This is a genomic window from Lacinutrix cladophorae (genome assembly GCF_053604645.1).
Window position 1 is genome coordinate 115,343 of record NZ_JBSHNR010000087.1, and the last position, 56,504, is coordinate 171,846.

The following is a 56,504-nucleotide window of genomic DNA, read 5'->3' on the forward strand; positions in this document are numbered from 1 at the left end:
TGCACAATAGATGTAAATTAACAGGAAGACCAAAAGGTTACATGCGTACATTTGGTATCTCTCGTGTTACATTTAGAGAAATGGCAAATCAAGGCTTAATCCCAGGTGTTAGAAAAGCAAGTTGGTAAAATTAAATATAATCAGATTTTAGGTTCAACACCAACGTTGAAAACCAAGATCACAAAATCAATTAGTTATGTATACAGATCCAATAGCGGATTATTTAACTAGAGTTCGAAATGCGGTAAGAGCAAACCACAGAGTGGTGGAAATACCTGCTTCTAACTTGAAAAAAGAAATTACTAAAATATTATTCGATCAAGGATATATTTTAAGTTACAAGTTTGATGATTCTTCTGTACAAGGAACAATTAAAATTGCCCTTAAGTACAATAAAGAAACAAAAGAACCAGTAATTAAGAAAATTCAAAGAATCAGTAAACCAGGTTTACGTAAGTATGCAAGTTCAAAAGAATTGCCTAGAATCTTAAACGGTCTTGGTATTGCCATAGTTTCTACTTCTCATGGAGTAATGACAGGTAAGCAAGCACAAAGAGATAATGTAGGTGGTGAAGTACTTTGTTACGTTTACTAATTTAAAGCCCAAAAGAAATGTCAAGAATAGGAAATAATCCAGTAGCCATTCCAGAAGGCGTAACAGTAGACATTAAAGATAATGTTGTTACTGTAAAAGGTAAATTAGGAGAATTAACACAAAACTTTGATACTATAGAAATCAAAGTAGAAGATGGTAACGTGATGGTTACTCGTTCTTCAGACTCTAAAGATCAAAAAGCAAAACATGGTTTATATAGATCATTGATGCATAATATGATTGAAGGTGTATCTAAAGGATGGACTAAACAGTTAGAGTTAGTAGGTGTAGGATATAGAGCATCAAACCAAGGGCAAAAGTTAGATTTAGCTTTAGGTTTTTCGCATAACATAGTATTGGATATAGCTCCTGAAGTTAAAATTGAAACAGTTTCAGATAAAGGAAAAAATCCAATAATAAAATTAACATCTCACGACAAACAACTTGTTGGACAGGTAGCTGCAAAAATACGTGGCTTCCGTAGACCAGAACCTTACAAAGGTAAAGGAGTTAAGTTTGTAGGAGAAGTATTAAGAAGAAAAGCAGGTAAATCAGCTTAATAAATAAGTTATGGCACTATCAAAATTCGAAAGAAGAATAAGAATAAAAAACAGAATTCGTAAGACTGTATCTGGTACAGAAACAAGACCAAGATTATCTGTTTTTAGAAGTAATAAAGAAATTTATGCTCAAATAGTTGATGATGTAACTGGTAAAACTATCAGTGCTGCATCTTCAAGAGATAAAGACATTAGTTCTGCTAAAGGTAATAAAACAGAAGTAGCTACATTAGTAGGTAAATCTGTGGCCGAAAAAGCAATAAAAGCTGGTATTAATACAATCTCTTTTGACAGAGGTGGTTATTTATATCATGGTAGAGTAAAATCATTAGCTGAAGGAGCTAGAGAAGCAGGACTTAAATTCTAAGAAATTATGTATCAAAAATACAAAAGCGCAGAGCTAGTAAAACCAAGTGGATTAGATCTTAAAGATCGTTTAGTTGGAGTACAAAGAGTTACTAAAGTAACTAAAGGTGGTAGAGCATTTGGTTTTTCAGCAATCGTAGTGGTTGGTGATGAAGCGGGTGTAGTAGGACACGGTTTAGGAAAATCTAAAGACGTTGCTAGTGCAATTGCAAAAGCAGTAGAAGACGCAAAGAAAAACCTAGTACGTATTCCTTTAATAAAAAGTACTTTACCACACGGACAAAAAGGAAAATTTGGTGGAGCAAGAGTAAACATCATTCCTGCAGCTCCTGGTACAGGAGTAATTGCTGGAGGAGCTGTAAGAACAGTTCTTGAGGCAGTTGGAGTACATGATGTATTATCAAAATCTCAAGGTTCATCAAACCCTCATAACGTAGTAAAAGCAACATTTGATGCTTTATTACAATTAAGAGATGCAAGAACAATTGCTCGTGATAGAGGAGTTTCTCTTGAAAAAGTTTTTAAAGGATAATAAAGGAAAACGATGGCAAAGATAAAAGTAAAAAAAGTAAAGAGTGCAATCAATCGTACGCAAAGACAAAAGAGAACTTTAGAAGCTCTTGGTCTTAAAAAGATTGGTCAAGTAGTAGAGCACGATGCCACACCAAATATCCTTGGTATGGTTGCTAAAGTTTCACATTTAGTTTCTGTTGAAGAAGCAAAATAATATAACACTTACAAATGGATTTAAGTAATTTAAAACCTGCAGAAGGTTCAGTAAAAAATCAAGGTAAACGAATAGGTCGTGGTCAAGGTACTGGAAAAGGTGGTACTGCAACACGTGGTCACAAAGGTGCTAAATCTCGTTCTGGTTACTCGAAAAAAGTTGGTTTTGAAGGAGGTCAAATGCCTATCCAACGTCGTGTACCTAAATTTGGTTTTACTAATATTAACCGTAAAGAATATCAAGGTATAAACTTAGATAAACTACAACAGTTAATTGACGACAAAGTAATTAAAGATACTCTTGATTTAGATACAATGATAGCATTACGTTTAGCTGGCAAAAATGAGCTAGTAAAAATATTAGGACGTGGTGAATTAAAATCTAAATTAACAGTAACAGCTCATAAATTTACAGCAACTGCAAAAGCAGCTATCGAAGCAGCTGGAGGAGAAGCAGTAACTTTATAATTAATTAAGAAGCATGAAATTTATAGAGACATTAAAGAATGTTTGGAAAATTGAAGAACTAAGAAACCGTATAATCTTAACATTAGGTTTACTCTTGGTATATCGTTTTGGAGCACAGGTAGTACTTCCAGGTATTGATGCTTCACAATTAGAAGGTATACAAGGTAATACTGAAGATGGTTTATTAGGTTTGTTAAATGCATTTACAGGAGGAGCATTTGCTAATGCTTCTGTTTTTGCTCTTGGTATCATGCCTTACATTTCTGCTTCGATTGTAGTACAATTAATGGGAATAGCTATTCCTTATTTACAAAAACTACAAAAAGAAGGAGCAAGTGGACAAAAGAAAATCACGCAAATAACACGTTGGTTAACTATTGCAATATGTTTGGTACAAGCTCCTGGATATCTAGCTAGCTTACCAGCTTTAGGAATTCCTCAATCAGCCTTTTTATTAGGCCAAGGAGGTTTATTTTATTTTTCTTCTGTTATTATTTTAGTAACAGGATGTATTTTTGCAATGTGGTTAGGTGAGAAGATTACAGATAAAGGTATTGGTAATGGTATTTCCTTATTAATTATGGTTGGTATAATAGCAACCTTGCCTAAAAACTTCTTATTAAACGCTTCTTCTAGATTAGAAGGTAATAATGTAATGTTAATTCTTTTTGAACTAGTAATTTGGTTAGCAATTATTGCAGCATGTATCATGTTAGTAATGGCTGTTAGAAAAATAGCAGTACAATATGCAAGAAGAACTGCATCTGGAGGATACGAGAAAAACGTATTTGGTGGTGCAAGACAGTTTATTCCATTAAAGCTTAATGCCTCAGGAGTAATGCCAATTATATTTGCACAAGCAATTATGTTTGTGCCAGGTTTAATAGGTAGTTCTTCGTTCTTAAAAGATACTTCGGCTGGACAATGGATGCAAACTAATTTTTCAGATATGTTTGGCTTTTGGTATAACTTAATATTTGCTTTATTAATTATTATATTTACATATTTTTATACTGCAATTACAGTACCAACAAATAAGATGGCAGATGATCTAAAACGTAGTGGAGGATTTATTCCTGGCATACGCCCTGGATCTGAAACATCAGAATATTTAGATAAAATCATGTCGCAAATCACATTACCTGGTTCTATATTTTTAGCACTTATTGCTGTGTTCCCAGCATTTATAGTTAAGCTAATGAATGTACAATCTGGTTGGGCTTTATTTTTTGGTGGAACATCACTATTAATTATGGTTGGAGTTGCAATTGATACTATGCAACAAGTAAATTCTTACTTGTTAAATAGACACTATGACGGCTTGATGAAAACTGGTAAAAATAGAAAAGCAGTAGCTTAATTTATATACTATGGCAAAACAAGCAGCAATAGAACAAGACGGAACAATTATTGAAGCATTATCAAATGCTATGTTTCGTGTTGAATTAGAAAATGGTCACATTGTGACTGCACACATTTCCGGTAAAATGCGTATGCATTATATTAAATTATTACCAGGAGATAAAGTAAAATTAGAAATGAGTCCTTACGATTTAACGAAGGCTCGTATAACTTATAGATACTAATACCAATACGATGAAAGTAAGAGCATCAGTTAAAAAAAGAAGCGCAGATTGCAAAATAGTGCGTAGAAAAGGTAGACTTTACGTGATTAACAAAAAGAATCCTAGATTCAAACAAAGACAAGGGTAATTATGGCAAGAATTGCAGGTGTAGACATACCAAAACAGAAAAGAGGAGTAATCTCTCTAACTTATATCTACGGAGTAGGTAGAAGCAGATCAAAAGAAATTTTAGCTTCAGCTAAAGTTGATGAAAGTATTAAAGTTCAAGATTGGAACGATGACCAAATAGCAGCCATTCGTGATGCTGTAGGTTCGTATACAATTGAAGGTGAATTACGTTCTGAAACACAATTAAACATTAAGCGATTAATGGATATTGGATGTTACAGAGGTATTCGTCATAGATCTGGTCTTCCATTAAGAGGACAACGTACTAAAAACAACTCTAGAACTAGAAAAGGTAGAAGAAAAACTGTTGCTAACAAGAAAAAAGCAACTAAATAATAACATAGTCTTTAGTCTTTAGACGTTGGAAAGAATCTGTTTGAAATTTAACGGTTTAGGATTCTAGCGACTATTAACTATTACTAAAAGCTAAATATAATATGGCAAAGTCAAGTACTAAAAAACGTAAAGTTATAGTTGATGCAGTTGGAGAAGTACACATTACAGCTTCTTTTAACAACATCATTATTTCACTTACTAACAAAAAAGGAGACGTTATTTCATGGTCTTCTGCTGGTAAAATGGGATTCAGAGGTTCTAAAAAGAACACTCCTTATGCTGCACAATTAGCTGCAGAAGATGCTGCTGCTGTAGCACAAGAAGCTGGGTTAAAGAAAGTGAAAGCTTACGTTAAAGGACCTGGAAATGGTAGAGAATCTGCTATTCGTTCTATTCATAATGCAGGAATTGAAGTAACAGAAATTATTGATGTTACTCCATTACCACATAATGGATGTCGTCCTCCTAAAAGAAGAAGAGTATAATTTATATATTTAATTAATTTAATAGCAACTGTTTTTATAGTTGCTATTAAATTTTTTATATGTAAATTTGCAAACTGAAAAATATAAACAAGTATCAACAAGAGATCAACGTTTGTCGAAGGATAAGATTAAGACCTTAATTCACAAACACTCTTAAAAACAATTTAAAATGGCAAGATATACTGGTCCTAAAACTAAAATAGCTCGTAAATTTGGTGAAGCTATATTTGGAGAAGATAAATCTTTTGAAAAAAGAAATTACCCTCCAGGACAACACGGAAACGCTAGACGTCGTGGAAAAAAATCTGAATACGCAATCCAGTTAATGGAAAAACAAAAAGCTAAATATACTTATGGTATTTTAGAGCGTCAATTTAGAGGTTTATTCAAAAAAGCAACTGCTGCACAAGGTATTACAGGTGAAGTTTTATTACAACTTTGCGAATCTAGATTAGACAATGTAGTATTTAGAATGGGAATTTCTCCTTCTAGAAGTGGCGCTAGACAATTAGTATCTCACAGACACATAACCGTAAATGGTGAGTTAGTAAATATTCCTTCTTATTCTTTAAAAGCAGGAGATGTTGTAGCTGTAAGAGAAAAATCAAAATCACTTGAAACTATTGATAAATCTTTATCAAACTCAAGTAACGTATACGAGTGGATTACTTGGAATAATGATACAAAGCAAGGAACTTATGTTTCTGTTCCTGCTAGAATTCAAATTCCAGAAAACATTAATGAGCAATTCATCGTAGAATTATATTCTAAATAATAAATAACCCACATTGGTATTTAGCCAAAGGATTTATTAGTCTTCTTCATACTTATAAATCGCGCAACTAAATAACAATTAAAACGAAGAAAATATGGCAGTATTTAATTTTCAAAAACCAGATAAAGTAATCATGATCGATTCTACTGACTTCGAAGGTAAATTCGAATTCAGACCATTAGAACCTGGTTATGGATTAACAGTTGGAAACGCTTTAAGAAGAGTTTTACTTTCTTCTTTAGAAGGATTTGCAATTACATCAGTAAGAATGGAAGGAGTAGATCACGAATTTTCTACTATCGCAGGTGTTGTTGAAGATGTTACAGAAATGATATTAAACTTAAAACAAATGCGTTTTAAGCGTCAAATAGAAGATGTAGATAACGAATCTGTTTCTATCTCTATTTCTGGCCAAGAACAAATTACAGCTGGAGATTTTCAAAAGTTTATTTCAGGATTTCAAGTATTAAATTCAGAATTAGTAATCTGTAATTTAGATCCTAAAGTAAACATTAACATGGAAATTACAATTGAAAAAGGAAGAGGTTATGTACCTGCAGAAGAAAACAAAAAATCATCTGCACCAATTGGTACAATCTTTACAGATTCTATTTATACACCTATAAAAAATGTTAAATATAGTATTGAGAATTTTCGTGTAGAACAAAAAACAGATTACGAAAAATTAGTTTTCGAAATTGTAACAGATGGTTCTATCACACCTCAAGATGCTTTAACAGAAGGAGCAAAAACGCTTATTCACCACTTTATGTTATTCTCAGATGAGCGTATCACATTAGAAGCGGATGAAATTGCACAAACTGAAACTTATGATGAAGAATCTCTTCACATGAGACAATTGCTTAAAACAAAATTAGTAGATATGGATTTATCTGTACGTGCACTTAATTGTTTAAAAGCTGCAGAAGTAGATACTTTAGGTGACTTAGTATCTTTCAATAAAAATGACTTAATGAAATTCCGTAACTTCGGTAAAAAGTCATTAACAGAGCTTGAAGAGCTTGTAAATGTTAAAGGTTTGAACTTTGGTATGGACCTTTCAAAATATAAATTAGATAAAGATTAATTACTTCATAGTTTGCTCCTCTAAAGAGAGTAGAGCTAGATGAAGCTAAAACAAAAATGTCATGAGACACGGAAAAAAAGTAAATCACTTAGGTAGACAAACAGCGCACAGAAAAGCAATGTTAGCAAATATGGCTTGTTCTTTAATAGAACACAAACGTATTAATACAACTGTAGCTAAAGCTAAAGCGTTAAAAGGTTTTGTTGAACCAATGATCACAAAGTCTAAAGAAGATACTACACATAACAGACGTATTGTTATGTCTAGATTAAGACAGAAAGATGCAGTAACAGAATTATTTAGAGAAGTTGCTACTAAAGTTGGTGATCGTCCAGGTGGTTATACTCGTATAATTAAGCTAGGAAATCGTTTAGGGGATAATGCAGATATGGCAATGATCGAACTTGTAGATTATAATGAAATCTACAATGCAGACAAAAAACCTAAGAAAACTACTCGTAGAAGTAGAAGAGGTGGAAATAAAGAAGTTGCACCAGTTGCAGAGACTAAAGCTACTAACGAAGAAGAATAAAAAAATAACATTTTTTTAACTTTTAATCAAAAGACAAACTTAATTAAGTTTGTCTTTTTTTTTATATTTACATCTAGAATAAACACTAAAATCTTATTATGAAAAAACTAATTTTTATTGCACTCTTTATGAGTGTCACAATTTCTTTTGCACAAAGTAGTACTACAATTTTACCCGATGGAGGAGGAAATAATGGTAGTGATATACAGAATATTAATGGAAGAAGCGGATTTTGGATAAATTCTACAATATCAAGTGATTTAGAAGGTACTTTTTATTTATATAACAATTGGATAAATAGAGCAGAAGTTCATGATGTAAGTGGTAAAGGATATAATATACCAAATTGTAACTTTAATGTGAAATTTAACCGTATTGAAGCTCTTTTAGATAATGATAAAACCGGTAAGGTTTTTGCTTTTAATAATAGAGATTTAACCAAAGTAAAGATTGGTAGAAAATCTTTTGTTAAAAAAAGTATCGATAAAGGACAAAGTTATTTATTAGAAGTAGTACATGAAGGTAAAGAAATAGCATTATTTAAAGCATATAGCCCAACAATAACAACTACTAGAATTAACCCTATGACTCAACAAAAAATGGGTAAAGATAAAATAGATATTACTTCTAGTTATTATGTAGAGAAAAATGGTGAAATTGAAGCTATTAAAATTAAAAAGTCAAGCGTTTTAAAGTTAATGGCTAATAAAAAAGAAGCGGTTAAAAGCTTTATTAAAGAAAATAAACTTTCTGTCTCAGAAGATGCTGATCTTTTTAAAATATTTCAATATTATGATACATTATAGTAATTGTTAATAAGGATATAAAAATATAAAGGATAAACTATTTTAGTTTATCCTTTTTTTTATGCAATTTTGTAAACCAAACAACACTACAAAACACACACAATGAAATACCAATCTCTTAGAAAAGCAATCATTCTATTAGCAGATGGAACCATTTTTCATGGTAAAGCAGTCGCTAATAAAGAAGGAACTTCTTTTGGAGAAGTTTGTTTTAATACTGGAATGACAGGTTATCAAGAAATTTTCACAGACCCTTCTTACTTTGGCCAACTAATGGTAACAACCAATGCACATATTGGTAATTATGGTACAAATACCGAAGAAATAGAATCGGATGCTATAAAAATTGCAGGATTAATCTGTAAGAATTTTAGTTACGAGTATTCTCGAGATGCAGCAGATGCTTCATTAGAAGAATTTTTAGACAAAAACAACCTTTTAGCTATTTCAGATATAGATACAAGAGCTCTTGTAAGTTATATTAGAGATAATGGGGCTATGAATGCAGTAATTTCTACAGATGTTGAAAATATTGATGGACTAAAAAAAGAACTTGCTCAAATACCAAAAATGCAAGGTTTAGAACTAGCTTCAAAAGTTTCAACTAAAGAAGCCTATTATTTTGGAAATGAAAATGCTTCTTTAAAAATTGCAGCTCTAGATATAGGAATTAAAAAGAACATACTTCGAAACTTAGCAAAAAGAGACGCGTACATTAAAGTGTTTCCATACAACGCTAAATTTGAAGAATTAGAAGCATGGAATCCAGATGGATATTTCTTGTCTAATGGACCAGGAGATCCTGAACCTCTAATAGAAGCTCAACAAGTAGCAAAAGAGATTATTAAAAAAGACTTACCATTGTTTGGTATCTGTTTAGGGCATCAAGTTATTGCTTTAGCCAACGGAATCTCTACTTATAAAATGCATAATGGACATAGAGGTATTAACCATCCAGTAAAGAATTTAATAACAGGTAAAGGAGAAATTACTTCGCAAAATCATGGGTTTGCAATTAATAGAGAAGAAACAGAAGCACATCCAGACCTAGAAATAACACACCTACACCTTAATGATGATACCGTTGCAGGAATTAAAATGAAAAGCAAAAACTGTTTTTCGGTACAATATCATCCAGAAGCTAGTCCTGGACCACATGATTCATCTTATTTATTTGATGAGTTTATTAAAAACATTAGAGCTAATTAATACAAAAAAGACAACAAAAATAGAACTTTGTTGTCTTTTCTGTTTTACTAAAACGTTATCGAAACAATTATAAATAATTCTTTAATTAACTTACTAAATAAAAGATAATTAAAAGTAAATTTGAACAACAAAAACATATTTTATGAGCATTATAATTAATATTCACGCAAGACAAATTTTAGATTCAAGAGGAAATCCAACAGTAGAAGTAGATGTTATTACAGAAAATGGATTTTTAGGAAGAGCAGCTGTACCATCAGGTGCTTCAACAGGAGAACACGAAGCTGTAGAGCTACGTGATGGTGGAAAAGCATTCATGGGAAAAGGTGTAACCAAAGCTGTAACTAATGTGAATACAATTATTGCAGAGGAATTATTAGGTGTTTCTGTTTTTGATCAAAATGATATTGATCAAATCATGATAGATTTAGATGGTACCCCAAACAAATCTAAATTAGGAGCAAATGCAATTTTAGGAGTTTCCTTAGCCGTTGCAAAAGCAGCAGCAAATGAATTAGCTTTACCATTATATCGTTATGTAGGAGGTGTTTCAGCTAACACATTACCAGTTCCAATGATGAATATCATTAATGGAGGCTCACATAGTGATGCACCAATAGCTTTTCAAGAATTTATGGTAATGCCTGTAAAAGCTAAAAACTTTACACATGCAATGCAAATGGGAACGGAAATTTTCCATAACTTAAAAAAAGTATTGCACGATAGAGGATTAAGCACAGCTGTTGGAGATGAAGGTGGTTTTGCACCAAACCTAGAAGGAGGAACAGAAGATGCTTTAGAAACTATTGCAAAAGCAGTAGATAATGCAGGATACAAATTAGGAGACGATGTTATGATTGCTTTAGATTGTGCTTCTGCAGAATTTTATGTAGACGGAAAATACGATTACACTAAATTTGAAGGAGACAAAGGAAAAGTAAGAACAAGTAAAGAACAAGCAGATTACTTAGCCGAATTAGCAGCTAAATACCCAATAATATCTATTGAAGATGGAATGGATGAAAACGATTGGGACGGTTGGAAATATTTAACAGAGAAAATTGGCGATAAAGTGCAATTAGTTGGAGATGATTTATTTGTAACTAACGTAGAACGTTTATTAAGAGGTATAGAAAGTAATACCGCAAATTCTATTTTAATAAAAGTTAATCAAATTGGTACATTAACAGAAACTATTGCAGCTGTAAATATGGCTCACAACGCTGGTTACACTTCTGTAATGTCTCATAGATCTGGTGAAACAGAAGATAATACTATTGCCGATTTAGCAGTTGCTTTAAATTGTGGGCAAATAAAAACAGGTTCTGCATCTCGTAGTGATAGAATGGCAAAATACAACCAATTACTTCGTATAGAAGAAGAATTAGGACAAGTAGCTTACTACCCGAAAGAGAAAGCTTTTAAAATAAAGTAGATTTTTTAGTTTAAAAGAAGAGTTCTATTCTTCAACTTTTAAAGTTCGATTAATCTCTACAATAAATAAATTTGCTAACTTTGCAAAAAAAAACAAATAAATGCATTTTGCATTTATTTGTTTTATTATTAAATGATTATGAAAAAAAATTACCTTTTTACATTACTATTTTCGTTACTATTTAGTCTAACTTTTTCTCAAGTATTACCTGAAGGTTTTGCCTTGGTTGAAGTTACCGACAAAGTTGAAAATGCAAGTTGTTTTGCTTTTATAGATGAAAACAATATCCTAATAGCAAAGCAAAATGGAGAAATATACTTGCATGAAAATGGAGTTACTTCTGCAGAACCAATAGTTTATATACCAACAATAAATTCCACAATAAGTGGAGATAGAGGGTTAGCTTCTATTGCTGTAGATCCAGATTATCCAAGTTCTCCATACGTCTATATTACATATACAGTAGAAGAATCAACAAATAATGTAGTTTCTAGATTTAACTATTCTAATGGTGTTTTCGATTTATCTTCAGAGCTAGTGCTTTTAGAATTAAGTCCCATTTTATATAGATGGCATGTTGGAGGTGCTATCGTTTTTGATGATGCTGGCCATTTATTTACTACAACTGGTGATAATAGTATCCCAAATAATGCACAAGACATCAATACTACCCATGGAAAAGTATTACGTATTAATAAAGATGGTACTATTCCAACAGACAACCCATATTATGGTAGTGGAGGAGTTAGTGATTTGTTTTGGGGAATTGGATTGAGAAACCCATATACAATGGCTATTCATAAAGCAACTAATACAATTTATATAAATGATGTAGGGCAAGTAGCTTGGGAAGAAATTAATAACGCTACTGTAGCAAATAGAAATTTTGGATGGCCAAATGAAGAAGGACCAAATAGTACTGCAACTTCTATTTACGATGAACCTTCTTATGCTTATGCGCATCCAGGTGTTGTAAATGATATAACAGGTTATGCTATTACAGGAGGAGCTTTCTATGATCCATTAGTGCCAAAATATCCTAACGAATATGTAAATAAATATTTCTTTTTAGAATTTTCTAATCAATGGATTAATATAGTAGACCCTTATGATGATCTTACAGATGGTCATACTCATATTCACGATTTAACAAGTACAAGAGAAACTTTTGCTACAGGGATTCCTAGAGGTGGAATTTACCTTACAACAAGTCCAGATGGTTATTTATACTTTTTTAGTAGAATAGATAATATCTTATATAAGATTGAGTATACAGATACAGATATACCTGTTATAATTCAACAAGAAGAAGATACTGTAACTATGGACGGAGAGAGAACTACTTTTAATGTTGTTGCTGCTGGTGCTCCAGATTTAACTTACCAATGGTATAAGAATGGAACTATTATCTCTAATGCACCAAACGCTGCTATTTATAGAATATGGACTACCACAATGGCTAGTGCAGGTACATATCAGGCTAGAGTATTTAATTCTTATGGAGAAGTTTGGAGTGAAACTTTTGAATTAACAGTAATTCCCTTTAATGAATCAGCAACAGTTACTGTAACAGCTACCTCTCCCGTAAATGGAAGTATGTACCAAGCAGGAGAAACTATCAATTTTTCAGCTACTGCTACCGATCCAGAAATGGGCGTAATACCTGCATCAAATTATACTTGGTTTGTTGAGTTTCATCATAACGATCATTTACATGATGGGCCAGCATTTGCAACTGGAGTAGATAGCGGAACTTTTGTTATTCCAGATGTAGGCGAAATAGCTTCTGATGTGTGGTATAAAATTATAGCTAAAGTTACAGATGATATTGATCAAGAATCTGAAGGATTTGCTGAAGTTTTTCCTTTAAAAACCGATATTACTTTTGCAACACAACCTGCAGGACTTGAAGTGAGTATTGATGGCCCTGGAATAGTTACACCATTTACAGAAACATTTGTAGAACACTTAAGGTTGCCTATAGGAGCTCCTTCACAAACAGTTAATGGTACCGATGGTGTATATAGATTAAACTATTGGTCTGAGACAGTTACTAATGATTTATATTTAATTCCAGAAGAAGAAACAACATTAACAGCAGTTTTTGAACTTTGTACAAACCCAGATAATATTCCTACGTTAACCTATACGGAAAGCATTGATGGAATTGAATTTAATTGGAACACAACGAGTACTGCTTGTAATCAAGGGTTTACTTTAGAAAATATGGATTCACTTGAAACCTATACCATTTTTGCTAATAATGTAGATAGTGATTATAGTCAACTAGTTAATAATTTAGTTACAGGTACTCAATATAATTTTAGAGTTCAAGCATATAATGAATATGGAGTTTCCGACTATACTTATATTACTTTTACACTGGGAGTAGACAACTTTAGTGCCTTTAATGGTATTCGTGTATATCCTAATCCTGTAAACAATTATTTCAATATTGAAGGTTTAAATGAAAATGAAGAATACACCTTAAATTTATACTCCCTTTTAGGGCAGTCTGTAGAAAATTTTAAAACCAATAGCATAGAAGGTACACATCTAGAATATGATATGTCTAAGCTAGAAAGTGGTATTTACTTTTTAAAAGTATCTGTTAATGGAAAAAATAAAACGTTTAAAATTATAAAAGAATAAACCAATATTATTTGACTTAAAAAAAAACGCTTATTGACAAAATAAGCGTTTTTTTTGTGACATAAATTTTAATAATAATCCTATTAAAAAAACCTTTGTCACTTCGCTTTAATAATCGTGTGATTTTTCGTAATTTAGCATTCCGCAAAACAAAATAATACTCAAATATAAATATGTCAAAAACAGCTACATTAGAGATTGATGGAAAAAAGTATGAATTTCCTTTAATTGTAGGTACAGAAAACGAAGTTGCTATAGATATTAAAACCTTAAGAGGAGCAACAGGTGGAATAACAACTATAGATCCAGGTTATAAAAATACAGGAGCATGCGAAAGTGCTATCACATTTTTAAATGGAGAAGAAGGTATTTTAAGATATAGAGGTTATTCTATTGAAGAATTAGCAGAAAAAGCAGATTTCCTTGAAGTAGCATTCTTGCTTATTTTTGGTGAATTACCAACTAAAGTAGAATTAGAAAAATTTCATTCAGACATAAAAGCCCAGTCGGTTGTAGATGATGACATAAAAAAAATATTAGATGCATTCCCTAAATCTGCACATCCAATGGGAGTACTATCTTCTTTAACAAGTGCATTAACAGCATTTAATCCTTCTTCTGTAAATGTAGATTCAGAAGAGGATATGTACAAAAGTGTAGTTAGAATTCTAGGTAAATTTCCTGTGTTAGTAGCATGGACAATGCGTAAAAAACAAGGCCTGCCATTAAATTATGGAGACAACTCGTTAGGTTATGTAGAAAACATCTTAAAAATGATGTTTGAAAAACCAAACGAAGAATATAAACAAAGTTCCATTTTAGTTAATGCCTTAGATAAGCTATTAATTTTACATGCAGATCACGAGCAAAACTGTTCTACTTCTACAGTACGTATAGTAGGTTCTGCACACACTGGTTTATTTGCTTCTATTTCTTCGGGTATTTCTGCACTTTGGGGACCATTACACGGTGGCGCAAACCAAGCAGTTTTAGAAATGTTAAGTGGTATTGAAGAGGATGATGGAGATACAAAAAAATATATGGCTAAAGCTAAGGACAAGAGTGATCCTTTCCGTTTAATGGGCTTTGGACATAGAGTATATAAAAATTTCGACCCAAGAGCAAAAATTATAAAAGTAGCTGCAGACGAGGTTCTAGGAGATCTTGGTGTAGAAGATCCAATTTTAGATATAGCAAAAGGACTAGAAAAAGAAGCACTAGAAGATAAATATTTTGTGGATAGAAAATTATATCCAAATGTAGATTTCTATTCTGGTATTATTTATAGAGCTATGGGGATTCCTACAGATATGTTTACTGTAATGTTTGCATTAGGTAGATTGCCAGGTTGGATTGCGCAATGGCGTGAAATGCGTTTACGTAAAGAACCAATTGGTAGACCAAGACAAATATATATTGGAGAAAATAGTAGAGCTTTTAAAGACATTAAAAACAGATAAGATTAATAACTTAATCTGTAAAAAAGCTTCATAAGAAATTATGGAGCTTTTTTATATATTTACATCATGTTAAAACTAAACGTAAAAAACGAAACATCAAGATTAAGAGCAGTTGTTTTAGGTATTGCAAAAAGTAATGGGCCAACACCAAGTTTGGAAGAAGCTTACGATCCTAAATCAGCCTATCATATTAAACAAGGAACTTACCCAATAGAAGAAGATATGGTAAAAGAAATGGAAGCTGTTGCATCCGTTTTTAAAAAATATGATGTTACTATATATAGACCAGAATTAATAAAAGATTGTAATCAAATATTCGCAAGAGATATAGCTTTTGTAATTGATGATGTTTTTGTAAAAGCCAATATTTTACCAGATAGAGAAAACGAATTAGACGCTATAAAATACGTGGTAGATCAAATTGATCCAGATAAAGTAATTCGACCACCAGAAGAAGTTCATATTGAAGGAGGAGATGTAATGCCTTGGAATGATTATATTTTTGTTGGTACCTATAGAGAAGCGGATTATGCAGATTATATTGTTGCTAGAACCAACATAGAAGGTGTGGCATTCATAGAAAACACATTTCCTAATAAAATAGTAAAGTCTTTTAATTTAAGAAAATCGCAAACAAACCCAAGGGATAATGCCTTACATTTAGATTGCTGTTTTCAGCCATTAGGAACCAATAAAGCAATCCTACATAAGGAAGGGTTTCTTGAAGAAGAAGAATATGAATGGTTGTTAAATTTCTTCGGTAAAGAAAATTGTTTCCTAATAACAAAAGAAGAAATGTATAACATGAATAGTAATGTGTTTTCCATTTCTGAAGATGTAGTGATTTCAGAAAAAAACTTCACACGTTTAAACACTTGGCTTCGAGAAAACGGATTTACTGTTGAAGAAGTTCCCTACGCCGAAATATCCAAACAAGAAGGATTACTTCGCTGTAGCACCATGCCATTAATTAGAGACTAAATTCTTTATAGACCCAAAAAAAACATGCAACAAACCACAAATACAATATTAATGATTCGTCCTATTAATTTTAGGAGGAATGAGCAAACTGCAGTAAATAATTATTATCAAAAAGAAGCAGATGGTATATTGCCAGAAACAGAAAATGTAAAAGCCCAGAAAGAGTTTGATACTTTTGTAGAAAAACTACGAGATAAAGGGGTTCATGTTGTTGTTATAAGTGATACGGAAGAATTTGATACTCCAGACTCTATTTTTCCTAATAATTGGATTTCTTTTCATGAAAACGGAACCGTTGGTATTTATCCAATGTTTGCAGAAAATAGAAGAAATGAAAGAAGAGAAGATGTTTTGTTAGCATTAGAAAAAGAAGGCTTTGTTATTGAAAATATTGTAGACTATACAAGCGCAGAGGAAGAAGGCGTTTTTTTAGAAGCAACAGGAAGTATTCTTTTAGATCGGAAAAATAGTATTGCTTATTGTGCATTATCTGCACGTGCAGATGAAGAATTATTTATAGAATTTTGTGAAGATTTTGAATATAATCCAATAATATTTACAGCTAATCAAACTGTAAATGGCAAACGAGAAGCTATATACCATACTAATGTAATGATGTGTCTTGCAGAAACTTTTGCTGTAATTTGTTTAGATGCTATAGACGATAAAAAAGAACGTAAAAACGTAGTTAAACATTTACAAGAAAGCGGTAAAGAAGTTATACGTATAACCGAAGAACAAGTAAGTAGTTTTGCTGGTAATATGCTACAAGTAAGAGGGAAAGAGGATAAGCGTTTTTTAGTTATGAGTCAAGCAGCTCATGATAGTTTAACTCCTGCTCAAATTAAAATGATTACTAAACATAGCGAAATTGTTAGTAGTAGTTTAGATACAATTGAATCTTGTGGTGGTGGTAGTGCACGTTGTATGATGGCAGAAGTGTTTTTGCCTAAAAATTAAACACCTCCTGAAGGATTTGTTTTTGGTAATTCTACATAAAAAGTACTACCAATATCTTCGGTGCTTTCTACCCAAATTTTACCATGATTGAGTTCTACTAGTTCTTTACAAATAGTTAAACCTAATCCCGTACCTTTTTCGTTTTTAGTACCAATAGTTGTAAAAGAATTATTTTTAAATAATTGGTCTTGGTTTTCTTTAGAAATACCAACTCCTGTATCTCCTATACTAATTAAAGTGTTTCCGTTGCTGATGTTGTTTTTTATTGTTATGGTATCTCCAGATTTACAAAACTTAACGGCATTAGTAAGTAGATTTTGAATAATAATTTCTACCATACTTTTGTCTGCATAAACAAAATCGCGTAAAGAGTTATCTTCTATCTTAATGTTTTTCTTTTCTGTTTTTTGTTCGATAAGTTTTAATTTATCTAAAAACACTTCTTGTACATCAAACAGGCTAGGTTTAGATTCTAAGGACTGCATTTGTGATTTCGACCAATTTAAAAGATTAAATAAAAGTAAAGATGCATTATTTGCGTTTTCGCTTAATTCTGGTAATAAATGGTTGAATTCTGCTTTACTTAGGGATCCATCTTTAAGTAAATCTATAAACCCTTTAATAGAAGTAAGGGAGTCTTTTAAGTCATGAGATACAATTGAAAACAGTTTGTCTTTTACTGTATTAATATCTTCAAGGTTTTTAGTTTGATTTAAAATGGCTTCGTTTTGTATATTAATTTGCTTGTTTTTGTCTTCTAATTCTTTAGTATATTTTATACTGTTGTTCCTTTTTAAGTAGATTAAAATTAAAAAAGTAGACACCACGAGTAAAGCGAGAAGTAAAGAGTAAAAAATAAGTTTTAATCTGCTTATCTCTTCTTGATTAGCTTTCTTTTCTTCTTCGTGTTTACTTATTAATTCTTGATTTACTACATTATTATTAATGTTTAAATCTTGCTTTTCTAAAGGAACTACAATAGGTTCTTTTATTAAGGAAGCATGAGAAGCTTCTTGTTGTTGTTGGTTTTTAACTTTTTCTTTAAGCTCGAAGTACCTTTTTTGCCAAATATAAGCTAGTTTAAAATTACTTTCTACAGAATCTAGTTTTGCTCGTAAACCATAGTTTTTTATTAGCTCATTATCGTCCTTTAACTTTCTTGCTATTGTCGTTGCTTCATAAAGCAAGCGCTCTGCAACTATTGGTTTTTTTTCTCTTAAATATAATTCTCCAGCTGTATTAAGACCTATTAAAACACCTTTGTCATTATTAATTCTTCTGTTTAATCTTAGTCCTTGTGTTACATATTCTTTAGCTTGATCTAGATTGTTAAGGGCAAGATAAGAGCGTCCTATATTAGTTAACACATCCCCTCTTAGCTCAGAGTCATCTTCGTCAATACTAGTAAGTACATTATTATAATGATAAATTGCTTTTTGGTAGTCTTGCTTGTGATAAAATAAATCCCCTAGGTTTTTACTGGTAACTATAATTTCTTCCTGGTAACCAAGGCTTTCTTGTAAATCAAGAGTTTTTTTATAAAATATTATAGCTTGATCATAAACCTTCATTTTGTAGTATGCAGTAGCTAAATTTCTGTAAGCATCACAAAGTTCATTCTTTAAATCACGTTTTTCAAGGATGTCTATAGAAGAAAGCGAAAACTGTAATCCTTTGTCATAGTTTCCTCTTGCAATCTCAATCAAACCAATGCTATTATTAATTTTTGCAATACCTAGTGTGTCAGCTAAAGAAATGTAAAGCTCTTTTGACTTTGTGTAGTTTTCAATTGCATTAATATAATCTTCTTTTTTTGCAAAAATTAAAGCTTTGTAATAGGTGATTTCAGCAATACCTGCCTTGTAATTTAAGTCATTAGATAGTTTTTCACTTTCTCTAATAAATTGTAGCGCTTTACTGTAATCTTTAGTGTGGTATAATAACTTAATTATTTGTAAAGAGGTATTAACCTTTGTAGTGTCAGGTTTCTGAAAAGCTAGTTGAATAGTAAGATTGTCAAGATCCTCGTCTTGCGAGAAGCCTAAAAGCACACTAAAACAAAAAATAAGAGTAATCAGTTTCCTCATTTAATACATTTACAACAGTAAGGTATCAACTAAGAGTCTTTTTTGAGGGAATCAAAAACACTTTGTTAAATTATAATTAGTTAAAAGTTATTAAAGAATTATCCAGTTTTTTAGGGATAGGATTTAATTCTATTAAGGCAAAACTCAATAAAACAGATTTAATAAACTAATTAATGCGATTTAATGCATAAAAATTAGATAAAGTGAGCTTTTATTTTGGCATGCTATATTTTAAAAGGCAAAACACTAATAATAAGGACAAATGGTATTCATTTTCACTCCTTAAAAAAGCCAAAATTTATAGTTATTTGTATTTTAGTTTCTATTTATAAGCAAATTTTTTCGGCAATAATATACTATATTTGCATCCTTAAAATGAAAAGTAAAATGAGCCTTCAAGACACTTTAACAAATCATATAAAACAAGCAATTAATTCTATTTATAAAGTTGCATTAGAAACTGTAGAATTTCAAGCAACTAGAAAAGAGTTTGCTGGAGATATTACTGTTGTAGTTTTTCCTATGTTACGCGTAATAAAAGGAAACCCTATCCAGATTGGTGAAGCTATAGGTAATTATTTGGTTGAAAATGTTGCAAATGTTAAAGCATTTAATGTGGTTAAAGGCTTTTTAAATGTGGAAATTGAAGATGGATATTATAAAGATTTTTTTAATAGCATTAAAACGAATACTACTTTTGGTTTTGTAGCACCTTCTGTAAATGAAAAAGCTGTTATGGTAGAATATTCTTCGCCTAACACAAATAAACCGTTGCATTTAGGTCATGTTCGAAATAACTTATTAGGATATAGTGTTGCCGAAATAATAAAAGCTGCTGGTAAAAAAGTGTACAAAACACAGATTATTAATGACAGAGGTATTCATATTTGTAAAAGTATGTTGGCTTGGCAACGTTTTGGTAATAATGAAACTCCAGAAAGTACTGGCTTAAAAGGGGATAAGTTAGTTGGTAATTATTATGTGAAATTTGATCAAGAATATAAAAAAGAAATTAAAGACTTAATTGCTAAAGGGCAAACCGAAGACGAAGCCAAAAAGAATGCACCAATTTTATTAGAAGCGCAAGAAATGCTCATAAAATGGGAGGCAGGAGATGAAGAAGTGGTTGCGCTTTGGACCAAAATGAATACTTGGGTTTATGACGGTTTTAATATTACTTATAAAAATTTAGGAGTAGATTTTGATACACTTTACTATGAAAGTGAAACCTATTTATTAGGAAAAGAATTTGTTGCCGAAGGTTTGAAAACAGGAGTTTTCTTTAGTAAAGAAGATGGTTCTGTTTGGTGTGACTTAACAGACGATGGTTTAGACGAAAAAATTGTATTGCGTAGTGATGGGACTGCCGTTTATATGACGCAAGATATTGGTACTGCTATACAACGTGTTAAAGACTACCCAGATGTTGGAGGAATGGTGTATACGGTAGGTAACGAGCAAGATTATCACTTTCAAGTGTTGTTTTTAATTCTGAAAAAACTTGGGTTCGATTGGGCTAAAAACCTTTTTCATTTAAGCTATGGAATGGTAGATTTACCTTCTGGAAAAATGAAAAGTAGAGAAGGAACTGTTGTGGATGCCGATGATTTAATCGTAGAAATGGCCACTACTGCAGGAGAAATATCTCAAGAGTTAGGAAAACTGGAAAACTATTCGGAAGCTGAAAAACAAGAGCTTTATAAAACTATCGGTCTTGGTGCATTAAAATATTATATCTTAAAAGTAGATCCTAAAAAACGAATTTTATTCGATCCAAAAAGTTCTATCGATTTTCAAGGTAACACAGGTCCTTTTATTCAATATACATACGCTAGAATACAATCTATTTTGCGTAAGGCAAACTTAGACGATGTTGTTTTATCGAGTACAGTAGAGGTCGCTCTGCACGATAAAGAAAAAGAGCTAGTAAAGCAATTACAATTGTTTCCAGAAGTTATACAAAATGCAGCAGACAATCATAGTCCGGCTTTAATTGCAAATTACACTTATGACTTAGTAAAAGAGTTTAACTCTTTTTACCAAAATGTATCTATTCTAGGAGCTAATACTCAAAATGAAAAAGTGTTTCGAGTACAACTAGCTTACGTAGTAGCAAATACGATTAAGAATGCATTTGGACTATTAGGTGTTCAGGTTCCTGAAAGAATGTAATAAATTGGCGAGAAAGCAAGAACCTAATGTTTTTAGAGTTTTTGTTTTATTGCTGATAAAGGCGTTTTAATATTTTTGTTAGAAAGTTAATATTCCAAATTACTGCAAACCGCGTAAGCCTTCGTAAATAACAATACTTACCGCATTTGCTAAGTTTAAGCTTCTAACATGTTCGCTATATAACGGGATTTTAAAAAGCTTATCTTCATTCTTTTCTGTAAGTGCTTTTGGTAAGCCAGCAGATTCTTTTCCAAAGATCAAAAACATATTGTCTTTAAAGGTAATATCCCAATGCTTCTTTGTACCATGACTAGATAAAAAGACCATATTGGCATCTTTGTTTTTAGAGAGAAAATCGTCAATGTTCTCGTAATAATGAAGATTTAAATGTTGCCAATAATCTAATCCTGCACGTTTTAAACGAGTGTCTGTAATTTCGAAACCAAAAGGTTTTACTAAATGTAAATTAGATCCAGAAGCTAAGGCTAGTCGGCCAATATTTCCGGTATTATTTGGTATTTCGGGTTCTATGAGTACAATGTTAAGTGGCATTTTTTGAAACTAGTTTTAATATAATTAATCGTAAAAGTAATATAAAAGGAAATCCATGTAAAACAAGATCAAACCAGTCCATTGGTTGCATACTACTAGCGCCACCCAATAGCCATTTTATTTTACCAAAAAAATGCGGCTCTGGAAGAAATGGAGCTAAACCTAAAGTAAGGCATAGCATAATAATTATTTTCCAGTCGTTTAGTAGTTTCATGATTTAATTAAGAATATTTTTTACAAAACTGTCTATTTGTGAAACTCCTTTATTGGTTAGATGTTTTATAAATGCGGAACCAATAATTGCTCCTTTTGCATGTGCAGTTGCTTGTATAAATGTTTCATTATTTGAAATACCAAAACCAATAACTTGCGGGTTGTTAAGTTGCATATCTGCAATGCGTTTAAAGTAGTTGGTTTGTTCTTCTCCAAAGCCAGAACTACTACCTGTTACGCTAGCACTACTTACCATATATATAAAACCATTAGATATAGAATCTATAAAATGAATACGTTCCATACTAGTTTGCGGAGTAATTAGAAATACATTGATTATTCCGTATTTTTCAAAAATAGCTTTGTACTGTTCGTGGTATACATCAACCGGTAAATCCGGAATTATTAATCCGTCAATTCCAATCTCTTGGCATTTTTTACAGAAATCTTCTACACCATATTGCAGCATTGGGTTAAAATACCCCATGATTATTAACGGAATTGAAACTGTTTTACGAATATCTTTTAACTGATCGAAAAGCACTTCGGTAGTCATTCCGTTTTTTAGAGCTTGAGTTGAACTTGCTTGAATGGTTGGTCCATCTGCTAATGGATCACTAAAAGGCAAGCCAATTTCTATCATGTCTACACCACTTTTTTCTAGATTTTGAATAATGGTTGTAGTGTCGTCTAGACTTGGGTAACCAGCTGTGAAATATATAGAAAGTAACTTCTTGTCTTCTTTAAGTTTTGTTGGAATGCGATTCATAATATTTTTTTATTTGTCATTTTGTAAAACAAGGTGACTTGGTGTTCTTTTCGTTTGGGTTTTTATAATAAATGAGGTTGTTGCGTTAAGGATGGAAAGGTTTGTTTGAGCTCATCTTTGATAGCGAGCCTAGACAGCCTGACCCTTGTGGTAACGCCATAATTATTATTTTAAAATTTAAAATAGTCTATATAATTCTGTAAATCTTTATCGCCACGACCCGAAAGACTTAGTACTACTACATCTTCTGGTTGAAACTTTTTTTGCTCGAAAACAGCTAAAGCATGTGAACTCTCAATGGCTGGGATAATCCCTTCTAACTTACATAATTCTAATCCTGCGTTCATGGCTTGGTCATCTGTAATGGCAATAAATTCTGCACGGCCTGTTTTGTATAAATGGGCATGCATTGGGCCAACGCCTGGATAATCTAAGCCTGCAGAAATAGAGTAAGGCTCTGTAATTTGTCCGTCATTAGTTTGCATCAATAAGGTTTTACTACCATGAATAATACCTTCTTTTCCTAATACGGAAGTTGCGGCACTTTCGCCAGAATCTACTCCTAAACCAGCAGCTTCAATAGCAATAAGTTTTACATCTGTATTTTCTAAAAAATGATAATATGCTCCAGCAGCATTACTGCCTCCTCCAACACAAGCGACTACATAATCTGGATTGGTTTTACCTTCGTGTTCTTGTAGTTGCCATTGTATTTCTTCGGAAACGACTGCTTGAAAACGGGCAACCATGTCTGGATAGGGGTGTGGTCCTACAACACTTCCAATAATATAATGCGTGTCTACGGGGTTGTTAATCCAATCTCTTATCGCTTCGTTTGTTGCGTCTTTAAGTGTGCGGCTTCCGGATAATGCAGGAACTACAGTTGCGCCCAACATTTTCATTCTTGCAACATTAGGTGCTTGTCTGGCAATATCGATTTCACCCATATAAACAATACACTCTAGACCCATTAAAGCACAAACGGTTGCTGTGGCAACACCATGTTGTCCTGCACCAGTTTCGGCAATAATTCTATGTTTTCCTAAGCGTTTTGCCATTAAAATCTGACCAATAGTATTGTTGATTTTATGCGCTCCTGTATGATTTAAATCTTCACGTTTTAAATATACTTTCGTATTGTATTTTTTAGAAAGACGTTTGGCAAAATAGAGTGGAGAAGGTCTACCAACATAATCTTTTAAAAGTTGATTAAACTCTTTTTGAAATTCTGGTTCTGCCATCACCTTTAAATAGTTTTGACGTAACTCTTCTACATTTGGATACAACATTTCTGGAATGTATGCACCTCCAAATTCGCCGTAGTATCCTTTTTCGTTGATGTTATAATTCATGTTTTAAAATATTGTATCTCTAACGGATATAGTTGTTAATAGCCAATTGGTGTTTGAATTCTTTTAGTTTACGAAGGTCTTTTATTCCCGGTGAATTTTCAAATTTGCTATTTAAATCGAGTGTACAACATAAATCAGATTCTGGACGCTTTAGAAATAGTAGTAATGCATCTATTTCGTCTGGACCAATTCCTCCGCTTAAAAAATATGGTTTTTTGGAAGGGTATTTTTTAAATACATTCCAATTAAAAGGATATCCATTTCCTCCAGGTTCTTTTCCTTTAGTATCAAAAAGAAAATATTTGCAAACATCTTCATAGGCTTCTAAGACACTAAAGTCGAATTGATTTTTTACAGAAAAGACTTTGATAACTATTACGTCATATTCCTTTAACTGTTCGCAAAATTCTGGAGATTCATTTCCGTGTAATTGCACGCCTTGTAAATTATAAGTTTCTATTTTATCTACAATATAATTAAGTGAAGCATTTACAAAAACGCCTATTTTTTCAATGCTTTCCGATATTTCTGGGATTTCTGTATTTAAGAATCTTGGTGATTTTTCATAAAATATAAAACCAAGATAGTCTGGTTGTATTTCTGCAACATCTAAAATGTTGTTTTCGGATTTCATTCCGCATATTTTTAGTTTCATTGAAAATCTTATTTTCATTTCCGTGAAAACGGAAATCTTATTCATACTTAGTTTTATATAGAATGGATTCCGCATCAAGTACGGAATGACAAACTTATTTGTTTAAATTATTTATAAATGTCTTAGCACTTTTACCTGCGTTTTCTGTTTTCATAAAGTTCTCACCTATTAAAAAACCTTTGTAGCCATAAGGTTGTAATTGTTTAATAGCATCTACAGAGCTAATACCACTTTCTGATACTTTTACAAAGTCGTTAGGAATTTGTTCACTTAGCAATTTACTGGTTTCAAGGTTGACTTCAAATGTTTTTAAATTTCTATTATTTACACCTAACATGTCTAAGCTTGGCATGATCGATTTTTGTAATTCTTCTACATTATGTACTTCTAAAAGGACATCTAAAGATAAGCTTTTTGCAAATTCTGAAAATTGCTTAATTTCTTTTTTTGAAAGAATGGCAGCTATTAATAAAATAACATCTGCTCCATAAGCTTTGGCTTCTAAAATTTGATACATATCGATGATAAATTCTTTACGAAGTAACGGTAAATTACAACTTGCTCTTGCTGTAAGTAAATCGTCTAAGCTTCCTCCAAAATATTTGCCATCTGTTAAAACAGACATGCCACAAACTCCTGCGTTTTCATATCCTTTTGCTACATCAAAAACGTTTAAATCATGGTTTATTACTTGTTTGGAGGGCGAACGGCGTTTGTGTTCTGCAATGATTCCTGTGGTACTATTTTTTAATTTGCTTGCTAAGGAAATGGTTTGCCTTTTAAACAAAATAGATTGTTCTAATTGTTTGGTTGGTACGAGTTGCTTTCGAAGGTTTACTTCGATGCGTTTGTCGTTTGTTATTTTTGTTAATATGTCCATTTATTAGTATTCAGTATTTGTTTTTCAGTGTTCCGTATAAGTAGGAATAGGGAACACAGACTGCGAGCAGTGAAAAGTTATTTGCTTAATTCTATTAATGCATCTAAACTCTTTTTTGCTTTTCCGCTTAATAATGATTCTTTAGCTTGTTCAAATCCTGTTTTATGATCTATTTGTTTTGCAGTAGCAATTGCTAAACCTGCATTTGCACAAACCACATTGTTTTGAGCTTCAGTTCCTTTTCCTTTTATAACATTTAAAAATATTTTAGCGGAAGATTTAACTGTTTTTCCTCCAAAAATATCGCTTTGATTTATTTGTTCGACGTTTAAATCTTTTGGTCTTAACATGGTTTCTGAAGCATTTGAAATAATTTTAGTATTTCCCGTTAAAGAAATTTCATCATAACCATCTAAAGCATGTACAATACTATAGTTTTTGTCTGTTTCTTGGTATAAATAGCCATAAAGACGCTGTAATTCTAAATTAAAAACACCTACTAATTGGTTTTTAGGAAACGATGGATTTACCATTGGTCCTAACATGTTAAAGAAGGTTTTAACACCAAGTTCTTTACGAATTGGAGCAACGTTTTTCATTGCAGGATGAAATAAAGGAGCATGTAAAACACAAATTCCTGCTTCTTCAATAGACTGTTTTAAGAAGTTTTCTTTATTTGAAAATCTTATTCCTATAGCTTCCATTACATTAGAAGACCCAGAAGCAGATGACACACCGTAATTACCATGTTTCGCAACGTGAACTCCAGCTCCAGCTGTTACAAAGGATGCTAAGGTTGAAATGTTGAAAGTGTTTTTTCCGTCTCCACCAGTACCACATAAATCGATAGCATTATAGTTTGATAAGTTTATAGGAATACATAACTCTAATAATGCATCTCTAAAACCTTTTAATTCTTCAAGAGTAATGCTTCGCATCATATAAACGGTTAAAAAAGATGCGATTTGACTTTGGTTATAATCGCCTTTAGAGATGTTAACTAAAACCTGTTTTGCCTCTTCTGTAGAGATGTTTTCATGGTTTATTAGTCTGTTTAGTATTTGTTTCATTGATAAATTTTTATTTATCATTTCCGCGAAGGCGGAAATCTTTTAAATTGAATTTGTGTTACTTTATTTTCGTCAGTTCGAGTGAAATTGAATTTGCTGCAATTTTATATCTAGAACTTTGGATTTCTTCTCGATACTATTTTTTATTTCAAAATTCATAGGAGTAAGTACTACTTACTACATCCGAAAATCGCTTACTAATTATTCACCCAATTCTCTAATATTTTTTTTCCGTTTGGTGTTAAAACAGATTCTGGATGGTATTGCACACCACGTACATCATATATTTTGTGACGAAGCGACATGATTTGTCCGTTTTCATCAAAGGAAGTAGCTTCTAATGTTTCAGGTAAATTTGTATCTACAACCCAAGAATGATATCTGCCAACGTGGAATACCTTTTCTAATCCTTTAAATAGGGATTCATCATTTACGGTTATTTTTACTTCCGTAGCAACTCCGTGAAAAACATTATCAAGGTTAATTAAAGAACCTCCAAAGACCTCACCAATGGCTTGTTGGCCTAAGCAGACACCTAGAATGCTTTTTGTTGGCGCATAGGTTTTAATGATGTCTTTTAATAAACCGGCTTCTTCTGGAATTCCAGGCCCAGGAGAAAGTACAATTTTGTTATATGCATCCACTTCTTCTATCGTAAGTTTGTCGTTTCGTTTTACCGTTACTTCACAATTTAAATCTTCTAAATAGTGTACTAAATTGTAGGTAAAGCTATCGTAGTTATCTATTACTAATACTTTTATTTTCATCTGTCAATTCTTTCTGCTAATTCTATAGCTTTAGTTAATGCGCCTAGTTTATTATATACTTCTTGTAATTCGTTTTCTGCACTGGATTTAGAAACTATTCCAGCGCCTGCTTGCCAATGTAATTCGTGGTCTTTACTTAAGAAAGTTCGAATCATAATTGCATGGTTAAAATTACCTTCAAAATCCATAAAGCCTATGGCTCCACCGTAGAAAGCTCGACTAGTTTTTTCATATTTTTCAATAAGTTGCATGGCTTTGTGTTTTGGAGCACCACTTAATGTTCCTGCAGGAAAAGTATCTGCAACCACTTGCATGGTAGAAACATGGTCGTGTTTTTTACCAATTACTTTACTTACTAAATGAATAACGTGAGAAAAAAATTGTACTTCTCTGTAGGTTTCTACTTTTACTTGGCTTCCGTTTCTACTTAAATCATTTCTAGCTAAATCGACTAGCATCACATGTTCTGCGTTTTCTTTATCATCTATAGCTAGTTTTTTTGCTAGTTCTGCATCTTTTTCATCGTTTCCAGTACGTTTAAAAGTTCCAGCAATTGGGTGTATTTCAGCTTTACCATTAGAAACGATTAATTGTGCTTCTGGCGAGCTTCCAAAAATTTTAAAGTCGCCATAATCAAAATAAAACAAGTAAGGGGAAGGGTTAACGTTTCGTAAAGCGCGATATACATTAAATTCATCACCTTTATATTTTTGTGAGAATTTTTTAGATAGTACCAATTGAAAAACATCTCCTCTTGCACAATGCTTTTTAGCTAATTCTACATGCGATTTATATTCTTCGTCGCTAAGGTTTGATGTGATTTCTCCATTTTTTGAAAACTTATAAGAAGCAAAATTCTTTGCCTTTATAAGTTGAAGAATTTCATTTATGTTATTTTGATTGTTATCAAAACAGTGCGCAAAAATATAAGCTTCGTTTTTATGATGATTGATAGCTATTATGTTTTGATAAACGGCATAATAGATCTCTGGAATTTCAATGGAGTTTTCTTTTTTTGAAATCTCTACATCTTCAAAATACTTTACAGCATCATAAGCTGTATAGCCAAAAATACCATTGTTTATAAATTTGAACTTTTCTTCAGAATTTACTTTAAAACGCTGTGTGAATTTGTGTATTTCTTCGGTTAAAGAAATGTTTTTTGTGTAGTTTTTTTTGAAACTTCCGTCTGGGAAATATTGTTCTATTTCGTTATTTTCTACTTTAATAGAAGCAATTGGGTTGAAACATATATAAGAGAAACTATTATCGTTGGCATGATAATCACTACTCTCTAATAAAATACTGTTAGGATATTTATCTCTTATTTTTAAGTAAATGCTAACAGGAGTAATTGTATCTGCTAATATTTTTTTATAATGTGTATAAAGACTGAATGTTTTCATTGCTGTTATAAATTAAAAAAAGGCTTGTCGTGAATGACAAGCCTTTTTTGATATTTTTAATTAAATATACGGAATAGGATTAGTTCACGAATGTTGCGTTTCGAGAATTCCACCACCAAGTATTATTTAAAATTGTGTTCAATTGTTCTTAATTTATTTCAAATATATAAATCTAAATATAAACTGGCAATCTTTTATAAAAAAAACTACCATTTTCATGGTAGTTTGTGTTGTTACTAGTTTGTAAAGAGAAAATTGTTAGCTATTAATCGAATCTTAACTAGTAACATTAGTGTTATGTCTAAGTTAAATAAATTTTTTTGATTATTAGTGGTTTTAAAGAAGTATAAAAATCAAATTAAAGTTTTGTTAAACAAGTCTTACACTTATTATATAATGTATAATTTTATAGTTATGGATTTAAGAATTTTATTTATTGTATTTTTTGTGGTGGTTAGTTGTAAGCAAGAAAGCAAAGTTCAAGAGGTTTCTTCCAATCTAGTGCATGAAAATGCTTTAAAGGAAAAGCCTAATGTGGATGTGTATAATTTTGATGCATTTGAAAAGTTTTTAAATAGTACAGACGATAAAGTTTATGTTATTAATTTCTGGGCAACTTGGTGTGCACCTTGCATTAAAGAATTGCCACATTTTGAAGAAATAAATAAAACCTATAAGAATAAAAATGTAGAGGTACTGTTGGTTAGTTTAGATTTTCCGAAACAGTATGAGAAAAAACTAATACCTTTTATAGAAAAGCATCAATTGCAATCTAAAGTTGTTGCATTAAATGATCCAGATTCTAATACATGGATTCCAAAAGTGAGTGAAGCATGGTCTGGTGCTTTGCCAGCTACTATTATTTACAATAAAGACAAACGTGAATTTTACGAAAAATCTTTCAGTTACGAAGAACTGAAAATGGAAGTTAATAAATTTATTAAATAAAAAAACGATTATGAAAAAGTCAATTAAAATAGTTTCTGCATTAGCAATTGTATTGCTTGTAAGTGCATTTACTCTAAACAAAAAAAATGTAAATTCTGGATATCAAGTTGGAGATATTGCAACAGATTTTTCTTTAAAAAACATAGATGGCAAGATGGTATCTTTAGCAGATTTTAAAGAAGCAAAAGGTTTTATTGTTGTTTTTACTTGTAATACTTGTCCTTATGCTGTTGCATATGAAGATCGCGTAGAAGCATTAAATAAAAAATATGCAGGAAAAGGGTATCCTGTAATAGCAATTATGCCCAATAATACTGATGTGAAGCCAGGAGATAATTTAGAAGCTATGCAAGCTAGAGCAAAAGCAAAAGGATTTACATTTCCTTATTTAAAGGATGAAGGGCAAAAAATATATCCAGAATATGGAGCAACAAAAACACCACATGTTTATCTTTTACAGAAAACCAAAAAAGGAAATCAAGTAAAGTATATTGGAGCAATAGACGATAATTACCAAGACGAAGCTGCAGTAACTAAAAAGTACGTTGAAAATGCAGTAGATGCTTTATTAGCTGGTAAAGAAATTCAAGAGAAAGAAACAAGAGCAATAGGATGTTCTATTAAAGTGTAAATTGCATATAAAGTTTATTAAAAAAAAAACCGAAGTAGTAATACTTCGGTTTTTTTTTCGTCTACTAACTAAAGAAATCCTAATTTTGTAAAAAAAAAATAAGAATGGCAGATTTAACACAACAACAATGGCAAGAAGAATTATTGCAAGATGAAAATGCAGTAATATTAGATGTTAGAACAGAAGATGAAGCAGCAGAAGGTATTATACCTAATGCAACTGTAATAGATATTTATAAGCCGCAAGAATTTATGAGTACCGTAGAAGCGTTAGACAAAACCAAAACCTTTTATGTATATTGTAGATCTGGAGGGCGTAGTGCTCAAGCTTGTGCAATTATGAATCAACTAGGATTTGAAAACACAAAAAATCTATTAGGTGGATTTAGCGAGTGGACTGGAGAAGTAGCGAACTAATTTAAAGAACCATGAAACATTTATCGATAGTATTATTTGCAGTATTAACACTAATTAGTGTTAGCTGTAAGGAAGAAAATTCAGGCGTAATACAAGTAGTTTCTACTCAAGAAATGCAAACGCTTTTAAAAATGGATCAAGTACAATTGGTAGATGTAAGAACACCAAAAGAGTTTAAAACTGGTTATATTGAAACAGCTCAAAATATAGACTTTTACTCGCCAACTTTTGATGCAGATATATTAAAATTAGATAAAAGAAAGCCTGTTTTACTGTATTGTAAATCAGGAGGTAGAAGTGCTAAATGCGCAAAAAAACTTGAAGAAGCTGGTTTTACAAAAATATATGACTTAGAGGGTGGAATTTCTAGATGGAAACATGAAGGGTTAGCTATTCAATAAAAAAAAGCCTCTCCAATTGGAGGGGCTTTTTTTTAAAACTAATATCAATATTTTCTCACGCAGAATTAAATCTACCTTTTCTGTTCAAACGTTCTAAAACAACAAAGCCCAGTCAAGTAAACTTGCTGCGCTTTTTATGTTTCAAATCGTAACAAAGTTACTTTTGTTAGTGGAGTCGGAGAGAATCGAACTCTCGTCCAAACAAGTAATCAAATAGCTTTCTACACGTGTATTCTTTTCTTGGGTTTTCGATTGCAAGCTGGTTAAAGACAACCCACTTACAACTTATCTTTTTTATCTCGAAAGTGCATCAAAGCGCTACACCATCATAGTCAATTTTTACGATGCCTCAAAAAGAACGCCATTAACTAAGGCTTTCAGGAGACATTTAGCTCTCCTACCTAGTAGGACGAGGCTTAATCTTACTATAATTCAGATTATGCAGCTAAAGCGTAGTTATTCTCGCCGTTTAAAAAGTTGAAATAAGGATTTACGAGTATAATCTCATTACTCGACGTGCTTACCATTTCATTAATCTCGCTGTCAAAACCAGTCGACCCCGTTTTAAAATGATAATTTGGGCGTTACCCATTTTTGCTTTTAAGGGCAAAAATGGGTCAGGCTTTCCGTTATATCTTTTGCAAAATAGCAAAAGGATGTCACTATAATCCTTAACGCAAGCAAACCTAAACAAAAGCATTGGTTTACAAATGCAAAGTTATTAAAAAGTTTGTATAACCTCACAAATCCTATTACTTTAGTGCAAATTTTATTCCAATTAGAAGTTTATGAAATTCGCCATCATCAAAGAACGTAAAAACCCACCCGACAGACGCGTGGTATTTTCACCAGAAAAATTAGCCGAAGCTAGGGAGCAATTCCCACAAGCTCAGTTTGTTGTAGAGTCTAGTGCCATTCGCGTATTTCCAGATGCAGCATATAAAGCATTAGGTTTTGAGGTAACAGACGATGTGTCTGATGCAGATGTCATGATTGGCGTAAAAGAAGTGCCTATCGAAAATTTAATTCCAAATAAAAAATATTTCTATTTTTCGCACACCATAAAAAAGCAACCATACAACCGTAAGTTACTTTTAGCAATGCTAGAAAAAAACATTGAAATGTATGATCATGAAACCATTGTAAAACAAAGTGGCGCACGATTAATAGGCTTTGGCCGTTATGCCGGATTGGTAGGAGCATATAACGGGTTTAGAGCATTAGGATTACGAGATGGTTTATTTAACTTACCAAAAGTAGAAACACTAGCCGATTTAGATGCTGTAAAGGCAGAGCTAGATAAAATTACCATACCAAATATTAAAATACTTCTTACAGGAACAGGAAAAGTTGCACTAGGAGCAAAAGAAATTCTAGATTACTTAAAAATTAAAGAAGTAAGCGATGCCTTGTACTTAACTTCCAAATTTTCAGAACCTGTTTATGTAATGGCAGACGTTATGGAATATGCAAAACGCGAAGATGGTAAAGTAGGAGATAGATGGGCTTTTTATAAAGACCCAACAGGTTATATTAGTAATTTTATGCCTTATGCAAAAGAAACCGATTATTTTATAGCAGGACATTTTTATGGCAATAATGCTCCCTATTTATTTACTAGAGAAGATGCAAAATCAGCAGATTTTAAAATTAATCTAGTGGCAGATATTTCTTGTGATGTAGATGGCCCTGTTGCATCTACTTTAAGAGCATCTACTATTGCAGATCCTTTTTATGGCTACGACGCTAAAACGGAAACCGAAGTAGCATTTAATACGCCAAATGCAATAACCGTTATGGCTGTAGATAATTTACCTTGCGAGTTGCCAAAAGATGCAAGCGAAGGTTTTGGCGATATGTTTTTAGAGCATGTTATTCCTTCCTTTTTTAATGAAGACCAAAAAGGTATTTTAAAACGCGCTAAAATAACCGAAAACAAAAAACTTACCGAAAGGTTTTCCTATTTACAGGATTACGTTTTAGGATTAAAATAAATTAATTTCAAACCCCATTTCTATAATAACTAAATAATCCCCATGAGTATATTTAAAAATTATTTTTTATTCGTTCTATGTCTATTTTTATTTTCTTGTAATGATGAACCAGTAGATTTTTCTGCAAGTTCTTTAACTTCAGAGATTACACCTCAAGAGTTTTTAGAAAACTTCGGTAGCACTATGGAAGCCCGATTTATGGGAAAAATATTAGATGAAGCAAAAGAACCTCTTTCTGGAGTGTTAGTGCAAATTGGAAACACTACAGCAATAACAAACGAACAAGGTGTTTTTTCAATAGAAAATGCAACCGTACAAGAAAAGTTTGCTTTTATAAAAGCAAACAAAACAGGTTATATAGAAGGTTCAAGAGCATTAACTCCAAAAACAGGAGTAAATTTAGTAGAAATTGTTCTATTAGAAATGGAACCAGAAGCAGTAATTAATTCTGGAGAAGAAGGCGTGGTAAGTCTTTCTAATGGTACAAAAATTGTATTTAGTGGCGATTTTATTAATCCACAAGGAGCAGCATACTCTGGCCAAGTACGTGTTGTTTTAAAACACCTAAAACCTACAGATGCAGAAATAGTAAATAAAATGCCAGGAATGTTAGTAGGACAAGATGCTGAAGGTTCTTTAAAAGTATTAGAAACCTATGGTATGTTAGCAGTAGCATTAATAGGAACATCGGATGAAGAATTACAACTAGCAAATGGTACTACAGCGCAAATAACGTTGCCAGTTGTAAACAATTTAAGTAATGCACCTCAAGTAATGCCTTTATGGTCTTTTAACGAAGATTACGGGTTTTGGAAACAAGAAGGAGAAGCAACATTACAAGGAGATAAGTATGTTGGCGAAGTGTCTCATTTCTCCTTTTGGAATTGGGATTACCCATATCCATCGGTTTATGTATGTATAGATTTAGTCGATACCAATGGTAATCCGCTATCTTATACACCAATTAACTTATATTCTCCTGCACTAAATTCAATTGGTACTTATGGTTATACCAATGCGTCTGGAACAGAATGTGGTTTAGTGCCTAGAAGTGATCAAATGGTATTAGTCGTGCCAGATTATAATTGCTCTGGAAATAATTTTTCAACATTAATTGGACCTTTTGAGAATGATCAAAATATTACAGTAACTGTCGCAAGTCCGGATATTGTAGACTCTAGTTTTATAGGTGTATTTAATAATTGTGATGGAGAGCCTGTTACAAATGGTTATTTAGAAATAGACTTAGCATTTAATGGGGAAACCTATGTTTTTCCTATTACAGATGGCACCATGTCATTATATGTTAATTATTGTGGTTTAAATACAGCGTATACTCTACAAGCTGTAGATTTAGACGCGAATCAAATCACTCAAGAAATTTCAGGGAATTTCACAAACCCAATTACCGATATAGGAACTTTATTTACTTGCCAAGACACTCCTAATGAAATTATTGCACAGAATGATGGTATGGATGGAATTGAAGTTTCTAACTCTTTAGGAGCAACAGGAGTTGTAAATGTTTTAGATAACGATACTATTGATGGAGTAGCAGTAAATGCAACTGAAGTAACTATAACTTCCTCTACCAATTTTCCAAATAACATTTTTCTAAATGCAGATGGAACTATTGATGTAAATGAAAATACGCCAACAGGAACTTACGATGTATTCTATACTATTTGCGAAAATGTAAACACAAACAATTGCGCTTCTGCAACAGTAACTTTATTTGTTACCAATACAGATGATACTACTGCAACAATAAATGCAGTAGATGATGGTATGGACGGGATTGAAGTTTCTAACTCTTTAGGAGCAACAGGAGTTGTAAATGTTTTAGATAACGATACTATTGATGGGGTTGAAGTAAATGCTAATGAAGTAACCATAACTTCCTCAACCAATTTCCCAAATAACATTTTTCTAAATGCAGATGGAACTATTGATGTAAATGAAAACACACCAACAGGAACTTACGATATATTCTATACTATTTGTCAAATTACAGATCCAAACAACTGCGCTTCTGCAACAGTAACTTTATTTGTTACCAATACAGATGATACTACAGCAATAATTAATGCAGAAGACGATTTCATGGATGGTATTGAAGTTTCTAACTCTCTGGGAGCAACAGCAGTTGTAAACGTTTTAAATAACGATACTATTGATGGAATAGCAGTAAATGCAACTGAAGTAACTATAACTTCCTCTACCAATTTCCCAAATAACATTTTTCTAAATGCAGATGGAACTATTGATGTAAATGAAAACACACCAACAGGAACTTACGATATATTCTATACTATTTGTCAAATTACAGATCCCAACAACTGCGCTTCTGCAACAGTAACTTTATATGTATTCAATACTTCAGGTAGTATTAATGCAGTATATGACTGGATAAATGCTGTTGGTACACCACAAGGACAAACGCTTTTAAATGTATTAAATAATGACACCTTAAATGGTTTAGATGCTACACCAAATAATGTGACTATAACGGTAGGCGATGGTAATCAAGGAGATTATATATCTTTAGATGCCAATGGTGATATTTCTATGCCATTAGAGTTTACACCTTCGGCAGATTATCAATTTCCATATACCATATGTGAAATTGCAAACCCAAATAATTGCAGTACTTCATCGGTTAGTATATATGTAAACAATACAATTACGGCTGTAAATGATGCATTAGATGCAATAGATGGTAGTGCTACAGCAACTTCTATTTTAAATGTATTAGATAATGATACTTTAAATGGAGGAACGATGATAAATTACGCAGTAACTGTAAATACAATATCGAATAGTAGTGGCGATTATTTTGTGTTAAATACCAACGGAACTATTGATATATTAATTGCTAATGTACCTTCAGGAACCTATACTATCGATTATCAAATATGTGAAAATTTCACTAGTAATGATAACTGTTCTACTGCATCTGTAACATTAATTGTAAACTAAAAAAAAATAATTATTTTAAAATCACAACATGACTAAAACAGCATTAATAACAGGAGCAGCATCTGGATTAGGCTATGAGTTAACTCTTTTATTAGCCAAAGACGCTTACAAATTGATATTAGTTGATATTAATGCAGTAAATCTAGCTAAAGTAAAAGATGAATTAGTACGTGATTTTAAAGTAGAAGTAATAACGCTAGCTAAAGATTTAAGCCTTCCAAATATTTCACAAGAAATTATAGACGATATAAATAACGAACCAATTGATGTGTTAATTAATAATGCAGGATTTGGTTTGTTTGGCTCTTTTGCTGAAACCAATTGGGAGCGAGAATCTGCTATGTTACATGTGCATATAATGACCACAACACATTTAACTAAACTAGTTTTAGAGGGTATGGTAAAACGTAAATCGGGTAAAATATTAAACATGTCTTCTCTTGCGGCTTTTCAACCAGGACCTTTAATGTCTATTTATTATGCTTCTAAAGGTTATATGCTTTCTTTTTCTGAAGCTATTGCATGTGAACTAAAGGGAACAGGAGTTTCTGTAACCGCTTTATGTCCTGGGCCAACAAAAACGCATTTTCAAGAAACAGTTTCAGAAGATAGTAAAGAAAATAAAATCACTTTTAATATGGCTTCCGCCAAAGCAGTTGCTGCTTATGGTTATAAAGCCATGTTAAAAGGGAAACCTGTGGCAATACCTGGAGGTTTTAATAAATTTCTTGCTACACTACCAAGGTTAATGCCTAGAAATGTAGCTGCTAATATTGTTAGAAAGATTCAAGAAAAAAACAGAGAAGATTAACTGTTTCCTGTTTTTTTGAAAAACCTGAAACATACGAAAGCTAATGGCTAAAAAACAGCCAAATGTAAACGTAAATAACCAAACTTCTAAGTGTTGATTTGGCTGTATAACCATGTGTAATATATCCTTAAAAAGGATAGAAGGGTGTTGTAAAATATCCCAAGAATTATAGCGTAAAAATCTACCCAAGTAAATACCAAAAGCAGTTAATAAAAGAATTGCATGCATAAGATAACTTACCTTGTTTTTACTAAAATAATTTTGCAATAATTTTTTTATATCTACCATACTTAAAAAGAATAGCATTAACCCATTATAAGCAAAGGAAGTTACTAGTAAAACATCTAACCAAAAAAATGGGTTTTCACTAATTTTTAAATGTATTAGGTCTGTAATAATATAAGGCGCATTAGGTAAAAAGAGCAACCAAATACTAAACGCTATTGCAAGTTGAAATTTGTTTGTTTTTTCTCTGCTTTTTAAGTAGATTGTAATTGCATAAGGTATCACTGCAAGAAACAAGTTCCATACTAAAAATATGAAAAAATAAGTGTGTGTAATTTTTATTCTAACCATTAGTAAAAAGATACTTAAAAGCATAGAAGCACTAAGGAGTGAAATGACTTTGTATTGATTAAAGATATGGGATTTTAAATTATGCATTGTTTTGTGTTTTGTGTTCAAAAATTAGAATGGTAATAATACCTAATGTGTAAGCGATTAGATCTTGAATACTAAAAGTACTTCCTAAAATAATTTTAGCTACTGTGTTGTTTTGAAGCTTTAATACTTCTAAAAAATGGGTAAGTTGTAAAAACTCGATACCATAAGCAATGATAAAAACAGCTATTGCGATATAAAATGGTTTTGTTTTTATAACACTTTTAAACATACAATAGAGTAGTATAACGACAAGGTAATCGCCAAAAGTATGTCGGATAAAACCATCTTTTAAAAAGGTTGCAATAAAAGCTTCTACTATAAATAGTACAATGGCTGCTATGCTGTAGTTTTTGTTACATTGAAATTTCATAATTAAAAATGCTTGCTTAAATCTAAAGACCATAAAACTAAAAAGAAGTAACCTATTGCTATTGGTATGTTTAATAATAAGATAACGCAGGTTTTTAGTATTTCGATTCTAAATTTAGGTTTTACAAAAGCGGAAATAATTAGAATAACTAATAAAATAAGGTTTATCCAAAATGCTATTAGTATAAAACCGAATCCGATTTGTTCTAGGTTTTTTAGATTATCAAAATATAGGTAAACGGCTAATAATACTGTTCCTATAATAAAGCTGGTTGCTGCTGTTATTTTACTGGTTAAAATTATATTTTTCATGATAGTTACTATTTGCGTTAGCGATTGCAGTGGTATCCTTTTTGCGAGATTATAAAGTGAATTAGTTCTATTGGCTTACAAGTTTGTTATTAATAAAATATTGAAACAAGTTTCGCTCTGTTTTGCAAAAAGATTTAACGTAAAGCGCGACCCTTTGAAGCTTTTTTGCGAAACGGGTAACGCCCTACTTATTCATTATCCGTTTGTCCAATCTATTTTTCTAGACACAAACATAACAGTAGCTAGGATGAGGAATAAACCAATGCTACCAACTAATAATGCGTAGTTTTCTAATTGAATGATTACGTAAATAAAGGTGTAAAGTGCTGTGAGTGATACCCCGATAAAAATGGGGAATTTAAAGTTTTTTAGTATGGATTTGGAGTAGAGTGTGATGAGTACAATTACCGAAATACCTGCAATAAGATAGGCTTTTAAAAAGTTACTGTGCTCGGAAATAGAAACGAGTAAGGTATAAAACATGGTGAGTGCAATACCAATCATTAAATATTGAAAAGGGTGAATGTTTATTTTGCTTAAGCTTTGTATAAGGAAGAAAATGAGGAAGGTTAAACCAATAACTAGAAAACCGTATTTTGCAGAGCGTTCGGATTTTTGATACTCGTCTACCATGACCATAAATTTGGTACCAAAAGCAAAGCTGTTGAGGTTTGGTATTTTGTTAAGGTGTTGTTGCGAGAAAGCTCTATTAATGTGAAGTATTTTCCAGTCTGCTATAAATCCGTTTTTGGTAATTTCTTTGGTTTCGTCGTCTGGTAAATAGTTACCAATAAAGCTTGGATCTGCCCAATTAGAAGTCATGCTCATGGTTGTGGTTTTACCAATAGGGATTAATTCTATTTGCTTGCTACCATTAAAAGCCATTGTAATATTAAAATTAGAATTCCTTGTTTCGGTAATATCTTCGGTTTTTATAAATCCAGATTCTAATACGTCTAGACGATTGTGGTTATTATTGTTGGTGTCATTAAAATTGGTTTGAAAAGAATAGGTATTGTTGTTTAGTTTTAAAAGCATTTCACTTTTAATACCTTTTAGGTTAGATGTTTTTATGATTATGCTTGCTTTGTCCCAAATAATATCTTCTTTTTTTATTCCTTTTGAAGAAAGGTCTGTAGGGATAAAATACCCTGAAAAATCCATGTTGGTTGTAAAAACAGCAGATTCGAAGTTACCTCTGTTTAAGGTTTTAGAATTTACTGAAGCTTTAGTATCTAGATTTTCGGGAAAGATATATGCATAATTAATATGTGTTTGGGTTTCTTTAAAGTAGGTTTTTGTCTTTTCGTTATAGGTTTTTGTTTCGCTATAAGTTTTATAAGGGATCTTTAAAATGGGACCATAGACTAAAACATGATTCCCCCATTTTTGGTTGATTTCGTTTACTACATCCTGTTGCCTAAATGCACGTTCTTTTATTAAGCTTTCTATAAACGATAATGGAACAAGTAATATTAAGGTTAAAAAACCTATCATAAGCATTCTTGCAGTTATAGATGTTTTTAGCCAATTGGTGAATCTGTTTGTATTTTGTTTTTGTATTTCTTCCATAGTAAAAGTGTTTTAGATTTTTGTTGTTAATAGAATGTCTAATTGTTGTTTCGAAAAAATGCTCATTCTAAATGAATGTATGTTTACTTGTAATAGTTTTTTATAATCATATTGATGAAAAGAATTTGCGTTTTTACCTATTAAGTAAGACTTGTAATAGTACTTGTAATACTCTGGGAGAATAATTACGCCTAATACAATTGCTCCATATAAATAAGGACTTCTTTTTCCGTTTCCAAAGCATAAACATTGTAATGCAATCTCGTCTTCTACTTTGGTGCCAAACCCAGTTAAAGTATGGTAGGCATCATGTCTTTCTACTTTAGAAATTAATTCGAAGTTGTTTTTATCTAAAAATTCGCCAAGATGTTTACCTAGAGAAGCCTCTGGATAGGTTAAAAGCTCTGCTTTGTAAATTCCCCATGGTTGATGCTTTTTGAATATGTTGGTATATATTTTTTGAGATTTTTCAAAAAGCCATTCGATAAGTTGTTTTCTTTTTTTCATAAATATAAAGTACTTTGAATTTCAAAGTAAAAGATTAAAAAAATATTTCTATCCCTTGCAAGGAAGGAGTTTATTGTTTGTTAATTAATTTTTCAAGCGCTTCAATATGTTTTTTAAATGCAGCTCTACCAAGATTTGTTGTTGCATATCGTGTGTTTGGTTTTCGGCCAATAAATTGTTTTTCTACTGTAATATATGCTACTTTTTCAAGTGCTTTGGTGTGACTTGCTAAATTACCATCGGTAACTTCTAGTAGCTCTTTAAGCATTTTAAAATCGGCATATTCGTTAACCATTAAAATAGACATGATGCCTAATCTAATGCGATGATCGAAAGCTTTATTTATGTTGGTTATTATACTCATATATTTCCTGAACAAGCAGGAATTTTTTATTTAAGTTTGGTGTTGCTCTACTTTAGTAACCTTTCCATTTTCAAAATAGATATCTAATACATCTGGATCCATACTAAAAAGTCCGGGAACAAATCCAATGCCATAGGCAATGTGATTTTGGTTGTATGTGTAAAAATCTTTTCCTAATAATTCGATTATTTCTTCTTTTGTTTTTCCGATTAATATTTTACTTTCTATGATATCTTCAGACATTTTATACCTCTCCTCAATATTAGTTTCCCATTCTTGTTTATCGAAATCATTGGTAGGATAATACGAAATCGATAATATCCATAAATACATTAGTCCGATATAAATTATAGGACTTAATAATATAGCTGGTATTAGGGCTATTAATTTTCTGTTCTCGTCGTTTCCTAGATTAAATTTTTTTAAGCCCCACTTTGATAAAAAGTAGGAAGGAATAGCAAGAATTAGAATTATTAGAAAGCTCATCTATTGGTAATTAATTTCATTCGTGTCTATTGTTTTCATTTTCTTAAAAAGCACTGCAATAGCAAAGCAAATAAAACCAATAATTATCGCAACAGGAATTAATATTATAATTGCTTGCTTTGTTGTTTTTCGTTTTTCTTTTTGGATTAAATAGAATTCTGCTTGTTCAGACATTTCGTTGGCATCTATAGAGCCATTCTTGTCTATATCAAATTTTTCAAATTGCAGATGAAACTTTTGGTTGGAATAATACGTAAAGGTTACTCCAAGTACATATATCATTAAGGTAGCAATTAACCCTGTCTTTATTGTATTACTCATTTCTTATCGTATTTAATATACATTATAGTTCCGTAAACAATATGTAAAAACCCGAAGCCTATAACCCAAAGTATAAAGCCATAACCAGGAAACAGCGCGCAAATTAAACCTAAAATAATTTCTATGAAACCTAAATACCTAATATCTCCAATACTATATTTGGATGCATTAACAAGTGCAAGACCATAAAAAATGAGCATTAAAGCCCCAGCTTGTCCATATTTTTGTTGTGCTAAAATGATTAAAATATAAATACCTCCAGTAATTAGCGGAATTAAAAAGTTAAAGATTAAACGTTTTGAAGAGGTGTCCCAAATTTTTTCATTATTCTTTTTTGCTTTTCTAGTGGTTAAAAATATTGCAGTTGCAATACTAAAAAAAGCTATTAAGGCTAAAATAAGTAAGCAAGTTTTAAAGACCCAACCATCTAAAAGTAATGTGCCATAGCTATGATTTATTACCAACCAATATGCAATAGTTGCACCAATTAGTGCATATACCCCAGCTAATATTCCTGATAAACCACTTAAAGAAATAAATCGCGAAGATTTATTCATTAAATTTTTAATCTCACTAATGTCTTTTAAATAATCTTTAGCTTCCATATAAAAGTACTTTGAAATACAAAGTAAATAAAAATAAAGCAATGTTACAAGTTAAAAGTTTCCTAAATAAATTTTATTATTTTTAAGCATGAATCCAGCTGAAGATTATATAGTTAACCAACCAGAGCCATATCGTGCTATATTAATGCATTTACAGGCAGTAATTGAACATACTTTACCTGAAGCAGAATTGAAGTATAAGTGGCGAATACCTTGTTATTATATTAATAAGAAGCCTATTTGCTACTTAAATGCTAGTCATAAAAAAGCATTTGTAGATGTTGGCTTTTGGCATTCGGCACATATCTCTAAAAAGTATGTAGATTATTTAGTTAGTGAAAACAGGAAATTAGTAAAATCATTACGTTATACAGCTTTAGAAGAAGTAGATGATGCTATTTTTGTTGCAATTCTTGAAGAAGTATATAAACACAAAGACAAAAGTTTTTATAAGTAAAGATAAATACTAGATAAAAGTAGATTAAATTCTAAATCTTCCTCCAACAGAAATGACACGTTGTAAGTACCAGAAATGTTGCGAAGCACTCTCGTTGCTATTACTTGTTGTTCTAATGTCTGGCATATTAATAAAACCACCTCTTAAATCGGTTTCTATAAAAAAGTATTTAAAGAAAGTAAGGTTTAGTCCAACATTTAAAGAAATACCATAGCCAGCTACATGAAACTCATCATACCTTTCTTTTTGTAAAAGTGTCGTGTTTGTTTTTGGATATAGAGCTCCAGCACCAAAACCTTCGGTTAAATTTATTTGAAAGATATCGGTATTATTAATTTTTAAAAGGGAAGAAATATCATCAAACCTATTAAACTCTAAATACACATAATTTAAGCCATTGGTGTGTTCGAATTTTAAGAAGTCTTCGGAAACAAAATAGGAGTCTCCACTAAATTCTTGGTTGTAAATGCTGCCTTCTTCGTCTTCCGGAAGGTCTATATAGCCACTAACATTTTTATATTTATTTCTTTTCATTACATATTTCATATGGTCTACACCAAAAGCGATATTGTATTTGTTAGAAATAAAATAACCAACCTTCACATTGGTTTGCGGTATGGTCATTCGTGTAGGGTTAATATAATCGATATGCCAACCTTTTGGTTTGTCTTTAGCAGAAGCATCGTGAATGGTAAAGTCGTAACCTTCCCCTTGAAATCTAATATCCGATTTAGAAAAGGTTTCTCTGTTTCCTCCCCAGCTTATAAAAAACTTTCCTTTGTTATTCGCTGTGTATTTTTCGGTATTAATTTCTACTTGCGTTTCTTGAGCAGTTGTAAATACAGAAAATAATATTAAGCTAAATAGTGCTAGTTTTGTTTGCGTAGCATTTTTCATTACAAATAAGATTTGGGATAATTATAATGCGTTTATAGTTTTTCTAATAGCTACCAAATTGGTGAGCAATTTTTCTAAATTATCTAAATGCAACATATTAGCGCCATCACTTTTAGCATTTGCAGGATCAAAATGTGTTTCAATAAATAAACCATCCACATTATTTACAATTCCAGCTCTAGCTATAGTTTCTATCATATCTGGTCTTCCTCCAGTTACACCAACACTTTGATTTGGCTGTTGTAAAGAATGTGTTACGTCTAAAACCGTAGGTGCGTATTTGCGCATGGTTGGTATGCCACGAAAATCTACAATCATGTCTTGGTAGCCAAACATGGTACCTCTATCTGTAATCCATGCTTTATCGCTTCCTGAATCCTTTACTTTCTGTACTGCGTGTTTCATGGCTTCGGGACTCATAAATTGCCCTTTTTTTAAGTTTACCACTTTGCCCGTTTTTGCGGCAGCAACGACCAAGTCGGTTTGACGCACTAAAAATGCTGGGATTTGTAAAACATCTACATATTTTGCAGCAAACGCAGCATCGCTAGCTTCATGAATATCAGTAACCGTTGGTACATCAAATTTTTCGGAAACTTTCTTTAAAATCTCTAGAGCTTTTTCATCTCCAATTCCTGTAAAACTGTCAATTCTACTTCGGTTTGCTTTTTTAAAACTCCCTTTAAAGATATAAGGAATCTCTAATTTGTTAGTAATTTCTACTACTTTTTCGGCTATCCGAAATGCCATTTCTTCACTCTCAATAGCACAAGGTCCTGCTAAAAGGAAAAAATTATTAGAATTGGTATGTTTTATTTTTGGAATATCTTGAAGATTCATCAACTTAAAATTTAAGCGACAAAGGTAATCAATTTAAAAAGTTTTTTTCATACTATTTCTCATAATCCATAATGCCATGAAAAAGTTAGCGGCAACTGTTAATCCACCATAAAGAGCAAACTGTTTTGAAGCATTAGATATGGTAACAATATGAAATAAATCAGACAAGTATGCTAATATCATATACGAAGATAAACACACAAATGTAATACCTAATCCAAAGTTTAATTTCTTATTAGGTTTTATTAGTTGCCATAAAAACGGGATACCAAATAATAAAATAGGATAGGCAGAAACACCTTCACTTTTATTTATATCTGTAAACCAATAAGCAATTATTGTTAAGTAATATAGATATGGGATGAATTTGGAGTACTTACTAATTTGGTTCATAATGCTGTTAATTTTTAATTAGGGATAATTTGTAATTCTGTTTAGTTGTTTTAGGGAACAATTAAATACTAGAACGAAAAGTAGTAAGAAAAATTACAGTATTTTTCAATTATAACAAATTATTAACTAAAAAAGAATTGATATGTTAAAATGTAATATCAATAATCGGTAATGTAATAAAGCAGTAGCGATTTTGAGCTGTTTTTATAATGTGTTGAAATCCAGTATATTTTAAGGAAATTAGAAATACTTTATAAGATGCATATATTCACAAGAATTTAATGTACCTTTGCACGCTTAAAATAAGGCACTATTATGGCTAATATTAAAAACATTGCAATTATTGCACACGTAGATCATGGTAAAACTACATTAGTAGATAAAATCATGTACCATTGTCAACTCTTTAGAGAAAACCAGAATACTGGTGATTTAATTCTAGATAACAACGATTTAGAAAGAGAAAGAGGAATTACAATTACTTCTAAAAACGTATCGGTAGTATACAAAGACACAAAAATTAATATCATTGATACTCCTGGTCACGCCGATTTTGGTGGAGAAGTAGAGCGTGTATTAAATATGGCTGATGGTGTTGTACTATTGGTAGATGCTTTTGAAGGGCCAATGCCTCAAACACGTTTCGTATTACAAAAAGCAATTGATTTAGGCTTAAAACCTTGTGTTGTTGTAAATAAAGTAGATAAAGAAAACTGTACTCCAGATGAGGTACATGAAAAAGTTTTCGATCTTATGTTCGAATTAGGAGCAGAAGAGTGGCAACTAGATTTCCCTACGGTATACGGTTCTGCAAAGAACAACTGGATGAGTGACGATTGGAAAGTAGAAACGGAAAATGTAGAACCATTATTAGATATGGTTATAGAGCATGTTCCTACACCAAAATTTGAAGAAGGAACAACACAAATGTTAATTACATCTTTAGATTTCTCTTCCTTTACTGGTCGTATTGCAATTGGTAGATTACAAAGAGGAAGTCTTGTAGAAGGACAACAGGTTTCTTTAGTAAAAGCAGACGGAACAACTACAAAAACAAGAATTAAAGAATTATTTATTTTTGAAGGTCTAGGACGTAAAAAAGTACAAAGCGTTCAAACTGGAGATATTTGTGCACTTGTTGGTGTTGAAGGATTTGAAATTGGAGACACTGTTGCCGATATAGAAAATCCAGAAGGTTTAAAATCTATTGCGATAGATGAACCAACAATGAGTATGTTATTTACAATTAACGATTCGCCTTTCTTTGGTAAAGATGGTAAATATGTAACATCTCGTCATATAAAAGATCGTTTAGCAAAAGAATTAGAAAAAAACTTAGCACTTCGTTTAGGCGAAACTGATACTGCAGATAAGTTTATGGTTTTTGGTCGTGGTGTATTACACTTATCGGTTTTAATCGAAACAATGCGTCGTGAAGGTTATGAACTTCAAATTGGACAACCACAAGTAATCATTAAAGAAATTGATGGTGTTAAATGTGAACCAATAGAAGAGTTAACTATTGATCTTCCAGAAACAGTCTCTGGAAAAGCGGTAGAGTTTGTAACCAAACGTAAAGGGGAGTTATTAAGCATGGTTGCTAAAGGAGAACGTATGATTTGTGAGTTTATAATCCCTTCTCGTGGTATTATTGGTTTACGTAACCAATTACTAACAGCTACTGCTGGAGAGGCTATTATGGCACACCGTTTTAAAGAATACCAGCCTTTAAAAGGAGAGATTCCTGGACGTATTTCAGGTTCTTTAATATCTATGGAAAATGGTACTGCTATTCCTTATTCTATTGATAAATTACAAGATAGAGGGAAATTCTTTATTGAACCAGGAGAGAGTGTTTACGAAGGACAAGTAATTGGTGAGAATTCTCGTCAAGATGATATGGCTGTAAATATTACAAAAGCTAAAAAGCAAAGTAATGTACGTAGTTCTGGAGCAGATGATAAAGCTAAAATTGTACCAGCAATTAAATTTAGCTTAGAAGAGGCTTTAGAATATATTCAAAAAGACGAATATGTAGAAGTTACTCCAAATCACTTACGTTTACGTAAAATTTGGTTATCGGAAACAGATCGTAAAAGAAACAAGATCGCTTAAGTAAAACTTAAGTGCTCAACAAAAAAACATTACGTCAAATAGTCCACTCTAATTATGTGGATTTATTTGGCGTAATTTTGGTTTTGGCCATTTGTATTTATAGAGATTTTCATGAAACCATTTATTTTAATGGAAAGATCGTATTTGGGATTCCTTTTGTAGAGCTGTATGCACATATTGTAAAAGGAGCTTTCCCAATTGGGCTTTTGTCTACTTTGGGAGCTGTTGTGTCTTTGTTAGCAGCAAGAATGATAGTTAAACAGCAAAACTTAGGAAATCTTATTGGTATTTTTACAACCGTTAATTCTGGTGTTATCGATTACCTTTTTGGTAACCGCTCTGCAATTATTACCTATCCTTTAACTTTTGTAATCGCTATAATAGCAACAAAAAAATGGCATGATGGGGAACGCGTAAAAAAAGCAGATGCAAAGTATTATTTGTTAATTTTTAGTGCTTTTTTGGTTTCCTATACATTAGTTTTTTTAGGGTTTTATTGGTTTGGTACAAATATTACTAATCCGTTTTTTAAGCACACTGTGGCTATTATTTTTGGTATTTCTTTGGTAGGAAACATAAGTACAGCTTTTAAATACGAACAGACATTTTTAACTTGGTCTTTTTATAACTTAGTGCAAATTATAAAAAATGTAATTCAAGGAAATATTGCTAATGTTGTAAAGTATGTTTTTTATATTATTAATGCTATACTTACTTTTTTTGACTGGAAAATAAATGGAGATATTAAATCTAAAGATATAAGTGAGTAGTAAAGTTTAAGTTTACTATATTTACAAAAAATTTTAATATGCATTTTTTATATTTCGATCCAGGTTTAGGAGCAATGATTGTTCAAGCAGTTGTAGCAGCAGTTGCAGGAGTTGTTTTGTTTTCAAAAGGGTTAATGTATAAAATAAAAACACTTTTAGGGTTTTCTAAAAACCAAGAAGAAGAAATGTTTGATGATATTGAAATTAAAGATCAAGATACAGAAAATAAACAATAGTTCGTGGTAGATAATAGCAAGCATGCTTCTTCATTTAGAGATCCTTCTGGTTATATTTTTACGGAAGAAGGCGTTATTAAAAGAGCTATTTTTCCTATATATTTTAAGCAATACGAAGCGCTAACTACTTCTGGATTTTTTGATAGTTTATTTAAAAACAAACTATTAATTCCGCATAGCGAAAAATCTAAAACCGGAGATAAAATTGTTATTCAGCCAGATCATATACCGTTTATAAGCTACCCTTACGAATGGAGTTTTAATATGTATAAAGAAGCTGCTTTATTAACACTTAAGCTTCAGAAGTACAGTTTAGAAAAAGGTTTTTCACTTAAAGATGCAACGGCTTTTAACATTGCTTTTCATGAAGGCAAAGCTATTTTTATAGATACACTTTCTTTCGATTTCTATCAAGAAAACTCACCTTGGCGCGCATACAAACAATTTATTACTCATTTTTTAGGTCCTTTAGTTTTAGCACATTATCATGGTGCACAATCTTTAAAGTTGATGAGCAATTTTATAGATGGAATTCCTATTAAAATGCTAGCTTCTATGCTTCCGTTTAAAACCAAAATGAATCCTTTTTTGTATTCTAATATTCATTTGTTAGCCAAATTTGAAGATAAGCATAACGAAGACTATAAAGGGGAATCTAAAGCTTCCGCTTTGTCTAAAAAAGGACAATTAAATATCATACAAAGTTTGTATGATTATATCAAAAAACTGTCTTTAAAAGAGCATAGCGAATGGGGGAATTATTATGATAAAACCAATTATAGTACAGATGCTTTTGTGGAAAAATCTGCAATAATTAATTCGTGGATTACCAATTTAAACACGAAAACGCTAATTGATGTTGGTGGAAATGATGGTACTTTTGTTAGAAAAATAACTACAGACTTACAGCAAGCTCTGGTTTGTGATATCGATAATAACGCAGTAGATTTTAATTATAAAGCCATTAGAGAAAATAAAGAATCCTTTATTACTCCTTTTGTTTTAGATGTTTTAAATCCGTCTGCAGCCATAGGTTTTCAAAATAAAGAACGGGATTCTTTTATAAATAGAATGAAAGATTTTACGCCAGATGTTACATTAGCATTGGCGGTTATTCACCACATGTCTTTATCTGGTAACGTAACTTTTGAAATGTCTGCGCAGTTTTTCGCATCGTTTTCTAAGCACTTGGTTATCGAATTCCCAAAACGAAACGATTCTTGGGTACAACGCTTGTTAAGTAGTAAGGTAGATTTTAAAGATTATTTTGATTGGTATTCTTTAGAGAATTTTGAAACCGCTTATGCTATATATTTTGAGGTAATAGAAAAAAAATCTATAGCAAATAGCGAACGCGTGATGTATTTGCTAAAGCCGAAAGATGTTAAATAATTTAAGAAATAAGGTTGTTGATTTTATTGATAGTAAAAAAGAAACTCCAATTATTGCTGCTCTTGCAGCAGGACTTTATCCTTTGTTATATTATTATGATAAGAATTTTACTTTAGTAAATTCTTGGAGTCAGTTTTTTTTCTTTGCATTTATATATATACTTATTCCTGCAGTTAGTTTTTATCTGCTTTATAAGTTTTTTTTTAAAACTAGCTTTTTAAAAAAGTATAGCGGCTATATATTACCAGTTTTAAACCTATCTATATTTACTTTTCTAATAATTTTAAGCACATTTGGATTTGATAATAAGGAAAATTTTTTATTATTATTAATACCAATTGCTCTAGGTGTTTTATTAAAAAAGCATTTTAAAAAAGTAATTGTATTTCAGCTCCTACTTTCCTGTTTTGTTTTTTCAAAATTACTACCAAATTTTCACAGACACTTAACATACTCTAGCGCTTGGATGCAACAACCAGATACTATTGAAGAAGTGCTATTTAAAAAAAGACCTAATGTTTATATTATTCAACCAGATGGTTATGCAAATTTTGCTGAATTAAATAAGAGTAATTATAATTATGATAATAGTAAATTTGAATCTTTTTTAGTAGAAAATAATTTTAAACTGTATCCTAATTATAGAAGTAATTACAGTTCAACTTTAAGTTCAAACAGTTCTATGTTTTCTATGAAACACCATTATTTCCATGAGCCAAAGCCAGGAATGAATGAGCTTTATAATGCAAGAGATATTATTGTTGGAAAAAACCCTGTAATTTCTATTTTTAAAAAGAATAATTATAAGACCCTTTTATTACTTGAAAAGCCTTATTTATTATTAAATAGACCCGAAATAGAATATGATTATTCCAATCTAATAAATAAAGAGGTCTCTTATTTATCCAAAGGAAATGTTATTGTAAGAGATCTAGTAAAAGATTTGGAAACTTCTATAATAAGTAATGCTAAAACTAATAATTTCTATTTTATTGAAAAAATAAAACCTGGGCATATAGCTAATTATAAAAGCGGTTCAAAAGGTGCTGATATTGGAAGATTAAATTATTTAAAGGAGCTAGAAGAATCAAATGTCTGGTTAAAACAAACTATTGATATTATAACTAAAAATGATTCTAATAGTTTGATAGTAGTGGTAGCAGATCATGGCGGCTTTGTTGGTATGGATTATACTTCACAGTCTAAAGTAAAACAAACAGAAAGAGATTTGGTATACACTATTTTTACTTCTGCTTTAGCTATTAAATGGCCAAATCAAGCTCCGAATTTTGATGATAAACTAAAAACGAATGTAAATTTGTTTCGAATTTTATTTGCTTACTTAAGTGAAAATGAACAGTATTTAGAACACCTTCAAGAAGATAAAAGTTATACTATTATAGAAAAAAAGGCTCCTTTTGGAGTTTATGAACTAATTAATGAAGAAGGGGAAGTTGTTTTTAATAAAATTCAATTTTGATTCTTTAATCCTAGAATACTAAAAAAGAAACTGAAAATAATTATTTGAATCCCTAATTGTAATGCTATAACTGCAGGTATAATACTTCGAATGGTAGTTTTTATATTTAGGTTTCCAAAGTTTAAAGCCTTCCAGTTCGAAAAGCCATTATAACTTAGACCTAATCCTATTAATAGTATAACGAAACCAAGAATAAGCCCTTTTTCTAAGTTTAAGAAGTGGAATAACTTATTGTATCTATTACTTTTGGGGAGTAAGCCATTTTCTACAGCATAAATTTTTGTTAATGCATAAAATACTATAAACTGAAAACCTATAAGTAAAAAGGTTGAAGTGTAAAGTAAGGTGTGCACATCTAATGTAAATGTTTCAAAAACTAACGGGCTTTTAATTAATAAAGTAGAAAAAATAAAACCAACTAAAAATAGAAGAATACCAGGATATAAAAACAACCAGTTAGGAGCATATAGCATTAAAAAACGTAAATGTCTCCAACCATCTCGCCACGTGTTTAAATGCGGAGGTCTTGATCTTCCATCTTCATGTAAAATGGTTGATACTTCTGCTATAGTTAGGTTGTTAAGTTTAGATTTCACGATCATTTCTGATGCAAACTCCATTCCTGTAGTTTGTAAATTCATTTTGTAATACGCTTCTTTAGAAAATCCTCTTAAACCACAGTGAAAGTCACCAATATGGATTTTAAAAAACAATCTCCCAATAAACGATAGTACAGGGTTTCCTAAATATTTATGAAGCAAAGGCATTGCGCCTTTTTTTATTCCACCTTTAAACCTGTTTCCCATAACAAGATCATTACCATTTCTTAGCTCTTTTAAGTAAGGTAAAAGTGCTTCAAAATCATAACTATCGTCAGCATCCCCCATAATTATATACTTGCCATTTGCAGCTTCAATACCACCTCTAAGGGCAGAGCCATAGCCTTTATTTTTAACAGTAATGACTCTGGCGTTTAGTTTTTTGGCTATTTCTTGTGAACCATCAGTACTACCATTGTCTGCAATAACTACTTCTCCAGAAACAGCATGAAGCTTCATAAAGGTGAATGCTTTTACAATACAGGTTTCTAGGGTTTCTGCTTCGTTTAAACACGGCATTACAACAGATAGTTCAATCATTTTTCTTAGTAAGAATTAGTTTGTAAAGTTCAACAAAGATTAAAAAAATTAAAAAGTAATTATAAAATAAATATCTTATAATAGAATGGCTTACGAAAGATACTATAAGTGCATTTATTAAAATAAAAGAAGAGAAAAGAAATAGAATGGCAAACTTATCAGAATAAAAACGGCATATTTTTAATCCGCTAAAAAATAAAATAATAGCAATGAATATTAATAGAAAAACGGATTTAAAGCCATGAATGATATTGCTTAAATATAAAGGAAACCATTTACTAAAGTTGTTTTTAATAAGTATTGGAAACATTTTTTTTCCTGCTAATTCTATGTTGGTTCTAGCTTCAACAATTGATTGATTTTTGTCTAGATAGTATTGTGTCCCTTTGTTATGAAAAGTAGTATTGCAAATATGGACTAATTTTCCATGAAAATCGTTGTAGTACGCAGCAAAGGAAACTCTTTCTTTACTAGACATTAGCCAATTGTTTTTTGCTGTAAAATCATGACTCATTTTAAAAATGTGTTTAAGATCGGGATCTTTAAATAAGTTTACGTTACTAGCTTCACTAACATATAATGCAGAAGCCATTGCGTTTACATATTTAAAAGGAGTAGAGATAAAAACACCGTCCTTTACTTTATGATAACTTTTGTCTAGTAATATAGGAAGTAGAGGAATAAAAAGAAGAATAATAAATGGAATTAACTTCTCTTGTTTAAAAATAGATTTCCTCCATTTTAATACATATATAAATGCTATAATAATTGGCAATAAAAGAAATTGACCTCTAGTTAACACTAACAATACATAGCTAATGGAAAGGAATATTAAAGACCTGTTATTCTTTTTAAATAAAAAATGTAGCGTAAAGGAGATAAATAATAAATACAAAGGATAACTAATAGCTTCCGAACAAATTCTATTAGCCATTAATAATGGTTCAAATAAAGGGAAAACTAAAATAGCAAATAATAGGATCTTAAAAACTAAATTGAGAGTTAGCAAGTCTAATACTTTTTTATATAGAATATGTATAGCAAATAGATTAAATAGTATCTGTATTGTCAGAATGACATAGTCAAAATAGTTTTGACTAAAAACTTGAATAAGCCTAGTGAAAATAGGGTAGCCAGGAGATCTAAAAATGTTTGCTTCTAAATAACTCGGAGAGTCAGGATAGTAAATAGCTCCTTTATACAGTAAGTAAAAAAAAATCAAAGCATAACCAAATAATAGAATGTAGTTAGTGTTAAAAAGTTTTTTAGCTTTCAAAAGAAGTTTAATTTAGAGAGTTTAAATATAGAGTTATTGGATTAAAACAAGAGCTTATTCTTAAAATATATTCTAGTAATACGTATAAATAATATTGAAAATTAACTTTTCTTTATCCATCTATATAAAATTACCTTAGAGAAGAATTATAAAAGTTAGAAAATGACTAAATTACCTGCCTATTATAAAACTAGATAAAAAAAACGAATAAGTAAGTGATTTCACTTGCAAGTTGAATTTAGCACTATGATTAAAAACAAAATATTAAACTTCATAAATTCAGATAAAGATACGCCACTACTAGCAGGATTAATATGTGGTTTGTATCCTTTATTATATTTTTATTCTAACTACTTTTTTTCTAAAAACTCACTAGAACAATTTGCAACCTTTTTTCTTTTATTTGTGGGGGTTTCCGTTTTTGTTTTTACCATTTCTTATTTTATCTTTAATAGATTACCCGCTTTAAAAAAGTATAAAAAACATTTGCTTTTTGTTCTTGTAATTATTGTTGTTGCTACATTTTTATCTCAAATTATTTATTTCAAACTAATGAAGAAGGCTTTAGTTCTTATCTATATTCTTGCCTTTTTATTATCCTTTAAGTTTTACAAATCCTACAAGAAGCTTTTAGTATTAGTAGTACTAATGTGTATTTTTCCTTTTTGTAAAATTGTAATTTCTTTATATGATTCTTTTAAACCATTAAGCTGGCAAGAACAACCAGATGCTATTGAAAATGTGGAGCTAACAAAAACACCAAATATTTACTTAATACAGCCAGATGGTTATGTTAGTAAAGAGGTTTTAAGCCAGGCGCCATATAATTCGGAAAGTGAAATATATAATTGGCTAGAAACAGAAGGCTTTAAAGTATATCCCGATTTTAGAAGCAATTATCCAGCTACTTTGACCTCTAATGCATCCATGTTTAGTATGAAACATCACTATTTTGGTGAATATATTTTTCCTTCACTAGAAATGCTAAATGCACGAGATGTTATAAGTGGTGAAAATCCGGTTATTTCTATTTTGGACAAGAATAATTATAGTACATTTTTGGTTGTTGAAAATGAATATTTTCAACACAATAATAGTGATCAAAAGTATGATTATAGAAATATTAGCCTAAAGGAAATACCGCTTTTTAGTCATGGTGGAAATGTCGAAAAAGATGTTTTAGTCGATTTAAAGGAAATGATGAAAATAGATGCTTCTAATCCAAAATTCTTCTTTGTAGAAAAATTAATGCCGCATCACGTTATACTTTATGATGATATTACAGATGTAGAAATCGAAAGAGAATGGTATTTAAGTAGAATTAAGGAGGCCAATTTATGGTTAAAAAAAACGATCAATCATATAGCTATTCAAGACCCGGATGCTATTGTAATAGTAATTGCAGATCATGGAGGAATGCTTGGTTTAGATAACTTTACGGAAAAATATAATAGTATTCAAAATATGAATTCTATTTTTTCTTCATTATTAGCTATAAAATGGAATGGTAATTTAGTAGGAGATGAAGATGTGAAATTAAAATCCAATGTTAATTTGTTCCGAGTTTTGTTTTCAGTGTTAAGTGAAGATGAAACCTACCTAAATAATCTAGAAGAAGATGAAAGCTATTACCTAGATAATAAAAACGGTATATTCCGTAAGCCACAGCAAGCAATAAAAAGTAATGGCGATTATAATTTAATAAAGGAGGGAAACTAAACTTCAAAGCGGTTAAATTACATAAATAGCTTTTAAATTAGTAAATTCAGCTTTCTAAAAAAACGCAGTAATTATTTTCACGATACATAAATATAAACCGGAGCATAAAGCACTTTGGGATCGTTTTATAACGAAAGCCAAAAATGCTACTTTTCTATTTCATAGAGACTTTATAGAATACCATGAAGATCGATTTAACGATTACTCGATACTTGTTTTTAAAAAAGAAAAACTCATAGCTGTTTTACCTGCTAACTTTGTAGGGAATAAAATATACTCGCATCAAGGTTTAACGTATGGCGGAATGGTAGTTTTAGAAACCATAAAACTAAAAGAGTTTGCCGACTGTTTAAAAGCAGCCTTAAGTTTTTATAAAAAAAATGGGTTTGAAAGTATACAGCTAAAAGAGCTTCCTTCTTTTTATAGTTTGGTGCCAAATGATGAAATGCAGTATTTGTCTTTTATTTTGAAAGCAGATCTGATTCGTAGAGATACGCTTTCGGTTTTAAATGTGCAGCAAAAACCAAAGCCATCTAAAGATAGAATTGCAGGAAATAAAAGAGCTTTAAAAAATAATTTGGTAGTGGAAGAAGTAGAAACGTTCGATGCTTTTTGGAATACGATTCTCGTACCAAATTTAAATGCGAAGCATGAAGCGCAACCAGTTCATAGTTTAGCAGAAATTACATATTTAAAGCGTAAGTTTCCAAAACAAATTAGACAATTTAACGTGTATAAGAACGATGAAATTGTTGCTGGAACTACTATTTTTGAAACAAAATATGTTGCGCATTCCCAATACATTTCTGGTAATGAAGATAAAAATATAATAGGAAGTTTAGATTTTTTACATCTATATTTGATGCAGGAAGTCTTTGCCGATAAAGCTTATTTTGATTTCGGAATCTCGAATGAAAACCAAAGCAAAAATATAAATCAAGGATTGCAATACTGGAAAGAAGGTTTTGGAGCAAGAACCATTACGCAAGACTTTTACCAAATAGATTTAAAAAATATTAATAACCTTGATGCTATTTTTATATGATTAAGTTTCTAGACTTACATAAAATTAATGCACGTTTTGAAATGCAGTTTCAAGAACAGTTTCAACAGTTTTTAAATTCTGGTTATTATGTTTTAGGCAAGCAAGTAACAGCTTTTGAAACCAACTTTGCAAACTATTGCGGTACCAAACATTGTGTTGGAACAAGTAATGGCTTAGATGCATTAATTTTAATATTTAAGGCCTATAAAGAACTTGACCTATTACAAGATAATGACGAGGTTATTGTGCCTGCAAA

Annotated in this window: 63 protein-coding genes and 1 other RNA gene (2 of these 64 running past the window's edge); 39 read left to right on the forward strand and 25 right to left on the reverse strand. The window is 31.3% G+C overall.

The window, feature by feature from the left end:
- The 22 genes from rpsN to ctlX form a co-directional block, all read left to right on the forward strand.
- Positions 1-128 carry the end of a 30S ribosomal protein S14 gene (gene rpsN / locus ACVC3Y_RS05230; RefSeq protein WP_034043320.1) on the forward strand. 142 nt of this gene lie to the left of the window's left edge, so 128 of the gene's 270 nt are visible here — the last part of the coding sequence; its start codon lies beyond the left edge, outside the window; it ends in the stop codon at positions 126-128.
- 68 nt (positions 129-196) lie between these two features.
- Complete coding sequence (gene rpsH / locus ACVC3Y_RS05235) at positions 197-595, forward strand: 30S ribosomal protein S8 (protein ID WP_303425531.1); 399 nt, start codon at positions 197-199, stop codon at positions 593-595.
- 17 nt (positions 596-612) lie between these two features.
- A complete protein-coding gene (gene rplF, locus ACVC3Y_RS05240) occupies positions 613-1,155 on the forward strand; it encodes a 50S ribosomal protein L6 (protein ID WP_303425533.1) in 543 nt (180 codons plus the stop codon).
- A 10-nt stretch (positions 1,156-1,165) separates the two neighbouring features.
- Entirely contained in the window at positions 1,166-1,522 is a 357-nt protein-coding gene (gene rplR / locus ACVC3Y_RS05245) for a 50S ribosomal protein L18 (protein WP_303425534.1), read from the forward strand.
- Positions 1,523-1,528: 6 nt separating this feature from the next.
- On the forward strand, positions 1,529-2,053 hold the full coding sequence (rpsE, locus tag ACVC3Y_RS05250; protein WP_303425535.1) for a 30S ribosomal protein S5: 525 nt from the start codon (positions 1,529-1,531) through the stop codon (positions 2,051-2,053).
- A 12-nt stretch (positions 2,054-2,065) separates the two neighbouring features.
- A complete protein-coding gene (rpmD, locus tag ACVC3Y_RS05255) occupies positions 2,066-2,248 on the forward strand; it encodes a 50S ribosomal protein L30 (RefSeq protein WP_215966978.1) in 183 nt (60 codons plus the stop codon).
- A gap of 14 nt (positions 2,249-2,262) precedes the next feature.
- Entirely contained in the window at positions 2,263-2,715 is a 453-nt protein-coding gene (gene rplO / locus ACVC3Y_RS05260) for a 50S ribosomal protein L15 (protein WP_303425537.1), read from the forward strand.
- 13 nt (positions 2,716-2,728) lie between these two features.
- Positions 2,729-4,075, forward strand: a complete 1,347-nt coding sequence (gene secY, locus ACVC3Y_RS05265; RefSeq protein ID WP_303425538.1) for a preprotein translocase subunit SecY — start codon at positions 2,729-2,731, stop codon at positions 4,073-4,075.
- Positions 4,076-4,085: 10 nt separating this feature from the next.
- Positions 4,086-4,301 carry a translation initiation factor IF-1 gene (gene infA, locus ACVC3Y_RS05270; RefSeq protein WP_007094967.1) on the forward strand — a complete coding sequence of 72 codons (216 nt, stop codon included), beginning with the start codon at positions 4,086-4,088 and terminating at the stop codon, positions 4,299-4,301.
- 10 nt (positions 4,302-4,311) lie between these two features.
- Positions 4,312-4,428 (forward strand): type B 50S ribosomal protein L36, encoded by a 117-nt coding sequence (gene ykgO / locus ACVC3Y_RS05275; RefSeq protein WP_013305171.1) that lies wholly within the window; start codon positions 4,312-4,314, stop codon positions 4,426-4,428.
- A gap of 2 nt (positions 4,429-4,430) precedes the next feature.
- Positions 4,431-4,805, forward strand: coding sequence for a 30S ribosomal protein S13 (gene rpsM / locus ACVC3Y_RS05280; RefSeq protein WP_303425539.1), 375 nt, complete (start codon positions 4,431-4,433; stop codon positions 4,803-4,805).
- A gap of 101 nt (positions 4,806-4,906) precedes the next feature.
- Positions 4,907-5,290, forward strand: coding sequence for a 30S ribosomal protein S11 (gene rpsK / locus ACVC3Y_RS05285; RefSeq protein ID WP_303425541.1), 384 nt, complete (start codon positions 4,907-4,909; stop codon positions 5,288-5,290).
- Between the two features lie 169 nt (positions 5,291-5,459).
- Positions 5,460-6,065: a 30S ribosomal protein S4 gene (gene rpsD, locus ACVC3Y_RS05290; protein ID WP_452226307.1), complete on the forward strand. Its 606-nt coding sequence runs from the start codon at positions 5,460-5,462 to the stop codon at positions 6,063-6,065.
- A 94-nt stretch (positions 6,066-6,159) separates the two neighbouring features.
- Positions 6,160-7,152, forward strand: a complete 993-nt coding sequence (locus ACVC3Y_RS05295; protein ID WP_303425544.1) for a DNA-directed RNA polymerase subunit alpha — start codon at positions 6,160-6,162, stop codon at positions 7,150-7,152.
- 61 nt (positions 7,153-7,213) lie between these two features.
- Positions 7,214-7,684 carry a 50S ribosomal protein L17 gene (rplQ, locus tag ACVC3Y_RS05300; RefSeq protein WP_452226308.1) on the forward strand — a complete coding sequence of 157 codons (471 nt, stop codon included), beginning with the start codon at positions 7,214-7,216 and terminating at the stop codon, positions 7,682-7,684.
- 98 nt (positions 7,685-7,782) lie between these two features.
- Positions 7,783-8,490, forward strand: a complete 708-nt coding sequence (locus ACVC3Y_RS05305; protein WP_303425547.1) for a hypothetical protein — start codon at positions 7,783-7,785, stop codon at positions 8,488-8,490.
- Between the two features lie 102 nt (positions 8,491-8,592).
- Positions 8,593-9,699, forward strand: coding sequence for a glutamine-hydrolyzing carbamoyl-phosphate synthase small subunit (gene carA / locus ACVC3Y_RS05310; RefSeq protein ID WP_303425548.1), 1,107 nt, complete (start codon positions 8,593-8,595; stop codon positions 9,697-9,699).
- A gap of 142 nt (positions 9,700-9,841) precedes the next feature.
- Complete coding sequence (gene eno / locus ACVC3Y_RS05315; protein WP_452226309.1) at positions 9,842-11,134, forward strand: phosphopyruvate hydratase; 1,293 nt, start codon at positions 9,842-9,844, stop codon at positions 11,132-11,134.
- 138 nt (positions 11,135-11,272) lie between these two features.
- Complete coding sequence (locus tag ACVC3Y_RS05320) at positions 11,273-13,786, forward strand: PQQ-dependent sugar dehydrogenase (RefSeq protein ID WP_303425550.1); 2,514 nt, start codon at positions 11,273-11,275, stop codon at positions 13,784-13,786.
- Between the two features lie 173 nt (positions 13,787-13,959).
- Positions 13,960-15,246 carry a citrate synthase gene (locus ACVC3Y_RS05325; protein WP_452226310.1) on the forward strand — a complete coding sequence of 429 codons (1,287 nt, stop codon included), beginning with the start codon at positions 13,960-13,962 and terminating at the stop codon, positions 15,244-15,246.
- A 66-nt stretch (positions 15,247-15,312) separates the two neighbouring features.
- Positions 15,313-16,227 (forward strand): dimethylarginine dimethylaminohydrolase family protein, encoded by a 915-nt coding sequence (locus ACVC3Y_RS05330; RefSeq protein WP_303425553.1) that lies wholly within the window; start codon positions 15,313-15,315, stop codon positions 16,225-16,227.
- 24 nt (positions 16,228-16,251) lie between these two features.
- Positions 16,252-17,187 carry a citrulline utilization hydrolase CtlX gene (ctlX, locus tag ACVC3Y_RS05335; RefSeq protein ID WP_303425555.1) on the forward strand — a complete coding sequence of 312 codons (936 nt, stop codon included), beginning with the start codon at positions 16,252-16,254 and terminating at the stop codon, positions 17,185-17,187.
- Here the strand turns inward: ctlX and ACVC3Y_RS05340 are convergent.
- Entirely contained in the window at positions 17,184-19,274 is a 2,091-nt protein-coding gene (locus tag ACVC3Y_RS05340; RefSeq protein WP_452226311.1) for a tetratricopeptide repeat-containing sensor histidine kinase, read from the reverse strand. The two genes, ctlX and ACVC3Y_RS05340, sit on opposite strands and share 4 nt — an antisense overlap.
- A 387-nt stretch (positions 19,275-19,661) precedes the next feature.
- Here ACVC3Y_RS05340 and argS point away from each other — a divergent pair, with 387 nt between their 5' ends.
- Positions 19,662-21,446, forward strand: a complete 1,785-nt coding sequence (argS, locus tag ACVC3Y_RS05345; protein ID WP_452226312.1) for an arginine--tRNA ligase — start codon at positions 19,662-19,664, stop codon at positions 21,444-21,446.
- 99 nt (positions 21,447-21,545) lie between these two features.
- On the opposite strand, the gene ACVC3Y_RS05350 is transcribed toward argS, so the two are convergent.
- The 9 genes from ACVC3Y_RS05350 to ACVC3Y_RS05390 all read right to left on the reverse strand — a co-directional run bounded on the left by ACVC3Y_RS05350 (position 21,546) and on the right by ACVC3Y_RS05390 (position 29,110).
- Complete coding sequence (locus tag ACVC3Y_RS05350; protein WP_303425559.1) at positions 21,546-21,998, reverse strand: tRNA (cytidine(34)-2'-O)-methyltransferase; 453 nt, start codon at positions 21,996-21,998, stop codon at positions 21,546-21,548.
- Positions 21,988-22,212, reverse strand: a complete 225-nt coding sequence (locus ACVC3Y_RS05355; RefSeq protein WP_303425560.1) for a hypothetical protein — start codon at positions 22,210-22,212, stop codon at positions 21,988-21,990. Before ACVC3Y_RS05355 ends, ACVC3Y_RS05350 begins: the two co-directional genes overlap by 11 nt.
- A gap of 3 nt (positions 22,213-22,215) precedes the next feature.
- Positions 22,216-22,980 carry a tryptophan synthase subunit alpha gene (trpA, locus tag ACVC3Y_RS05360; RefSeq protein WP_303425562.1) on the reverse strand — a complete coding sequence of 255 codons (765 nt, stop codon included), beginning with the start codon at positions 22,978-22,980 and terminating at the stop codon, positions 22,216-22,218.
- Between the two features lie 170 nt (positions 22,981-23,150).
- Complete coding sequence (gene trpB, locus ACVC3Y_RS05365) at positions 23,151-24,332, reverse strand: tryptophan synthase subunit beta (protein WP_303425564.1); 1,182 nt, start codon at positions 24,330-24,332, stop codon at positions 23,151-23,153.
- A gap of 19 nt (positions 24,333-24,351) precedes the next feature.
- Positions 24,352-24,987: a phosphoribosylanthranilate isomerase gene (locus ACVC3Y_RS05370; protein WP_452226313.1), complete on the reverse strand. Its 636-nt coding sequence runs from the start codon at positions 24,985-24,987 to the stop codon at positions 24,352-24,354.
- 94 nt (positions 24,988-25,081) lie between these two features.
- Complete coding sequence (gene trpC / locus ACVC3Y_RS05375) at positions 25,082-25,867, reverse strand: indole-3-glycerol phosphate synthase TrpC (RefSeq protein ID WP_303425567.1); 786 nt, start codon at positions 25,865-25,867, stop codon at positions 25,082-25,084.
- A 77-nt stretch (positions 25,868-25,944) separates the two neighbouring features.
- The gene (gene trpD, locus ACVC3Y_RS05380; RefSeq protein ID WP_303425568.1) at positions 25,945-26,937 is read right to left on the reverse strand and encodes an anthranilate phosphoribosyltransferase; all 993 of its coding nucleotides are present in this window, start codon (positions 26,935-26,937) and stop codon (positions 25,945-25,947) included.
- 197 nt (positions 26,938-27,134) lie between these two features.
- On the reverse strand, positions 27,135-27,704 hold the full coding sequence (locus ACVC3Y_RS05385; protein WP_303425570.1) for an anthranilate synthase component II: 570 nt from the start codon (positions 27,702-27,704) through the stop codon (positions 27,135-27,137).
- Positions 27,701-29,110 (reverse strand): anthranilate synthase component I family protein, encoded by a 1,410-nt coding sequence (locus ACVC3Y_RS05390; RefSeq protein WP_452226314.1) that lies wholly within the window; start codon positions 29,108-29,110, stop codon positions 27,701-27,703. Before ACVC3Y_RS05390 ends, ACVC3Y_RS05385 begins: the two co-directional genes overlap by 4 nt.
- 414 nt (positions 29,111-29,524) lie before the next feature.
- Here ACVC3Y_RS05390 and ACVC3Y_RS05395 point away from each other — a divergent pair, with 414 nt between their 5' ends.
- From ACVC3Y_RS05395 to ACVC3Y_RS05410, 4 genes are all read left to right on the forward strand, one after another.
- Positions 29,525-30,058 (forward strand): TlpA family protein disulfide reductase, encoded by a 534-nt coding sequence (locus ACVC3Y_RS05395; protein WP_452226315.1) that lies wholly within the window; start codon positions 29,525-29,527, stop codon positions 30,056-30,058.
- A gap of 10 nt (positions 30,059-30,068) precedes the next feature.
- Entirely contained in the window at positions 30,069-30,689 is a 621-nt protein-coding gene (locus ACVC3Y_RS05400; RefSeq protein ID WP_303425574.1) for a thioredoxin family protein, read from the forward strand.
- Between the two features lie 104 nt (positions 30,690-30,793).
- The gene (locus ACVC3Y_RS05405) at positions 30,794-31,105 is read left to right on the forward strand and encodes a rhodanese-like domain-containing protein (RefSeq protein WP_303425575.1); all 312 of its coding nucleotides are present in this window, start codon (positions 30,794-30,796) and stop codon (positions 31,103-31,105) included.
- A gap of 11 nt (positions 31,106-31,116) precedes the next feature.
- Entirely contained in the window at positions 31,117-31,506 is a 390-nt protein-coding gene (locus ACVC3Y_RS05410) for a rhodanese-like domain-containing protein (protein ID WP_452226316.1), read from the forward strand.
- A gap of 167 nt (positions 31,507-31,673) precedes the next feature.
- Here ACVC3Y_RS05410 and ssrA read toward each other — a convergent pair.
- Positions 31,674-32,067, reverse strand: a transfer-messenger RNA (tmRNA) gene (gene ssrA, locus ACVC3Y_RS05415).
- Between the two features lie 227 nt (positions 32,068-32,294).
- Between ssrA and ACVC3Y_RS05420 the strand changes: the two genes are divergently transcribed.
- From ACVC3Y_RS05420 to ACVC3Y_RS05430, 3 genes are read left to right on the forward strand one after another with little or no spacing between them, the layout of a single operon-like run.
- A complete protein-coding gene (locus ACVC3Y_RS05420) occupies positions 32,295-33,500 on the forward strand; it encodes an NAD(P)-dependent oxidoreductase (protein ID WP_303425628.1) in 1,206 nt (401 codons plus the stop codon).
- A 42-nt stretch (positions 33,501-33,542) separates the two neighbouring features.
- The gene (locus tag ACVC3Y_RS05425) at positions 33,543-36,479 is read left to right on the forward strand and encodes a hypothetical protein (protein ID WP_452226317.1); all 2,937 of its coding nucleotides are present in this window, start codon (positions 33,543-33,545) and stop codon (positions 36,477-36,479) included.
- Positions 36,480-36,507: 28 nt separating this feature from the next.
- Positions 36,508-37,290 (forward strand): SDR family NAD(P)-dependent oxidoreductase, encoded by a 783-nt coding sequence (locus ACVC3Y_RS05430; protein WP_452226318.1) that lies wholly within the window; start codon positions 36,508-36,510, stop codon positions 37,288-37,290.
- Here the strand turns inward: ACVC3Y_RS05430 and ACVC3Y_RS05435 are convergent.
- The 9 genes from ACVC3Y_RS05435 to ACVC3Y_RS05475 form a co-directional block, all read right to left on the reverse strand.
- Positions 37,225-37,953: a DUF1361 domain-containing protein gene (locus tag ACVC3Y_RS05435; protein WP_452226319.1), complete on the reverse strand. Its 729-nt coding sequence runs from the start codon at positions 37,951-37,953 to the stop codon at positions 37,225-37,227. The genes ACVC3Y_RS05430 and ACVC3Y_RS05435 overlap by 66 nt on opposite strands.
- Complete coding sequence (locus ACVC3Y_RS05440) at positions 37,946-38,323, reverse strand: ribosomal maturation YjgA family protein (RefSeq protein WP_303426152.1); 378 nt, start codon at positions 38,321-38,323, stop codon at positions 37,946-37,948. Before ACVC3Y_RS05440 ends, ACVC3Y_RS05435 begins: the two co-directional genes overlap by 8 nt.
- A gap of 2 nt (positions 38,324-38,325) precedes the next feature.
- A complete protein-coding gene (locus tag ACVC3Y_RS05445) occupies positions 38,326-38,634 on the reverse strand; it encodes a hypothetical protein (RefSeq protein ID WP_452226320.1) in 309 nt (102 codons plus the stop codon).
- Positions 38,635-38,829: 195 nt separating this feature from the next.
- The gene (gene creD / locus ACVC3Y_RS05450) at positions 38,830-40,206 is read right to left on the reverse strand and encodes a cell envelope integrity protein CreD (RefSeq protein WP_452226321.1); all 1,377 of its coding nucleotides are present in this window, start codon (positions 40,204-40,206) and stop codon (positions 38,830-38,832) included.
- 12 nt (positions 40,207-40,218) lie between these two features.
- Complete coding sequence (locus ACVC3Y_RS05455) at positions 40,219-40,713, reverse strand: Coq4 family protein (RefSeq protein WP_452226322.1); 495 nt, start codon at positions 40,711-40,713, stop codon at positions 40,219-40,221.
- A 70-nt stretch (positions 40,714-40,783) separates the two neighbouring features.
- Positions 40,784-41,077: a winged helix-turn-helix domain-containing protein gene (locus ACVC3Y_RS05460; protein WP_303426158.1), complete on the reverse strand. Its 294-nt coding sequence runs from the start codon at positions 41,075-41,077 to the stop codon at positions 40,784-40,786.
- 30 nt (positions 41,078-41,107) lie between these two features.
- Entirely contained in the window at positions 41,108-41,563 is a 456-nt protein-coding gene (locus ACVC3Y_RS05465) for a hypothetical protein (protein WP_303426159.1), read from the reverse strand.
- The gene (locus tag ACVC3Y_RS05470; RefSeq protein WP_303426160.1) at positions 41,564-41,884 is read right to left on the reverse strand and encodes a hypothetical protein; all 321 of its coding nucleotides are present in this window, start codon (positions 41,882-41,884) and stop codon (positions 41,564-41,566) included.
- Positions 41,881-42,489 (reverse strand): hypothetical protein, encoded by a 609-nt coding sequence (locus ACVC3Y_RS05475; RefSeq protein WP_452226323.1) that lies wholly within the window; start codon positions 42,487-42,489, stop codon positions 41,881-41,883. Before ACVC3Y_RS05475 ends, ACVC3Y_RS05470 begins: the two co-directional genes overlap by 4 nt.
- Positions 42,490-42,577: 88 nt before the next feature.
- Here ACVC3Y_RS05475 and ACVC3Y_RS05480 point away from each other — a divergent pair, with 88 nt between their 5' ends.
- Positions 42,578-42,946 carry a DUF1801 domain-containing protein gene (locus ACVC3Y_RS05480; protein WP_452226324.1) on the forward strand — a complete coding sequence of 123 codons (369 nt, stop codon included), beginning with the start codon at positions 42,578-42,580 and terminating at the stop codon, positions 42,944-42,946.
- A gap of 24 nt (positions 42,947-42,970) precedes the next feature.
- Here ACVC3Y_RS05480 and ACVC3Y_RS05485 read toward each other — a convergent pair whose 3' ends face one another.
- Genes ACVC3Y_RS05485 through ACVC3Y_RS05495 form a run of 3 tightly spaced genes read right to left on the reverse strand, consistent with a single transcriptional unit; the run spans position 42,971 to position 45,076 of the window.
- Positions 42,971-43,843 (reverse strand): hypothetical protein, encoded by an 873-nt coding sequence (locus ACVC3Y_RS05485; RefSeq protein ID WP_452226325.1) that lies wholly within the window; start codon positions 43,841-43,843, stop codon positions 42,971-42,973.
- 21 nt (positions 43,844-43,864) lie between these two features.
- A complete protein-coding gene (kdsA, locus tag ACVC3Y_RS05490) occupies positions 43,865-44,683 on the reverse strand; it encodes a 3-deoxy-8-phosphooctulonate synthase (protein WP_303426166.1) in 819 nt (272 codons plus the stop codon).
- 33 nt (positions 44,684-44,716) lie between these two features.
- A complete protein-coding gene (locus ACVC3Y_RS05495; protein WP_303426168.1) occupies positions 44,717-45,076 on the reverse strand; it encodes a hypothetical protein in 360 nt (119 codons plus the stop codon).
- Positions 45,077-45,391: 315 nt separating this feature from the next.
- On the opposite strand from ACVC3Y_RS05495, the gene typA reads away from it, so the two are divergent.
- Genes typA through ACVC3Y_RS05520 form a run of 5 tightly spaced genes read left to right on the forward strand, consistent with a single transcriptional unit; the run spans position 45,392 to position 51,069 of the window.
- On the forward strand, positions 45,392-47,191 hold the full coding sequence (gene typA / locus ACVC3Y_RS05500; RefSeq protein ID WP_303426169.1) for a translational GTPase TypA: 1,800 nt from the start codon (positions 45,392-45,394) through the stop codon (positions 47,189-47,191).
- A gap of 11 nt (positions 47,192-47,202) precedes the next feature.
- Entirely contained in the window at positions 47,203-47,961 is a 759-nt protein-coding gene (locus ACVC3Y_RS05505) for a nicotinamide mononucleotide transporter family protein (RefSeq protein ID WP_452226326.1), read from the forward strand.
- Positions 47,962-47,999: 38 nt separating this feature from the next.
- Positions 48,000-48,197, forward strand: coding sequence for a hypothetical protein (locus tag ACVC3Y_RS05510; protein ID WP_303426173.1), 198 nt, complete (start codon positions 48,000-48,002; stop codon positions 48,195-48,197).
- Between the two features lie 3 nt (positions 48,198-48,200).
- The gene (locus tag ACVC3Y_RS05515) at positions 48,201-49,589 is read left to right on the forward strand and encodes a class I SAM-dependent methyltransferase (protein WP_452226327.1); all 1,389 of its coding nucleotides are present in this window, start codon (positions 48,201-48,203) and stop codon (positions 49,587-49,589) included.
- Positions 49,579-51,069, forward strand: coding sequence for a hypothetical protein (locus ACVC3Y_RS05520; RefSeq protein ID WP_303426177.1), 1,491 nt, complete (start codon positions 49,579-49,581; stop codon positions 51,067-51,069). Before ACVC3Y_RS05515 ends, ACVC3Y_RS05520 begins: the two co-directional genes overlap by 11 nt.
- Here the strand turns inward: ACVC3Y_RS05520 and ACVC3Y_RS05525 are convergent.
- Positions 51,060-52,208 carry a glycosyltransferase family 2 protein gene (locus tag ACVC3Y_RS05525; protein WP_303426179.1) on the reverse strand — a complete coding sequence of 383 codons (1,149 nt, stop codon included), beginning with the start codon at positions 52,206-52,208 and terminating at the stop codon, positions 51,060-51,062. The genes ACVC3Y_RS05520 and ACVC3Y_RS05525 overlap by 10 nt on opposite strands.
- Positions 52,201-53,142 carry a hypothetical protein gene (locus tag ACVC3Y_RS05530; RefSeq protein ID WP_452226328.1) on the reverse strand — a complete coding sequence of 314 codons (942 nt, stop codon included), beginning with the start codon at positions 53,140-53,142 and terminating at the stop codon, positions 52,201-52,203. Before ACVC3Y_RS05530 ends, ACVC3Y_RS05525 begins: the two co-directional genes overlap by 8 nt.
- A gap of 588 nt (positions 53,143-53,730) precedes the next feature.
- On the opposite strand from ACVC3Y_RS05530, the gene ACVC3Y_RS05535 reads away from it, so the two are divergent.
- The 3 genes from ACVC3Y_RS05535 to ACVC3Y_RS05545 form a co-directional block, all read left to right on the forward strand.
- Positions 53,731-55,203, forward strand: a complete 1,473-nt coding sequence (locus tag ACVC3Y_RS05535) for a hypothetical protein (RefSeq protein WP_303426182.1) — start codon at positions 53,731-53,733, stop codon at positions 55,201-55,203.
- Between the two features lie 304 nt (positions 55,204-55,507).
- Entirely contained in the window at positions 55,508-56,248 is a 741-nt protein-coding gene (locus tag ACVC3Y_RS05540) for a GNAT family N-acetyltransferase (RefSeq protein WP_368389422.1), read from the forward strand.
- A protein-coding gene (locus ACVC3Y_RS05545) for a DegT/DnrJ/EryC1/StrS family aminotransferase (protein ID WP_452226329.1) crosses the window boundary here: on the forward strand, positions 56,245-56,504 show its 5' end (the start). Its footprint extends 841 nt past the window's final position; the window shows 260 of its 1,101 coding nt (coding positions 1-260); its start codon is at positions 56,245-56,247; its stop codon lies beyond the right edge, outside the window. The genes ACVC3Y_RS05540 and ACVC3Y_RS05545 overlap by 4 nt, the downstream gene beginning before the upstream one ends.

What these genes read in the sequence shown, in the direction of transcription:
- rpsH (WP_303425531.1), top strand. Translation starts at nt 197, where the DNA reads ATGTATACAGATCCAATAGCGGATTATTTAACTAGAGTTCGAAATGCG.
- rplF (WP_303425533.1), top strand. Translation starts at nt 613, where the DNA reads ATGTCAAGAATAGGAAATAATCCAGTAGCCATTCCAGAAGGCGTAACA.
- rplR (WP_303425534.1), top strand. Translation starts at nt 1,166, where the DNA reads ATGGCACTATCAAAATTCGAAAGAAGAATAAGAATAAAAAACAGAATT.
- rpsE (WP_303425535.1), top strand. Translation starts at nt 1,529, where the DNA reads ATGTATCAAAAATACAAAAGCGCAGAGCTAGTAAAACCAAGTGGATTA.
- rpmD (WP_215966978.1), top strand. Translation starts at nt 2,066, where the DNA reads ATGGCAAAGATAAAAGTAAAAAAAGTAAAGAGTGCAATCAATCGTACG.
- rplO (WP_303425537.1), top strand. Translation starts at nt 2,263, where the DNA reads ATGGATTTAAGTAATTTAAAACCTGCAGAAGGTTCAGTAAAAAATCAA.
- secY (WP_303425538.1), top strand. Translation starts at nt 2,729, where the DNA reads ATGAAATTTATAGAGACATTAAAGAATGTTTGGAAAATTGAAGAACTA.
- infA (WP_007094967.1), top strand. Translation starts at nt 4,086, where the DNA reads ATGGCAAAACAAGCAGCAATAGAACAAGACGGAACAATTATTGAAGCA.
- ykgO (WP_013305171.1), top strand. Translation starts at nt 4,312, where the DNA reads ATGAAAGTAAGAGCATCAGTTAAAAAAAGAAGCGCAGATTGCAAAATA.
- rpsM (WP_303425539.1), top strand. Translation starts at nt 4,431, where the DNA reads ATGGCAAGAATTGCAGGTGTAGACATACCAAAACAGAAAAGAGGAGTA.
- rpsK (WP_303425541.1), top strand. Translation starts at nt 4,907, where the DNA reads ATGGCAAAGTCAAGTACTAAAAAACGTAAAGTTATAGTTGATGCAGTT.
- rpsD (WP_452226307.1), top strand. Translation starts at nt 5,460, where the DNA reads ATGGCAAGATATACTGGTCCTAAAACTAAAATAGCTCGTAAATTTGGT.
- ACVC3Y_RS05295 (WP_303425544.1), top strand. Translation starts at nt 6,160, where the DNA reads ATGGCAGTATTTAATTTTCAAAAACCAGATAAAGTAATCATGATCGAT.
- rplQ (WP_452226308.1), top strand. Translation starts at nt 7,214, where the DNA reads ATGAGACACGGAAAAAAAGTAAATCACTTAGGTAGACAAACAGCGCAC.
- ACVC3Y_RS05305 (WP_303425547.1), top strand. Translation starts at nt 7,783, where the DNA reads ATGAAAAAACTAATTTTTATTGCACTCTTTATGAGTGTCACAATTTCT.
- carA (WP_303425548.1), top strand. Translation starts at nt 8,593, where the DNA reads ATGAAATACCAATCTCTTAGAAAAGCAATCATTCTATTAGCAGATGGA.
- eno (WP_452226309.1), top strand. Translation starts at nt 9,842, where the DNA reads ATGAGCATTATAATTAATATTCACGCAAGACAAATTTTAGATTCAAGA.
- ACVC3Y_RS05320 (WP_303425550.1), top strand. Translation starts at nt 11,273, where the DNA reads ATGAAAAAAAATTACCTTTTTACATTACTATTTTCGTTACTATTTAGT.
- ACVC3Y_RS05325 (WP_452226310.1), top strand. Translation starts at nt 13,960, where the DNA reads ATGTCAAAAACAGCTACATTAGAGATTGATGGAAAAAAGTATGAATTT.
- ACVC3Y_RS05330 (WP_303425553.1), top strand. Translation starts at nt 15,313, where the DNA reads ATGTTAAAACTAAACGTAAAAAACGAAACATCAAGATTAAGAGCAGTT.
- ctlX (WP_303425555.1), top strand. Translation starts at nt 16,252, where the DNA reads ATGCAACAAACCACAAATACAATATTAATGATTCGTCCTATTAATTTT.
- ACVC3Y_RS05340 (WP_452226311.1), bottom strand. Translation starts at nt 19,274, where the DNA reads ATGAGGAAACTGATTACTCTTATTTTTTGTTTTAGTGTGCTTTTAGGC.
- argS (WP_452226312.1), top strand. Translation starts at nt 19,662, where the DNA reads ATGAGCCTTCAAGACACTTTAACAAATCATATAAAACAAGCAATTAAT.
- ACVC3Y_RS05350 (WP_303425559.1), bottom strand. Translation starts at nt 21,998, where the DNA reads ATGCCACTTAACATTGTACTCATAGAACCCGAAATACCAAATAATACC.
- ACVC3Y_RS05355 (WP_303425560.1), bottom strand. Translation starts at nt 22,212, where the DNA reads ATGAAACTACTAAACGACTGGAAAATAATTATTATGCTATGCCTTACT.
- trpA (WP_303425562.1), bottom strand. Translation starts at nt 22,980, where the DNA reads ATGAATCGCATTCCAACAAAACTTAAAGAAGACAAGAAGTTACTTTCT.
- trpB (WP_303425564.1), bottom strand. Translation starts at nt 24,332, where the DNA reads ATGAATTATAACATCAACGAAAAAGGATACTACGGCGAATTTGGAGGT.
- ACVC3Y_RS05370 (WP_452226313.1), bottom strand. Translation starts at nt 24,987, where the DNA reads ATGAAACTAAAAATATGCGGAATGAAATCCGAAAACAACATTTTAGAT.
- trpC (WP_303425567.1), bottom strand. Translation starts at nt 25,867, where the DNA reads ATGGACATATTAACAAAAATAACAAACGACAAACGCATCGAAGTAAAC.
- trpD (WP_303425568.1), bottom strand. Translation starts at nt 26,937, where the DNA reads ATGAAACAAATACTAAACAGACTAATAAACCATGAAAACATCTCTACA.
- ACVC3Y_RS05385 (WP_303425570.1), bottom strand. Translation starts at nt 27,704, where the DNA reads ATGAAAATAAAAGTATTAGTAATAGATAACTACGATAGCTTTACCTAC.
- ACVC3Y_RS05390 (WP_452226314.1), bottom strand. Translation starts at nt 29,110, where the DNA reads ATGAAAACATTCAGTCTTTATACACATTATAAAAAAATATTAGCAGAT.
- ACVC3Y_RS05395 (WP_452226315.1), top strand. Translation starts at nt 29,525, where the DNA reads ATGGATTTAAGAATTTTATTTATTGTATTTTTTGTGGTGGTTAGTTGT.
- ACVC3Y_RS05400 (WP_303425574.1), top strand. Translation starts at nt 30,069, where the DNA reads ATGAAAAAGTCAATTAAAATAGTTTCTGCATTAGCAATTGTATTGCTT.
- ACVC3Y_RS05405 (WP_303425575.1), top strand. Translation starts at nt 30,794, where the DNA reads ATGGCAGATTTAACACAACAACAATGGCAAGAAGAATTATTGCAAGAT.
- ACVC3Y_RS05410 (WP_452226316.1), top strand. Translation starts at nt 31,117, where the DNA reads ATGAAACATTTATCGATAGTATTATTTGCAGTATTAACACTAATTAGT.
- ACVC3Y_RS05420 (WP_303425628.1), top strand. Translation starts at nt 32,295, where the DNA reads ATGAAATTCGCCATCATCAAAGAACGTAAAAACCCACCCGACAGACGC.
- ACVC3Y_RS05425 (WP_452226317.1), top strand. Translation starts at nt 33,543, where the DNA reads ATGAGTATATTTAAAAATTATTTTTTATTCGTTCTATGTCTATTTTTA.
- ACVC3Y_RS05430 (WP_452226318.1), top strand. Translation starts at nt 36,508, where the DNA reads ATGACTAAAACAGCATTAATAACAGGAGCAGCATCTGGATTAGGCTAT.
- ACVC3Y_RS05435 (WP_452226319.1), bottom strand. Translation starts at nt 37,953, where the DNA reads ATGCATAATTTAAAATCCCATATCTTTAATCAATACAAAGTCATTTCA.
- ACVC3Y_RS05440 (WP_303426152.1), bottom strand. Translation starts at nt 38,323, where the DNA reads ATGAAATTTCAATGTAACAAAAACTACAGCATAGCAGCCATTGTACTA.
- ACVC3Y_RS05445 (WP_452226320.1), bottom strand. Translation starts at nt 38,634, where the DNA reads ATGAAAAATATAATTTTAACCAGTAAAATAACAGCAGCAACCAGCTTT.
- creD (WP_452226321.1), bottom strand. Translation starts at nt 40,206, where the DNA reads ATGGAAGAAATACAAAAACAAAATACAAACAGATTCACCAATTGGCTA.
- ACVC3Y_RS05455 (WP_452226322.1), bottom strand. Translation starts at nt 40,713, where the DNA reads ATGAAAAAAAGAAAACAACTTATCGAATGGCTTTTTGAAAAATCTCAA.
- ACVC3Y_RS05460 (WP_303426158.1), bottom strand. Translation starts at nt 41,077, where the DNA reads ATGAGTATAATAACCAACATAAATAAAGCTTTCGATCATCGCATTAGA.
- ACVC3Y_RS05465 (WP_303426159.1), bottom strand. Translation starts at nt 41,563, where the DNA reads ATGAGCTTTCTAATAATTCTAATTCTTGCTATTCCTTCCTACTTTTTA.
- ACVC3Y_RS05470 (WP_303426160.1), bottom strand. Translation starts at nt 41,884, where the DNA reads ATGAGTAATACAATAAAGACAGGGTTAATTGCTACCTTAATGATATAT.
- ACVC3Y_RS05475 (WP_452226323.1), bottom strand. Translation starts at nt 42,489, where the DNA reads ATGGAAGCTAAAGATTATTTAAAAGACATTAGTGAGATTAAAAATTTA.
- ACVC3Y_RS05480 (WP_452226324.1), top strand. Translation starts at nt 42,578, where the DNA reads ATGAATCCAGCTGAAGATTATATAGTTAACCAACCAGAGCCATATCGT.
- ACVC3Y_RS05485 (WP_452226325.1), bottom strand. Translation starts at nt 43,843, where the DNA reads ATGAAAAATGCTACGCAAACAAAACTAGCACTATTTAGCTTAATATTA.
- kdsA (WP_303426166.1), bottom strand. Translation starts at nt 44,683, where the DNA reads ATGAATCTTCAAGATATTCCAAAAATAAAACATACCAATTCTAATAAT.
- ACVC3Y_RS05495 (WP_303426168.1), bottom strand. Translation starts at nt 45,076, where the DNA reads ATGAACCAAATTAGTAAGTACTCCAAATTCATCCCATATCTATATTAC.
- typA (WP_303426169.1), top strand. Translation starts at nt 45,392, where the DNA reads ATGGCTAATATTAAAAACATTGCAATTATTGCACACGTAGATCATGGT.
- ACVC3Y_RS05510 (WP_303426173.1), top strand. Translation starts at nt 48,000, where the DNA reads ATGCATTTTTTATATTTCGATCCAGGTTTAGGAGCAATGATTGTTCAA.
- ACVC3Y_RS05520 (WP_303426177.1), top strand. Translation starts at nt 49,579, where the DNA reads ATGTTAAATAATTTAAGAAATAAGGTTGTTGATTTTATTGATAGTAAA.
- ACVC3Y_RS05525 (WP_303426179.1), bottom strand. Translation starts at nt 52,208, where the DNA reads ATGATTGAACTATCTGTTGTAATGCCGTGTTTAAACGAAGCAGAAACC.
- ACVC3Y_RS05530 (WP_452226328.1), bottom strand. Translation starts at nt 53,142, where the DNA reads ATGGCTAATAGAATTTGTTCGGAAGCTATTAGTTATCCTTTGTATTTA.
- ACVC3Y_RS05535 (WP_303426182.1), top strand. Translation starts at nt 53,731, where the DNA reads ATGATTAAAAACAAAATATTAAACTTCATAAATTCAGATAAAGATACG.
- ACVC3Y_RS05540 (WP_368389422.1), top strand. Translation starts at nt 55,508, where the DNA reads ATGGTAGTTTTAGAAACCATAAAACTAAAAGAGTTTGCCGACTGTTTA.